General features: G+C 62.1%; 46 protein-coding genes and 4 tRNA genes (1 of these 50 cut by a window edge). 45 read left to right on the forward strand and 5 right to left on the reverse strand.

The window, feature by feature from the left end; all coding sequences use genetic code 11:
- Both AAAX36_RS01060 and AAAX36_RS01065 read right to left on the reverse strand, forming a co-directional pair.
- Nucleotides 1-359, reverse strand: the 5' end (the start) of a protein-coding gene (locus AAAX36_RS01060; RefSeq protein WP_161145481.1) for a diacylglycerol kinase family protein. It extends 604 nt beyond the left edge of the window; 359 of the gene's 963 nt are visible here — the first part of the coding sequence; it begins with the start codon at nt 357-359; its stop codon lies off the left edge, out of view.
- Nucleotides 360-446: 87 nt separating this feature from the next.
- Nucleotides 447-1,868 (reverse strand): chloride channel protein, encoded by a 1,422-nt coding sequence (locus tag AAAX36_RS01065; protein WP_192923967.1) that lies wholly within the window; start codon nt 1,866-1,868, stop codon nt 447-449.
- Between the two features lie 210 nt (nt 1,869-2,078).
- On the opposite strand from AAAX36_RS01065, the gene glp reads away from it, so the two are divergent.
- The 16 genes from glp to AAAX36_RS01145 all read left to right on the forward strand — a co-directional run bounded on the left by glp (nt 2,079) and on the right by AAAX36_RS01145 (nt 17,681).
- Nucleotides 2,079-3,341, forward strand: a complete 1,263-nt coding sequence (gene glp, locus AAAX36_RS01070) for a gephyrin-like molybdotransferase Glp (protein ID WP_349073711.1) — start codon at nt 2,079-2,081, stop codon at nt 3,339-3,341.
- 10 nt (nt 3,342-3,351) lie between these two features.
- Nucleotides 3,352-3,831: a MogA/MoaB family molybdenum cofactor biosynthesis protein gene (locus tag AAAX36_RS01075; RefSeq protein WP_022095222.1), complete on the forward strand. Its 480-nt coding sequence runs from the start codon at nt 3,352-3,354 to the stop codon at nt 3,829-3,831.
- A gap of 203 nt (nt 3,832-4,034) precedes the next feature.
- Nucleotides 4,035-4,910, forward strand: coding sequence for a molybdate ABC transporter substrate-binding protein (gene modA / locus AAAX36_RS01080; RefSeq protein WP_161145483.1), 876 nt, complete (start codon nt 4,035-4,037; stop codon nt 4,908-4,910).
- A gap of 68 nt (nt 4,911-4,978) precedes the next feature.
- Nucleotides 4,979-6,421 (forward strand): molybdate ABC transporter permease subunit, encoded by a 1,443-nt coding sequence (gene modB, locus AAAX36_RS01085; protein WP_238022730.1) that lies wholly within the window; start codon nt 4,979-4,981, stop codon nt 6,419-6,421.
- A gap of 3 nt (nt 6,422-6,424) precedes the next feature.
- A complete protein-coding gene (locus AAAX36_RS01090; RefSeq protein WP_161145484.1) occupies nt 6,425-7,495 on the forward strand; it encodes an ATP-binding cassette domain-containing protein in 1,071 nt (356 codons plus the stop codon).
- Between the two features lie 429 nt (nt 7,496-7,924).
- A complete protein-coding gene (locus tag AAAX36_RS01095) occupies nt 7,925-9,208 on the forward strand; it encodes a double-cubane-cluster-containing anaerobic reductase (RefSeq protein ID WP_161145485.1) in 1,284 nt (427 codons plus the stop codon).
- A 154-nt stretch (nt 9,209-9,362) separates the two neighbouring features.
- Complete coding sequence (locus AAAX36_RS01100) at nt 9,363-10,526, forward strand: double-cubane-cluster-containing anaerobic reductase (protein ID WP_349073712.1); 1,164 nt, start codon at nt 9,363-9,365, stop codon at nt 10,524-10,526.
- 155 nt (nt 10,527-10,681) lie between these two features.
- On the forward strand, nt 10,682-11,446 hold the full coding sequence (locus tag AAAX36_RS01105) for an acyl-CoA dehydratase activase (protein ID WP_055286143.1): 765 nt from the start codon (nt 10,682-10,684) through the stop codon (nt 11,444-11,446).
- A 70-nt stretch (nt 11,447-11,516) separates the two neighbouring features.
- Nucleotides 11,517-12,566, forward strand: a complete 1,050-nt coding sequence (gene selD, locus AAAX36_RS01110; protein WP_161145488.1) for a selenide, water dikinase SelD — start codon at nt 11,517-11,519, stop codon at nt 12,564-12,566.
- A 61-nt stretch (nt 12,567-12,627) separates the two neighbouring features.
- Nucleotides 12,628-13,254 carry a sulfurtransferase-like selenium metabolism protein YedF gene (gene yedF / locus AAAX36_RS01115; RefSeq protein ID WP_161145489.1) on the forward strand — a complete coding sequence of 209 codons (627 nt, stop codon included), beginning with the start codon at nt 12,628-12,630 and terminating at the stop codon, nt 13,252-13,254.
- 19 nt (nt 13,255-13,273) lie between these two features.
- A complete protein-coding gene (locus AAAX36_RS01120) occupies nt 13,274-13,525 on the forward strand; it encodes a DUF3343 domain-containing protein (RefSeq protein ID WP_161145490.1) in 252 nt (83 codons plus the stop codon).
- The gene (locus tag AAAX36_RS01125) at nt 13,522-14,661 is read left to right on the forward strand and encodes an aminotransferase class V-fold PLP-dependent enzyme (RefSeq protein ID WP_349073713.1); all 1,140 of its coding nucleotides are present in this window, start codon (nt 13,522-13,524) and stop codon (nt 14,659-14,661) included. Before AAAX36_RS01120 ends, AAAX36_RS01125 begins: the two co-directional genes overlap by 4 nt.
- A 77-nt stretch (nt 14,662-14,738) precedes the next feature.
- Nucleotides 14,739-16,097, forward strand: a complete 1,359-nt coding sequence (gene brnQ / locus AAAX36_RS01130; protein WP_349073714.1) for a branched-chain amino acid transport system II carrier protein — start codon at nt 14,739-14,741, stop codon at nt 16,095-16,097.
- A 91-nt stretch (nt 16,098-16,188) separates the two neighbouring features.
- A tRNA-Pro gene (locus tag AAAX36_RS01135) sits at nt 16,189-16,265 on the forward strand.
- Nucleotides 16,266-16,271: 6 nt separating this feature from the next.
- Nucleotides 16,272-16,345, forward strand: a tRNA-Gly gene (locus AAAX36_RS01140).
- A gap of 334 nt (nt 16,346-16,679) precedes the next feature.
- The gene (locus AAAX36_RS01145) at nt 16,680-17,681 is read left to right on the forward strand and encodes a hypothetical protein (RefSeq protein ID WP_349073715.1); all 1,002 of its coding nucleotides are present in this window, start codon (nt 16,680-16,682) and stop codon (nt 17,679-17,681) included.
- A gap of 141 nt (nt 17,682-17,822) precedes the next feature.
- On the opposite strand, the gene AAAX36_RS01150 is transcribed toward AAAX36_RS01145, so the two are convergent.
- Both AAAX36_RS01150 and AAAX36_RS01155 read right to left on the reverse strand, forming a co-directional pair.
- Nucleotides 17,823-18,299 carry a hypothetical protein gene (locus tag AAAX36_RS01150; RefSeq protein WP_271731364.1) on the reverse strand — a complete coding sequence of 159 codons (477 nt, stop codon included), beginning with the start codon at nt 18,297-18,299 and terminating at the stop codon, nt 17,823-17,825.
- The gene (locus AAAX36_RS01155; protein ID WP_149926611.1) at nt 18,292-18,615 is read right to left on the reverse strand and encodes a type II toxin-antitoxin system RelB/DinJ family antitoxin; all 324 of its coding nucleotides are present in this window, start codon (nt 18,613-18,615) and stop codon (nt 18,292-18,294) included. The genes AAAX36_RS01150 and AAAX36_RS01155 overlap by 8 nt, the downstream gene beginning before the upstream one ends.
- 428 nt (nt 18,616-19,043) lie before the next feature.
- On the opposite strand from AAAX36_RS01155, the gene AAAX36_RS01160 reads away from it, so the two are divergent.
- The 29 genes from AAAX36_RS01160 (at nt 19,044) to AAAX36_RS01300 (ending at nt 55,892) form a co-directional block, all read left to right on the forward strand.
- Nucleotides 19,044-19,562 carry a 4Fe-4S dicluster domain-containing protein gene (locus AAAX36_RS01160; protein WP_022095206.1) on the forward strand — a complete coding sequence of 173 codons (519 nt, stop codon included), beginning with the start codon at nt 19,044-19,046 and terminating at the stop codon, nt 19,560-19,562.
- A gap of 74 nt (nt 19,563-19,636) precedes the next feature.
- Nucleotides 19,637-21,859 carry a formate dehydrogenase subunit alpha gene (fdhF, locus tag AAAX36_RS01165; RefSeq protein ID WP_082421866.1) on the forward strand — a complete coding sequence of 741 codons (2,223 nt, stop codon included), beginning with the start codon at nt 19,637-19,639 and terminating at the stop codon, nt 21,857-21,859.
- A 78-nt stretch (nt 21,860-21,937) separates the two neighbouring features.
- Nucleotides 21,938-22,555 (forward strand): 4Fe-4S dicluster domain-containing protein, encoded by a 618-nt coding sequence (locus tag AAAX36_RS01170; protein ID WP_022095203.1) that lies wholly within the window; start codon nt 21,938-21,940, stop codon nt 22,553-22,555.
- Complete coding sequence (gene hyfB, locus AAAX36_RS01175; RefSeq protein ID WP_349073716.1) at nt 22,548-24,566, forward strand: hydrogenase 4 subunit B; 2,019 nt, start codon at nt 22,548-22,550, stop codon at nt 24,564-24,566. The genes AAAX36_RS01170 and hyfB overlap by 8 nt, the downstream gene beginning before the upstream one ends.
- Nucleotides 24,567-24,578: 12 nt before the next feature.
- Nucleotides 24,579-25,505, forward strand: coding sequence for an NADH-quinone oxidoreductase subunit H (locus tag AAAX36_RS01180; RefSeq protein ID WP_022095201.1), 927 nt, complete (start codon nt 24,579-24,581; stop codon nt 25,503-25,505).
- 15 nt (nt 25,506-25,520) lie between these two features.
- Nucleotides 25,521-26,978, forward strand: a complete 1,458-nt coding sequence (locus AAAX36_RS01185) for a hydrogenase 4 subunit D (RefSeq protein WP_349073717.1) — start codon at nt 25,521-25,523, stop codon at nt 26,976-26,978.
- 13 nt (nt 26,979-26,991) lie between these two features.
- Nucleotides 26,992-27,645 carry a hydrogenase 4 membrane subunit gene (hyfE, locus tag AAAX36_RS01190; RefSeq protein WP_022095199.1) on the forward strand — a complete coding sequence of 218 codons (654 nt, stop codon included), beginning with the start codon at nt 26,992-26,994 and terminating at the stop codon, nt 27,643-27,645.
- A 3-nt stretch (nt 27,646-27,648) separates the two neighbouring features.
- Complete coding sequence (locus AAAX36_RS01195) at nt 27,649-29,208, forward strand: hydrogenase 4 subunit F (RefSeq protein WP_349073718.1); 1,560 nt, start codon at nt 27,649-27,651, stop codon at nt 29,206-29,208.
- A gap of 3 nt (nt 29,209-29,211) precedes the next feature.
- Nucleotides 29,212-30,984: a hydrogenase large subunit gene (locus AAAX36_RS01200; protein ID WP_196031942.1), complete on the forward strand. Its 1,773-nt coding sequence runs from the start codon at nt 29,212-29,214 to the stop codon at nt 30,982-30,984.
- Between the two features lies 1 nt (nt 30,985).
- Nucleotides 30,986-31,702, forward strand: coding sequence for a formate hydrogenlyase complex iron-sulfur subunit (locus AAAX36_RS01205; RefSeq protein WP_349073719.1), 717 nt, complete (start codon nt 30,986-30,988; stop codon nt 31,700-31,702).
- Nucleotides 31,703-31,704: 2 nt separating this feature from the next.
- On the forward strand, nt 31,705-32,487 hold the full coding sequence (locus AAAX36_RS01210; protein ID WP_022095195.1) for an NADH-quinone oxidoreductase subunit B family protein: 783 nt from the start codon (nt 31,705-31,707) through the stop codon (nt 32,485-32,487).
- Nucleotides 32,488-33,069 (forward strand): formate hydrogenlyase maturation HycH family protein, encoded by a 582-nt coding sequence (locus AAAX36_RS01215; RefSeq protein ID WP_346963887.1) that lies wholly within the window; start codon nt 32,488-32,490, stop codon nt 33,067-33,069.
- On the forward strand, nt 33,069-33,572 hold the full coding sequence (hycI, locus tag AAAX36_RS01220; protein WP_022095193.1) for a hydrogenase maturation peptidase HycI: 504 nt from the start codon (nt 33,069-33,071) through the stop codon (nt 33,570-33,572). Before AAAX36_RS01215 ends, hycI begins: the two co-directional genes overlap by 1 nt.
- A 39-nt stretch (nt 33,573-33,611) precedes the next feature.
- Nucleotides 33,612-34,451, forward strand: a complete 840-nt coding sequence (locus tag AAAX36_RS01225; protein ID WP_349073720.1) for a formate/nitrite transporter family protein — start codon at nt 33,612-33,614, stop codon at nt 34,449-34,451.
- 122 nt (nt 34,452-34,573) lie between these two features.
- Complete coding sequence (locus AAAX36_RS01230) at nt 34,574-36,691, forward strand: molybdopterin-dependent oxidoreductase (protein WP_349073721.1); 2,118 nt, start codon at nt 34,574-34,576, stop codon at nt 36,689-36,691.
- Nucleotides 36,692-36,743: 52 nt separating this feature from the next.
- Nucleotides 36,744-38,201, forward strand: coding sequence for an L-seryl-tRNA(Sec) selenium transferase (gene selA / locus AAAX36_RS01235; protein WP_349073722.1), 1,458 nt, complete (start codon nt 36,744-36,746; stop codon nt 38,199-38,201).
- Nucleotides 38,198-40,165 carry a selenocysteine-specific translation elongation factor gene (gene selB / locus AAAX36_RS01240; protein ID WP_349073723.1) on the forward strand — a complete coding sequence of 656 codons (1,968 nt, stop codon included), beginning with the start codon at nt 38,198-38,200 and terminating at the stop codon, nt 40,163-40,165. Before selA ends, selB begins: the two co-directional genes overlap by 4 nt.
- Nucleotides 40,166-40,314: 149 nt before the next feature.
- Nucleotides 40,315-40,411 (forward strand) — tRNA-Sec (locus AAAX36_RS01245).
- Nucleotides 40,412-40,566: 155 nt separating this feature from the next.
- Nucleotides 40,567-41,199, forward strand: coding sequence for a molybdenum cofactor guanylyltransferase (locus tag AAAX36_RS01250; RefSeq protein WP_349073724.1), 633 nt, complete (start codon nt 40,567-40,569; stop codon nt 41,197-41,199).
- 15 nt (nt 41,200-41,214) lie between these two features.
- Nucleotides 41,215-41,610: a DUF3343 domain-containing protein gene (locus AAAX36_RS01255; protein WP_124786283.1), complete on the forward strand. Its 396-nt coding sequence runs from the start codon at nt 41,215-41,217 to the stop codon at nt 41,608-41,610.
- 251 nt (nt 41,611-41,861) lie between these two features.
- Nucleotides 41,862-43,217 (forward strand): NADP-specific glutamate dehydrogenase, encoded by a 1,356-nt coding sequence (gene gdhA / locus AAAX36_RS01260; RefSeq protein ID WP_349073725.1) that lies wholly within the window; start codon nt 41,862-41,864, stop codon nt 43,215-43,217.
- A gap of 241 nt (nt 43,218-43,458) precedes the next feature.
- Nucleotides 43,459-44,361, forward strand: a complete 903-nt coding sequence (locus AAAX36_RS01265) for an FAD binding domain-containing protein (RefSeq protein ID WP_349073726.1) — start codon at nt 43,459-43,461, stop codon at nt 44,359-44,361.
- The gene (locus AAAX36_RS01270; RefSeq protein ID WP_349073727.1) at nt 44,361-47,192 is read left to right on the forward strand and encodes a molybdopterin cofactor-binding domain-containing protein; all 2,832 of its coding nucleotides are present in this window, start codon (nt 44,361-44,363) and stop codon (nt 47,190-47,192) included. The genes AAAX36_RS01265 and AAAX36_RS01270 overlap by 1 nt, the downstream gene beginning before the upstream one ends.
- Before the next feature lie 431 nt (nt 47,193-47,623).
- Nucleotides 47,624-47,707, forward strand: a tRNA-Leu gene (locus AAAX36_RS01275).
- 88 nt (nt 47,708-47,795) lie between these two features.
- Nucleotides 47,796-49,097 (forward strand): trigger factor, encoded by a 1,302-nt coding sequence (gene tig, locus AAAX36_RS01280; protein WP_253276047.1) that lies wholly within the window; start codon nt 47,796-47,798, stop codon nt 49,095-49,097.
- Between the two features lie 163 nt (nt 49,098-49,260).
- The gene (locus tag AAAX36_RS01285) at nt 49,261-49,881 is read left to right on the forward strand and encodes an ATP-dependent Clp protease proteolytic subunit (protein WP_022095182.1); all 621 of its coding nucleotides are present in this window, start codon (nt 49,261-49,263) and stop codon (nt 49,879-49,881) included.
- A 1-nt stretch (nt 49,882) separates the two neighbouring features.
- On the forward strand, nt 49,883-51,289 hold the full coding sequence (gene clpX / locus AAAX36_RS01290) for an ATP-dependent Clp protease ATP-binding subunit ClpX (protein ID WP_349073728.1): 1,407 nt from the start codon (nt 49,883-49,885) through the stop codon (nt 51,287-51,289).
- A gap of 287 nt (nt 51,290-51,576) precedes the next feature.
- A complete protein-coding gene (locus AAAX36_RS01295; protein ID WP_349073729.1) occupies nt 51,577-54,273 on the forward strand; it encodes a valine--tRNA ligase in 2,697 nt (898 codons plus the stop codon).
- A 275-nt stretch (nt 54,274-54,548) separates the two neighbouring features.
- Nucleotides 54,549-55,892, forward strand: a complete 1,344-nt coding sequence (locus AAAX36_RS01300; protein WP_349073730.1) for a Mur ligase family protein — start codon at nt 54,549-54,551, stop codon at nt 55,890-55,892.
- 349 nt (nt 55,893-56,241) lie between these two features.
- Here the strand turns inward: AAAX36_RS01300 and AAAX36_RS01305 are convergent, their stop codons facing one another.
- Nucleotides 56,242-57,330: an aminopeptidase P family protein gene (locus tag AAAX36_RS01305; RefSeq protein ID WP_271736932.1), complete on the reverse strand. Its 1,089-nt coding sequence runs from the start codon at nt 57,328-57,330 to the stop codon at nt 56,242-56,244.
- Nucleotides 57,331-57,671 lie beyond the last annotated feature (341 nt).

Below are 57,671 nucleotides of genomic sequence, written 5' to 3' on the forward strand. Positions count from 1 at the left end.
GCGCCAAAATCCTTACCGGAGAAATCGTCGATGCCGAGCGTTTGGGCAAAATCGTTGCCAGAGCCCACGGGTAGGACGGCAAGAGCGGGGCGGGCGTCCTCCTCTTGCGCCATAAGTCCGTTGACGACCTCGTGGATCACGCCGTCGCCGCCAAGAGCGATAACGGTGCGATAGCCCTCGACCTGTGCGGCCAGCTCCTTGGCGTGTCCCATGCGCTCGGTCAGCACCAGGTCAAACTGGGATGCGCGCGCGGTCATATCCAAAAAGCGTTGCAGGCGCTCGGCAACTTCGTGCGCCGCACCCGACTGGGCGGCTGGGTTGGCGATGATGAGCGTGCGGCCAAAATCAGTTGCGTGCATGGGGCGACTCCCGGCGTATGACGTGACGGTGCGGTCGCGCTCAGGTCGAATTGCCCCCGATTGTGGCTGCACGTCGAATACTTACGTCTACTCTATCAGGTCGTTGTGGCGCTCGATAGCATCCGCTACCGTACCGCCCTCATCTACAATAAGCGAACGGCGCTTGGGCGAGATGATGCGCTGGGCGGGGTACACGCCGCGGTGTCCGGCGGTTAGGTAGCTGATAAAGGCCACGATGACAAAGAACCCGGCTGCCGTGCCGTGGAACAGGTCGATGGCCATCATACAGGTGGTGATGGGCACGTTGAGGCCGGCGCAGAACACGCCGAGCATGCCCAGCGCTGCCAGAAAGCTGGGGTCGATTCCGACGAGGCAACCGATCCAGCCGCCGAGCGCCGCACCGATACCAAACAGGGGCGTGACCTCGCCGCCTTGGAAGCCGGCGCCCAGGGTGAGCGCTGTGACGACCAACTTGATGGCTGCGTCCGCCAGGGTGGTGTTGCCGGCAAATCCGGCGCCGGAAAGCCACGTGGAAAGGCCGGCGTAGTTCCAAGCGTCGAGAAGGGCATAGGCGGCCAAAACCACGAGTGCACCTATGAGTGCGCGAATAAGATAATTGGTGATAAAGCGACCGTACAGGCTCTTGACGGTTCGAACTGACCAGGCAAAGAGGCGTGCCGTCAGACCGAAGATAATGGCGCTGATAACAACGATGACAACCGTCCGTGGTGTCATGTTGGGAACGCTGGCGATAACATTCGCCTCGTACTCGGTACCTAGGGCGAGTGATGTAAAGTAGCCGGTAAACGAGGCGACCAGGCAGTAGATGCCCGCGGTGTAGTCGATCTTGCCGATAAAGCACATCTCCATGCCAAAGAAAGCCCCGGCAAGGGGCGAGCCGAATACGGCGCCAAAGGCCGACGAGATGCCGGCGAGCATGAGGTCGTGGTGGTCATGCTTTTTGAGGTGGGCGAGGCTCGAGATGTTGCTGGCGATGGTGCCGCCAATCTGCACCGCGGCTCCCTCGCGACCGGCCGATCCGCCCGTTAGGTGCGTGAGCGTGGAGCAGACGAAGGTGAGGACGGCCATGCGCATATGGATGAGGCGTGTGCCCAGAGCGGAGTCGATGACCAGGTTGTTACCGCGTTTGGCGGCAAGACCGTGGTTTTTGTACACCCATGCGGTGGCAACGCCCACAACGGGAAGCAAGGCGTAGACCCACACATGGTGCTCGCGATAGTCGGTGGCGATATTCAGCGAGGCCAAAAACGCCCAAGCGGCAACGCCCATGGCGAGCGAGACAATGACGACGAGCGCGAGCAACTTGGCGCTCGCGAGTAGGTTGCGGGCGTTGCGGCGCGTGTCGGCAGCCAAGAGATGCTCGGAGCGGGTAAGTTTATGCCTGCCTGCCGTGATGACGTCGTTCAGGGAGAAAAAGCCGCCATCGTCGAGCGGCTGGGAATGATCCTGCGTTTCGTTTGCGCTTTCGGGTTTGTCGTTATGAGCCATACGTTCCTCTTTTAGGTTGCAACGCAAGCATTATAAAACGCGGCAAACGCGACGAGCCGGTGGGTTGGTTTCCATTCTGTTTCGCGGCTTGCGGCCGACAGGTGTATTTACTGGTACAGGCCGAGTCGCGGTCGTGCGACGGGGGATTATACTGAGACAAGCATAAAGAATCGGCGCCCCCGTTGTGCGCCGTGGCATTAAGAGGTGCATATGGCAGAGAAACTCATTCCGCTGGATGACGCACAGTCGATTGTCCTGTCGCACGTTGCTCCGACCGATCTCGTCGAGATTCCCGTGTGGCAGGCCGCCGGTCTTCCCCTGGCCGAGGACGCGGTGGCCGATACCGACATCTCGCCGTTTGCCAACAGCGCTATGGACGGATATGCCGTGCGCTCGGCGGACTTGGCGCAGGCATCTGGCGAGGCGCCGGTGACGCTCGATGTTATCGGACATGAGGCCGCGGGTCATGTGTTTGGGGACGCAATCGGCGCGGGCGAGACGGTCCGCATCATGACGGGCGCGCCGGTGCCCGAGGGTGCCGATGCCGTGGTGAAGTACGAGATCGTCGATGTGCTCGACGGTGACGGCAACGAGGGCTCGCGTGTGAGGTTTTCGGCGCCGGCCAAGGTGGGGGAGAACGTTCGCTCTGCCGCCGAGGAGGCCCATGCCGGCGAAGTCGTGATGCGTGCTGGTGAGGTTGTGACTCCGGCGGGCGCCGGCTTGCTGGCAAGCGCCGGATACGCGAGCGTGAAGGTGCACGCTGTCCCACGTGTGGGCATCATCTCGCTGGGCACGGAACTGGTCGCACCGAGTAAGGTACCGGCGCGCGGTCAGATTCGCGATTCCAACTCCTCGGCGCTGATGGCCGAGGCGCTCGATGCCGGCGCCGAGCCCGTGTTCTACGGTATTGCGCCCGACGATGAGCGGGCGATTGGCGAGCTGGTGCATCGCGCCACGCGAGAGTGCGATTTTGTCATTACGAGCGGCGGCGCCTCGGCGGGCGATTACGACTACGTGACGGCGCTCGTCCGGCGCGAGGGCGTGGTGCTGTTCGATCGCATCTCGATGCGTCCGGGCAAGGCCATCACGTTTGGCTTACTCGGGGGCAAGCCCTACCTAGGGCTTTCAGGCAATCCGGCCGCGGCGTATGTGGGCTTTGAGATGCTTGCCCGTCCGGCGATTCGCAAGATGCGCGGCTTTGCCGAGGGCGTGCGTCCCGTGCAGCAGGCGACGCTCACGCACGGCGTGAAAAAGCGCCAGGACCGACGCTTCTTCGATCGCGCCACGGTTTTGCGCGACCCCGAGACCAGTGAGCTGTTGGTGACCGAGGCCAAGACGCAGAATTCGGCGCTGCTCGGCACGATGCAGCGGTCCAACTGCCTGCTGCGTATTGACGAAGGACCGTGCGAGCTCAAGGCGGGCGACGTCGTGGATGTCGTGCGTGTCGACCTGCCCGAGGGCACGGTGTTGTAGGAGGAAGACTATGGAGTTGAAGATTTCGATCGTGACGTGCTCGGATACGCGTGATCTTGCTCAGGACGAGGCTGGAGCCGCACTCGAGGAACTTATCGAGGCGCAGGGCTGGACGGTCGTCTCACATGTGGTCGTGCGCGACGACGCCAGCGAGATCGGTGATGCCATTGTGGAAGCTGCCGATGAGTGCCACGCCAATGTCGTGCTCACCTGTGGCGGCACGGGACTTTCGATGCGCGACGTGACGCCCGAGGCGACGCGTGCCGTCTGCGACCGCGATGTGCCGGGTATTGCAGAGGCAATCCGCGCGTACTCCATGACCAAGACGCGCCGCGCTATGCTCTCGCGCGCCGTGTGCATGCAGCGTGGGCATACGCTTGTCATCAACTTTCCGGGATCCACGAAAGCGGCCCGCGAAAGCTGGGAGGCCGTGAGCGATCAGCTGGAGCATGCGGCCCAAATGACGGCGGGCGGCGGACATACCAAATAAGCGGTTTACCTGCGGCGGGGCGACCTGAACGGCTGCTCCGCCTTTGTTTTCCGCCGAAGCGACGCCGAGGTGCACGGCAACTCGAAACTATATTCTCTAGCGAGAATAATTTCTCATTATCATTATTCGCGCGGAAGTATAATCTAGTAACAGAATAAAGCCTGCGGCGGGGTGCCCGGGCATAGCGTTCGAAAGGGTTGAATATGTTCGATATGGTTTCACGCCGCGGTTTTGTCTCGCTTTCTGCTGCCTCTGCCGCCGGCCTTGGCCTTGCCGGCTGCTCGGGCAACAAGACGTCCGAGCCCGCTGGTTCCGATGCCGGCTCCGTCAAGTCTTCCTCTAAGAAGAAGGCTGTCGAGCTGCAGGTCTTTGCCGCTAACTCGCTCGAGAAAGCTCTGCCCGAGGTTCAGGAGCTCTACACCGAGCAGACCGGCACCACGTTTGCCGACACGCAGTTTAAGGCGTCTGGCGACCTTGTCGAGCAGATGCGCGCCGGTGCCGCCGTCGACGTGCTCATCACGGCCTCCAAGGGCACCATGGACGACGCCGAAGCCGCCGAGCTCGTCGATGCCGACACACGTGAGGATATGTTCGTCAACGACCTCGTGATCATCCGCGCCGAGGGCTCTGACACCAAGGTCGAGGCCATCGCCGACGTCGCGAATCTGGACGGCAAGATCGCCATTGGCGACGCCAAGACCGTCCCCGCCGGCAAGTACGCCAACCAGGCCCTGGCTTCCGTGGGCCTCTACACCGGCACCGAGGGCGACGACGGCGAGTATGCTCCCGAGATCGCCGACAAGGTCGCACTGGCCGATAAGGTGGGCACCGCCGCCGCTTATGTGTCCACAGGCGACTGCGTGGCCGGTTTTGTCTACAGCTCCGACATCTTCCGCTACGACGGCATCGAGGAGGCCTTCGTGTGCCCCGAGGATTCGCACAAGCCCATCGTGTACCCGGGCGCCGTTGCCGAAAGCTCCGAGCATGCCGACGAGGCCAAGGCGTTTATCGACTTTTGCCTGTCCAACAAGAAGGTTCAGAAGATTTGGGCTAAGTACGGCTTTGAGCTTTCCGCGTAGTGCGGCTTGGCGCGATAATTCCATCGTTTTGTGTTTCACTCCGTCCTTGTATTCGCTTGGAGCTTTTCGTGCTTAATAGATTCCGCATGCTTGTCGCCTGCGCTTTGACCTTCGCGCTTTGCTGGGTGCCGGGATTTGCGTTTGCTGGGAACGCTGAGGACGGGGCCCAGGTTGCTGCGACCGCTCATGGGCTTTCCTATGGGATCGAGGGTTTTGAGCGGTTGGCCAAGGGGACCGCTCGTGACATGGAGGGCCAGCCTGAGGGCTACCGGTTTCCCGTTGACGAGGACGTGGACCTTGTAGCGGCGCTCGCTGCCGACCGCGTTGTGGTGTGGATATCGCCCAAGGCGGTCGAGAAGTATGGATTGGATCCGCAGGATAACGAGTCCGTATCGGGTCTCAAGGCCCTCGTCTGTGAGCTCGACAGCGCAAACTGCATGGGAGGCGCGCAGCTAGGGGACGTGGATCTCCCTTGGTATGTCACGGCGGAAACAACGTTTGATGCCGGCGGGTATACCTATGGCTTTGACGAGCGCGGTGCGGATGGGGACCGCTATGTGGTGATTGCATCAGCCTCGGGTGATGCCAAGGGCGGCGCGCGTTGGCTTGATAGCGCTCAAATGGTAGAGGCATCGTCTGTCGTGTTGCGGGATGAGCAGGGCCCCTTGGCCTCTCTGGCCTCCTTATTGGGCGGCATCGACTATCGCCCGTTTTGGGTGTCCATAAAAACGAGCGGCCTTGCCCTGGTGATCGCGTTTGCGCTGGGCCTGTTTGCCGCGTGGAAGACCATGGGTACCACGAGCCGCGTGAAGGGTTTGCTCGATTCGGTCTTTACCATCCCTATGGTGCTGCCGCCCACGGTCTGCGGCTTTTTGCTCCTCATGCTGTTTGGCCGCTCGACCGGGGTGGGCCAGTGGCTGATCGCACACGGCATCTCGATCGTCTTTACGTGGCCCGCGGCGGTCATTTCGGCCGTCGTCGTGTCGTTTCCGCTGGTTTACCGCACGGCGCTCGGAGCCTTCGAGAGTCTTGACGCGCAGATGCTCGACGCCGCGCGAACCCTGGGATGGTCCGAGCGTCGCATCTTTGCCAAGCTCATGATGCCGCTTGGCTGGCCCTCGATTGCCGCCGGCACGGTGCTCGCCTTTGCCCGCGCGATGGGCGAGTTTGGCTGCACCCTGTTCTTTGCGGGCAACTACGCCGGTATTACGCAGACCATTCCCATTGCGATTTACTTTGAGTGGATGGGCGGCAATACGTCGGTGGCCCTCTTTTGGGTCGTGGTCGTAATCGCGTTCAGCTTCCTGGTCATTCTGTTCATCAATATGTACACGGCGCATTCGCAAAAGTATCGCGAACGTGGCCTTTCCCGTGCGGAGCGCAAACAGGCCAAAGGTCTCGCCGGACAGGGCGATTCGCTCGACCCAGTCGGCGGCGATGCGCTGCGTATCGATCGCGAGGCGCTGGCCGAGCTCATGCGTGATGATGCGGCGCCGCGGGGAGGTCGATAAGCTATGTCGCTCGTTTTGGATATTAAGAAACGTTATCCCGGGTTTGTGCTCGACATGCAGCTTGAGGCCGGCGAGGAGCGCGTGGCCCTGCTGGGCGCCTCGGGTTGCGGCAAGAGCTGTACGCTGCGCTGCATCGCCGGTGTGGAGACGCCCGACGAGGGCAAGATTGTCGTCAACGGCGTGACCTTTTTTGACTCGGCGGCGGGCATCAACCTGTCGCCCCAGGCGCGCAAATGCGCTCTGCTGTTCCAAAACTATCAGCTGTTTCCTAACATGACAGTGGCCGATAACGTATGCGCCGGTGTAAAGGACGCGGGTGACGCCGCCGCGCGCAAAAAGCTCGCCGAGCGCTATCTGAGCATTTTCGGTCTGGCCGATTTTGTCGACCGCTATCCCGCACGACTCTCGGGCGGGCAGCAGCAGCGCGTGGCGCTTGCCCGCATGGTGGCGGCGCATCCGGGCATTTTTATGTTCGACGAGCCCATGAGCGCACTCGATTCCTATCTTAAGAGCGCCCTCGAGCAGAACATGCTCGACCTGTTCGATGTGTGCAACCGCACCGTACTCTACGTGAGCCACGACATCGACGAAGCGTGCCGCCTGTGCCAGCGAATCTGCGTGATGCACGACGGGCATGTGGAGGAGATCGGCTCCGTCGAGGACGTGGTTCGCCGCCCGCAGACGCTGGCGGCGCTGCGCCTGACGGGCTGCAAGAACACAAGCCGGGCGCGCAAGATCGGCGACGAAGAAGTTGAGGCCCTCGACTGGGGCATGACCTTCAACGTGGGCCGCGAGGTTCCCGATGACGTGGCATACCTGGGCATTCGCGCAAGCTACTTCCATGTGGACAACCGTGCTGAGCGGGGTCGTAACAGCTACGACCTGCATGTGGCCCGAGTGAGCGATTCGCGCTTTGAGCGGCTGGTGCTGTTAGACGTGCCGCGTGCTGATGCGCCCACGCGTCTGCAGTGGAAGGTCAACAAGGTGAACGTAGCTGTCGACGAGCTGCCGCAAGCAGGCGAGACGCTGCGCATGCACTTCGATGCGAATAAGATTCATTTGGTTTGTCGGTAGCGCCGGGTAATGCCGTCGGGGATATAAGCCCCGGCGGCTTTGTCTTGCTGTTTGCCGAATGGGGGATGACAAACTCTTATCAATCAAGATAATTATTTATTAAACGACGGTACACGACGCTGTCGTACGAATGTCGGCGGTGTTCGTCTGGACGACAACCGTTGATATAGTTACCTTCGACGAGAAAAGGAGGGCGCGCCGATGCCGCATAAGACATATTCGCGTCGCGTTGCCGTGCGCGCCCTGTATATGGCTCGGAGCCGCATATGAGCAGGTATGTTCACGGCTCCGGGAGAGACGACGCACAGCTAAATAATCAGCTGCAAAGCAGGTTCCCCAAAATTCCGGGTTTGAGCACGGCTGGGTTTTCGCCACCCACCGTGCAGCAATACCGTAGTTATCCGTATTTGGTTCGAGAGGGGAACCGTCATGGCTGAAGAATTCGATTTCCATCCGATGTGGGAGAGCCTCGGCATGAATCTTGCCGACCACGACATGCTGCTGGGCGCCGTGGGCCAGATGTACGGCGATATGTTCCTGACGCAGAACAATCGCCCCAAGTCCACGTCCTACCTGGATTTTGTCGCCACCAACATCCACAGCGGCCGTATTAAGGAGATGCTCGACAAGAAGGAGGCCGGCGAGGCCACCAAGATCGTCGGCTCGTTCTGCGTGTACGTGCCCGAGGAGATCGTGCTTGCCTGTGACGGCATTCCCGTGGGCCTGTGCTCGGGTGCCGATTGGGCAACCGATAAGGTCGAGGAGCACCTGCCGCGCAACACCTGCCCGCTTATCAAGAGCTTTGCCGGCTTTAAGCTGGGCGAGGTCTGCCCCTACATTGAGTCGAGTGACCTGGTGGTAGGCGAGAACACCTGCGACGGTAAGAAGAAAGCCTACGAGTTCTTTGCCACGCAAAAGAACATGTACGTCATGGATATTCCCAACGTGCACGACGAGTCGACGCTCGTGACCTGGAAGGCCGAGGTCAAGAAGCTCGCCGCCAAGATCGAGGACGAGTGCGGCGTCAAGATTACGCCCGAGGGCCTGAAGGCTGCCATCCACGCCGTCAATGAGAAGCGCCGCGCCCTGCAGCGCCTCGCTGCGACCCGCGCTGCCGACCCTGCGCCCATCAGCGGTCTCGACAGCCTGCTGACCGTTCAGGCCGCCTTTATGGACGACACACCGCGTCTGACCGGAGCCATCAACGATATGGCGGCTGAGTGCGAGCAGCGTGTCGAGGCCGGCGAGGGCGTGGCACCCAAGGGGACCAAGCGCATCCTGTACACCGGTACGCCCATGGCCGTGCCCAACTGGAAGCTGTTCAACCTTATCGAGAAGGCCGGCGGCGTTGTGGTAGGCGAGGAGTCCTGCACGGGCTCGCGCTACTACAAGGACCTGGTCGACGAGTCCGGCGAGACGGTCGACGAGATGCTCGATGCCATCGCCGAGCGCTACTTTAGGATCAACTGCGCCGTCTTTACGCCCAACGACCAGCGTATGAAGGACATTGTCCAGATGGCCAAGGACCTGCATGCCGACGGCATCGTCGACGTGGCTCTGCAGTTCTGCACGCTCTACGAGATGGAGTCGTTTGCCGTGGAGAAGGCCGCCGAGGAGGCCGGCATTCCGTTTATGCACATCACGACCGACTACGCCGGCGAGGACGCAGGTCAGCTGCAAACCAGGATCGAGGCTTTCTTGGAAACCATTTAGAGCTATCCGTCTCGGCGGCTTCCCCAGGCACCCGGTCTTGCCGTTCAAACCGTCGCTTGCGTACCAAAGTACGCGGCGCTTCTCTTTCACGGCAACCTCGGGCACCTGGGAAAGCCGTTTCCTTGGTTGGTTAAAAGGTTTGTTAAGGAGCTATATGCCGGAATATATTGAGCAGCCGTTGCCGTCCACGTTTGAGGAGTTCAACGAGCAGCGCAAGGCGGCGTTTATTCGCGTCAAGGATTACAAGCAGGCCGGTAATCGCCTGATCGGTTTTCTGTGCAGCTACACGCCGCTCGAGATTATCGATGCCGCGGGCGCCTCGAGCGTGGCTCTGTGCGGTACGTCCGATGAGGTGATTCCCGAGGCCGAGAAGGTGCTGCCGGCAAATCTCTGCCCGCTCATCAAGTCGACCTATGGCTTTGCCTACTCGCAAAAGTGCCCGTTTACGTACTTTAGCGACATGATCATCGGCGAGACCACCTGCGACGGCAAAAAGAAGATGTACGAGCTGCTCAACGAGCTCAAGCGCACGCACATTCTGCATCTTCCGCAGGGTCGCGACCGTGCCTACGAGCGCGAGGGCTGGTACGAGGAGTGCTGCCTGCTCAAGGAGGAGCTCGAGGGCTTCTACGGCATCACGATTACCGACGATGACCTGCGCGCTGCCGTCCGTCGTCGCAACCGCTTGCGTGCGGCCCAGCTCGAGATGTTTGCGCTGCAGGCCAACCAGCCGGCGGCCATGAGCGGCGTCGACCTGATGAGCACCATGTTTGCCGGTACGTTCAGCTTTGATATCGAGGCCTATACGCAGCAGCTGGAGCAAAAGGTCGCCAAGCTGCGCGAGGCCTACGACGCGGGCGAGCGCCCGGTCGCGGCGGATGCCAAGCGCATTCTGATCACCGGCTGCCCAGTGGGTGGCGTAATCAACAAGATCGGTCGCACCATCGAGTCCAACGGCGGTGTGGTCGTGTGCATGGACGACTGCTCGGGTGAGCGCACGGCAGCCATGATGATCGACCCGGAGGCTCCCGATATCCTGCGCGCCATCGCCGACCGTTACCTGGACATCAACTGCTCGGTCATGACGCCCAACGACGGCCGTATGGAAAATACGCTGGCCATGTGCGAGAAGTACCATGTCGATGGCGTGGTAGAGAGCGTGCTACAGGCCTGCCACACCTTCAACGTTGAGAGCGCGCGCATGCAGGGGGCTGTCGAGGGTGTGGGTATTCCGTATATGAAGATCGAGACCGACTACAGCAACGGTGACATGGGCCAGATCGAGACTCGCATCGCCGCCTTCATCGAAACCCTCTAGCTTCCTCAGGCACCGGATCTTGCTCCTCAAACCGTCGCTTGCGTACCCAAAGTACGCTGCGCTCCTCTTTCGGGGCAATCTCCGGCACCTGAGAAACCTAGAGCTAAGGCGCCTGAACGCGCAGCTGTCTTTGATGTTTAGATTGGGAGAGAGCCATGATAGGGATCGGGATCGATATCGGGTCTACGGCGGCTAAGGCTGCTGTGGTCGACGGGGAGGGTTCGGTGGCGTGGACGTGCGTGCAGCCAACCGGGTTCTCCTCGGTCGATGCTTCCGAGCGGCTGCGCGAGGCGCTGGCAGCGGCCGGCTATGACGTGGCAGCCGACGATGTGCGTGTGGTCGCGACCGGCTACGGTCGTGTCGCCGTGCCCTATGCGCACAAGGTCGTGACCGAGATCACCTGCCACGGTACCGGTGCCGTGCGCCTGTTTGGCGATCACGGCACGGTGATTGACGTAGGCGGCCAGGACACCAAGGTCATTCAGCTTAAAAGTGGCCGCGTGGCCAAGTTTGCCATGAACGACAAGTGCGCCGCCGGCACGGGGCGCTTTTTGGAGATCATGGCCGATCGCCTAGGCATTTCCCAGCAGCAGATGGCTGACCTGGCGCGTTCCGGCGAGCCCACCAAGATCAGCAGCATGTGCACGGTGTTTGCCGAAAGCGAGGTTATCAGCCTGATCGGTCGCGGTGAGCCGCGCGAGAACATTGCGCGTGGCGTGATCGACAGCGTGGTCTCGCGCGTGGCGACCATGGCCGGGCAGGCCGCGGGCGCCCCGTACTACCTGACCGGTGGCCTGTGCGAGAACGCCTTCGTGGTGGAGCGGTTGGGCGAGCTGCTGGGGTCGCCGGTGACCACCTCGCCCCAGGCTCGCTTTGCCGGTGCCATCGGCGCGGCGATTCGCGCACAGGCGCTCAATTAATGCATCCGCCGCAGGCTCGCATTCATGCGTATACTGGGAGAAAATGATTGACCGATGAGAGGAGGTATCGATGGCTGACGATCAGATTAAGCTTACGTCTATGACTGCCGCGAGCGGTTGAGCCGCTAAGTTGGCTCCCGGAGCCCTCGCCCAGGTCCTGGGCGATTTGCCAAATGTGCATAACGACAACTTGCTCGTGGGGTTCGATACCTCCGACGATGCGAGCGTCCTTCGCGTCGGCGATAACCTGGGCCTCGTTCAGTCCGTCGACTTCTTCCCGCCGATGGTCGACGACCCGTTTCTGTTTGGCCAGATCGCCGCGGCCAATTCGCTGTCGGACATCTACGCCATGGGCGGGCGGCCGAGCCATGCCATGAACCTGCTGTGCATTCCCAGTTGCCTGGGCGTCGAGGTCGCAGGTCAGATTCTGGCGGGCGGCGCCGACAAGTGCGTCGAGGCGGGTTGCTCCATCGCGGGCGGCCACACCATCAACGACGACGAGCCCAAGTACGGCCTGTCCGTGAGCGGCTTTGTCGCGCTCGATCGTATGCTTGCCAATAGCGGCGCGCGCGTGGGCGACGTCCTGTTGCTGACCAAGGCGATCGGCTCGGGCATCATCACCACGGCCATTAAGGGCGAGCTTATCGAGCAAGATGAGGCCGCGGCCATGTTTGACTCGATGCGCACCCTCAACGAGGCTCCGATTCGTTTGGCCGAGGGACTTGAGCTTCACGGCTGCACCGACATTACGGGCTTTGGCCTGATCGGGCATGCGTGCGAGATGGCCGAGGGCTCGGGCGTGCAGATTGAGCTTGCGTCGGGGGCGGTGCCGCTCTTTGATCAGGTGCTTGACATGGCGCGTCTGGGCATTATCCCCGCGGGCTCCTACCGCAACCAGGACTTCTTTGGCCCGCGCGTGACAGCTGACGATGACTTGGAGCCGGGAATGCTGGATGCGCTGTACGATCCGCAGACCTCGGGCGGTTTGCTAATTGCGGCGCCCGCGGCGGATGTGGATGAGCTTGCGCGTCGTCTGCACGCTGAGGGGCGCGTTGCCGCCACAATCGGCCGCGTGTGCGAGCCGGTGCCGGGCGGTCCTGCTGTTCGCGTTGTTCGCTAACCCGCACGTTTATGTAACTGTTTACCGTTCTCTAGAACGGTTCTTTCGAAAGGAATTTACTATGTCTACCAAGATTGAAGTCAATGCCATGGGCGATGCCTGCCCGCTGCCCGTCGTCAAGACGCTCAAAGCTCTGAAGCAGCTCGATGGCGAGGGCACCGTCGTGACCTCGGTCGATAACGAGACCGCCGTCAAGAACATCTCCAAGATGGCGCAGGAGAAGGGTTGCACGGCCTCGGTCGAGAAGGTTTCTGACGCCGAGTGGCACGTGACCGTGGCGACCTCTGGCGCCGTTGCCGTGGCCGATCCCGAGCAGGATGGCGCTGTCTTCTGTAATGCCAGCGCCGGCAAGGGCAAGCTCGTCATTTCCGTCTACACCGACTGCATGGGCCGCGGCGACGATGAGCTGGGCCACAAGCTCATGAAGGCCTTCATCTTTGCCGTGACGCAGCAGGAGGAGCTGCCCGCGACTATGCTGTTTTACAACGGCGGTGCCAAGCTCACCGTCGAGGGCTCGCCGGTGCTCGATGACCTGAAGGGCTTGGCGGAGCAGGGTGTCGAGATTCTCACCTGCGGTACCTGCCTGGACCACTTTGGCATTAAGGACCAGCTTGCGGTGGGCGAGGTCACCAACATGTACGTGATCGTGGAGAAGATGGAGCAGGCCGTGCGCGTCGTGCGCCCGTAGCGTATTGGTTGGAGTTGCCATGAGGGAGAAGCGCCCGGCGCTTGTCATCACGTTTCCCACCACGGCGGCCGCCATGGGTTGCGAGTCCCTGTGCATCGAGCGCGGTCTTCCCGGGCGGACGATTCCCGTGCCCGGGGAGGTCGCTGCCGGCTGCGGTTTGGCGTGGAAGGCGTTGCCTGTCGATGAGGAGCTGCTGCGCGGCGAACTCGCCGCGGCGGGCGTTCCCACTGAGGGCTATACCGTGATTAATATGTGGGAGGTCGTGCGATGATCTACCTGGATAACGCGGCGACGACCATGCACAAGCCGCAGACGGTCATCGATGCCGTGACGCAGGCGATGTGCTCGCTCGGCAATGCTGGGCGCGGTGCCACCTCGGGTGCGCTCGATGCGGCACGTACCATCCACGGCTGCCGCGCCAAGCTTGCGCGCTTGCTGGGCTGCCCGCGTGCTGACCATGTTTGTTTTACGCCCAACTCCACCGCGGCGCTCAACACCGTCATCAATGGCGTGGTGCGCCCCGGCGACCGTGTGGTCACAACGGTGCTCGAGCACAACTCCGTACTGCGTCCGCTCAACCGCCTAGCGGCAGAGCAGGGTGTGACGGTTGAGCATGCGGGCTGTGATACCAACGGCGTGCTCGACTACGACGAGCTCGAGCGGCTTGTCACGCCCGGTACGCGTGCTGTGGTGGTGACGCACGCCTCCAATGTGACCGGCAACGCGGTCGACATTGCGCGCGTGGCTGCCATCGCGCATGCGGCCGGCGCGCTGGTGATCGTCGATGCTTCGCAGTCTGCCGGCACGGCGAAGATTGACATGGATGCCATGGGGCTCGACGTCGTGTGCTTTACCGGTCACAAGGGGCTCATGGGTCCGCAGGGGACCGGCGGCCTGGCCGTGGTGGAGGGCATTGACGTGGCTCCGTGGGCCATGGGCGGCACGGGCGTGCACAGCTTCGATGCGCTGCAGCCGCTTGGGTGGCCCACGCGCCTTGAGGCGGGCACGCTCAACGGTCATGGCATCGCGGGACTTTCCGCTGGTCTCGACTTTATCGAGGCCCAGGGTGGGGTCGAGGCGATTGCTGCCCACGAGCGTGCGCTCGCTGATCGCTTCCTTGCCGGTGTGCGCAAGATTCCGGGGATTAAGCTCTACGGTGCCTTTGACCAGCAGGCGCGCTCTGCGATTGTGTCGCTCAACGTAGCCGATATCGACTCTGCCGAGATCTCGGATGCGCTCATGCAAGGGTGGGGGATTTCGACGCGCCCCGGCGCCCATTGCGCCCCGCTCATGCACCGTGCGCTGGGGACCGAGCGCCAGGGCGTCGTCCGCTTCTCGTTTGGGTATTTCAACACTACCGAAGAAGTCGACACGGCTATCGATGCTCTGTGCGATTTAGCCTGCTAAAGCTGCTAGACCGTTTATACTTGCGGGACGGGTGTTTTTGCCCGTCCCGTTTTTGTTTCGACCCGAAAGGTGTGCATATGGCCTCATCCGCTCCGCGCGGTTTGCGCTCCGACCATGTCGTCACCGTCGGCATTGCGCTGTTTTCGATGCTCTTTGGCGCCGGTAACCTCATCATTCCGCCGTTGCTGGCACTTCAGGCCGGCACGGCCACGCCGCTTGCCATGATTGGCTTTTTGATTGCCGCCATCGGCCTGCCCGTCATGGGCTTTATCGCCGTCGCGCTCGCCGGCACGGCCCGCGAGCTGGCCGGGCGCGTGCATCCTAAGTTTGGTGAATTCTTCGTTGCGGCGGTCTACCTGGCCATCGGTCCGTGCCTGGCCATTCCGCGCACAAGCTCTACGGCGTTCGAAATGCTCGTGCCGCTGCTACCCGAGGGTGTTTCGCTTGGCACGGCACGTCTGGTGTTTGCCATCGGGTTCTTCGTCGTCGCGTTTGCGCTCACACTGCGCCCGGGTGTCATCACACGCGTGCTCGGCCGCATTACGGGCCCTGCGCTTATCGCGCTCATCGTGCTGGTTGTGGGTGCTGCCGTGATCTCGCCGCTGGGACCGGCTGCCGCGCCTCAGGCTCCCTACGATGCGGGCACTGCCGTGCAAGGCTTTTTGACCGGCTACCAGACCATGGACCTGCTCGCGTCGCTCGCCTTTGGCATTATCATCGCCGAGACCATTCACGAGCTGGGCGTTACCGACGACAAGCGCGTGGCCTTCGAGATTTCGCGTTCCGGTGTGATCGCCGGCGTGCTCATGGCCATCATCTACTGCGGCCTGGCGCTTGCCGGAATGCAACTCGGCACGGTTATGCCCGATGCCACCAACGGCGCCGCGATTCTTGCGCGTTCTGCCTCTATGCACTTTGGTCTTGCTGGCACGGTTGTCGTCTTTGCGATTTTCTTCCTCGCTTGCATGAACGTGTGCATCGGCCTTATCAGCTGCTGCTCACGCTACTTCTGCGAGACGTATGTGGTCGAAGGGGGAGCGGAGGCTTCCGAGGAGGCCATGCGCCGACCCTTCGCGATTCTCGCCTTTGTGTTCGCAGCGTTTTCGTGCGTGCTCTCCAACGTGGGTCTCGACGTGATCCTCATGTTCTCGGTGCCTATGCTCAATGCCCTGTATCCCGTTGCCATCGTGCTGGTACTTATGGGCCTGGTGCACGGCTTTTGCGACGCGCATTCGCAGGTATGGGTCTGGGTCGGCGGCGTTGTCGCGGTGCAGAGCGTGATCACCTCGGTTCGCGACGCGTTCTTTGCGGGCGCGTGGCTACCGTTTGATGCGCTGCCACTGGCAGATATCGGTGCCGCGTGGGCGCCGGTTGCCGTGGTTGCCTTTGTGATCGGTCTGCTCCATAGTCGTTTTGTCGCACATTCGAGGAGCTAGGGTTTCTGCGCTTGCACAGGCGGGGAGTCTCCCCTATAATTTCCTTCGCTTTGGGACACGCAAGGTTTAGACCTTAGCTGCTCAACACCTTCGGGACGTGGCGCAGTTTGGTAGCGCGCCTGCTTTGGGAGCAGGATGTCGCAGGTTCAAATCCTGTCGTCCCGACCATATCTTGCGGGCGTAGTTCAATGGTAGAACCCCAGCCTTCCAAGCTGATGACGCGGGTTCGATTCCCGTCGCCCGCTCCATAGGATAGTTTTAACGGCTTTGGCTCTATTTGGTGCCAGAGCCGTTTTCATATACATACCGGGGACCCCACATCCCCTCCTAAGTTGCGGTGAAATACGGACTGTTTTCCGGCTTTTATGGCCCATGTAGTCCGTATTTCACCGCAACTATTTGTAAGGTTGGATTTTGATGCCGTTGGGAGGGTCGTAGCGACCGTCTACCGAGAGTGGAAATATTTTTTGAAGCTCTGACCTGCGACGTCAAGCTTTTGGTCAGCTTTTGGCAAGGCCTGCGGACGGAAGCATGCGATAGCGTAATGGTATTCTCTCCGCCGTGATGGTTATGGGGTTGGCCATGCTCGATAAAGGCAAACATTTTCCGCAGTCATATGCAAGAATGCTATTCTCGGCCGTTGGAATTCATCAAGATGGACAGCTGCTTATAACAATTGATCCTTGGGATGAACGCCGTGCGCGTGAGCTTATGCAGGAAGAGCTCATGCTTCGTCTTTACAACCACGTGTATGCGGATCCGGTCTATTGGAATAATCTTGGGGTTGAAGATCGCATCTTTCAGCTGGCATCCGCTATTGCGGTCGTTGAACCGGATGCTGTGTTTTGCGGATCGACAGCAGCGCTGCTCTACGGCATCGGCTCGGCGTATACGCTTCTGGATAAAGTGCAAGTACTGCTGCCACGGTCTACAAGGCGTGATACGTATGAGTTCGTTGAATACAAGCGCTGGCGGGTGGGCGAAGTGTGGCGTCTCGGTCTGTTTACGCTGACGGATCCGTATCGAACGGTTGTTGATATCGCTCAAACGAGCGCCTTTCGTTATGCGCTGGGCTATGTCGATGGCTTGGCCCGTGAGTACGATGTCGAACGCGAAGAGCTGCGGGCATATGCGCAGGCAAATTGCCGAGGGTTGCATGGCATCGCGCGTGCTTTTGACGTTTTTGAGCATATGGATGGCAGGTCAGACAATGGCGGCGAGTCCGAGGCGAGAGCAGCGATGATTCTCGCTGGGGTTGCCGCGCCTGAGCTTCAAGTTGAGATACCGCGACCAGGAAACGCTGGCTATTATCTAGCAGATTATGGCTGGCAGATGCCAGACGGCTCATGGACGCTGGCAGAGCTGCATGGGCTGGGTAAGTTTGAAGACGAAGCTCAAAATGATCCGGAGCAAGCGGCGGCAAAAACCTATCGAGCGGCCCTCATGCGCGATGCGAACCTTCGCGCCATGGGCCACAACGTCATTCATTTCAAACTCTCGGACACCTACGAAGTAGAATCGTTCGGTGCCATGATGCGCGGTTACGGTATTCCGACAACAAAACCCTACGCCGACTCCCGATAGAGAAATCGTTCGCAGCCAACCTTCAATAAGTTGCGGTGAAATACGGACTATCGAGGCCTTTAAAGGCATGAAACAGTCCGTATTTCACCGCAACTTAGGAGGGGATGGGGCTGAGGGGCGGGCGATGCCGTTGCCTGCCGGTTAGTGGCGACCGTGGTGGCGGAGCTTGTCGATGGTGGAGTCGGTGCCGTGTCCGCGGGCGTCGGTGCTTCGGCTGCGGGCGTCGGCGGCGGTTTGGCGCTGGCGGCGGTAGTCGATCATGCCTTGGATGATGGGCTTGCCAAAGCTCACGACATCATCGTTGTAGATGGCGGTTCGGGCTGCGAGGAGGCAGTCGGTAAAGTCCATATGGGTCTTGCCGAAGAGTTTGACGGCAAGGGCGACAACGGTGGGCTCGTCGACCATGACGTCATCGAGCAGCCTTTTCATGGCCGCAGCAATTTCAACGCGGGGAACCTTATAGACGTCGCGCAGCGTGACCACGACGCGCGTGATGATTTCGGGGTAGACACGTGCGGTGCGCGTGGCGATGACCTTGGCAGCGCGCGGTGACAGGACCTCGTCGTCATCAAGCAGGTAGCGAAGGATGACGGTCTCGTCGATGATGGTGCTACTCATGGATATCTACTTCCTCGGGACCCAAAACCGACTCGTCGCTTTCTGTGGCTAGGTATTCAATCCAGGCATTGCGCTCCTCGGAGCGGCGATTGGGGTCCCCATATGCTTTGAGCAGTCCATAGGCGGACGTGCCGTCCTTGGAGCGCACGGCGACCGGCTGAAAGGGGAGCTTGCGCATCAAAATACTCTGCGCGACAAATAGACGGACAGCCTCGGCGAGCGATGTGCCCATGGCGTCGTAGAGACGCTCGGCATGCTGCTTGTCTTCCTCGCGAATGCGCACCTGCAGGATGGCTCGTTTTTGAGTCGATGACATCACTGGCCTCCCTTAATGAGCGTGCAATTTGAATAGTCAAATACAACATCGGCTAATAATAGCCAATCTTACAACCACTACTTTATTGCACTAGAGTAATTGAGTGTAAACGATATTACAAACGTACTACATCTTTCAGAAACGAGCGTGAAATCTCCCTTGGATGTACGCATGTAATACACTCACCTTTATAGCTTCTAGAGAATAATTCCAACCTGCCAAAACCCCTGCAATACACCCGTATTGCAGGGCCTATGCTCAAGTTTGCCCCCTGCAACTGCGTATATTTAACCTGTATATCGTTGGAGAAACTCTACCGAGTGCATGTTTCGCCGCATGCATTCGATTCGTCGATGCCGGACCACGGGCGGTCCGGGGCAACGTCGACAGGGTCTCTCCGGCATGGGATTCAGGAGGGAGTGAACAACATGGGCAATAAACGAGTCGTGGCTGATTCTTCACGCTGCATTGGGTGCCAAACCTGTATGGCGGCGTGCATCGAGGCGCACGATATTCCCGGCAACATCGCCGCACCTCGCTTGCGCGTAACGCGCACCTACGAGATTTCCGCGCCGGTGGCATGTCACCACTGCGAGGACGCTCCGTGCGCCAAGGCCTGCCCCACGGGCGCCTTGTTCTTTGATCCAAAGAACCATCGCATCGGCGTCAACGAGGACAACTGCATCGGCTGCAAGAGCTGCGTCATGGCATGCCCCTTTGGCGCCGTGAGCGTGGCGACCACGCAGGTCCCCGTCTTGATGGGTGACGTTCGCGTGGGTTCGCAGACTAAGAGCTTCGTGCTCAAGTGCGACCTGTGCGTGGACCGTCCCGGCGGTCCGGCGTGTGCCGAGGCGTGTCCGACCAAGGGCCTCACCCTGGTAGACGAGGAGCGTCTGGCAGAACTGACTGCCGAGCGTGCCCGCGCCACCATCGAAAACGAGGCGTAAGCGTCGGGCGACAGGCCCAATGATTGTCAAATAAGTACCGAGCATTCGGTAGCAGAGAAAGGAAGGAGGGTGTCATGGAGAAGCATAAAGTGATCTGCCCGTACTGCGGCGCCGGTTGCCAGTTTAACCTCCTGGTCCAAAACGGCCAGGTCGTGGGCACCGAACCGCTCAACGGCATCACCAACCAGAGCGAGCTGTGCCTTAAGGGCATGAGCGGCTACGACTTCATCAACGACACCAAGATCTTGACTCCTCGCGTACTGCACCCGATGATCCGCCGCACTAAGGGCGCGGATCTTGAGCGCGTAAGCTGGGACGAGGCACTGGATTTCACCGCATCTAAGATGCAGGCCATAATTGACGAATATGGTCCTAACGCTGTCATGACCACCGGCTCTTCGCGAGGCGGCGGCAATGAGGCGAACTACGTCATGCAGAAGTTTACGCGTGCGTGCATCGGCACCCACAGCGTGGACAACTGCGCCCGTACTTGACACGGCCCTACTGTCCTCGGTCTGATGGACACGGTTGGTTCAGGTTGCATGTCATGCTCCATCCCCGGTATGGAGGATGCGGGCTGCATTTTCCTCTTCGGCTATAACCCTGCCGATTCGCACCCCATCGTCGCAAGGCGTATCGTGCGAGCCAAAGAAAAGGGTTGCAAGATCATCGTCGCCGATCCGCGCCATATCGAAACTGCGCGTATCGCCGATCTCTACCTTCCGATCAAGAACGGTTGCAACGTTGCGTTCCTCAACGCCTTTGCCAACTGCTTGGTCAACGATGGCCTCTACGACAAGGAATTCGTCGCCGAGCACACGAACGGCTTTGACGAGTGGTGGGAGACCATCAAGAACTACACTCCCGAATCCGTACAGGACATCACGGGCGTCGAGCCTGCGTTGATCCACCAAGCTGCCGAGATGTACGCCACGGCGAAGCCCTCTGCCATCATTGGCTGGGGCATGGGCGTATGCCAGCAGAAGCAGAACCTGAAGACGGTGCACACCATCGCCTCCATCGCCTGCGTTGCCGGCCAGATCGGCAAACCCAACTCCGGCCTCGCGCCCGTGCGTGGCCAGAACAACGTCCAGGGCTCCTGCGATATGGGCATGCTGCCCAACCTGTATCCTGGCTACCAGAAAGTCACCGACCCGGCTGTGCGTGCCAAGTTTGCCAAGGCTTGGGGCGTGCCCGAGGAAAAGCTCCCGCTCGAGGAGGGCTACAAGCTCACCGACCTGGGCCACCTGGTCGACGAGGGCAAGGTGCACTGCTTCTACAACTACGGCGAGGACCCGGTGCAGACCGAGCCCGATTCGGCCGGCATGCGCAAGACGCTCTCCGAGCTGGATCTGTTCATTTGCCAGGACATCTTTATGACGCAGACGACCATGCTCGCCGACGTCATCCTGCCCGCTACCTCTTGGGGCGAGCACGAGGGTGTCTTTACCGCATCCGACCGTAGCTTCCAGCACTTTGACGCGGCTGTTCCGCCCAAGGGCGAGTGCCGTCACGACTGGGAGATCTTCGCGGACCTGTCTACGCGCATGGGCTATCCCATGCACTACGACAACACCGAGCAGATCTGGAACGAGTGCATTAGCCTGTGCCCCAACTTTGTGGGCGCGACCTACGAGAAGATGGCTCCCGAGGGCGGCTACGCCCAGTGGCCCGTCAAGAGCACCGATGTGAACGACCACGGTACGCCCGACATGTTCGCTGGTGGCAAGTTCACCACCAAGGACGGCCGCGCCAACCTGATGGCGCACGACTGGGAGGCGCCCTCCGAGCTTCCCGACGATGAGTACCCGCTCATCCTGTGCACCGTCCGCGAGGTCGGCCACTACAGCTGCCGCTCGATGACCGGCAACTGCAAGACGCTGGCGCTGCTTGCCGACGAGCCCGGCTTTGTCCGCATGAATCCCGCGGACGCCCAGGCGCGCGGCATCAAGAATGGCGACATCGTCTCGATTCACAGCCGCCGCGGCCAGGTATACAGCCGTGCCGACGTGAGCGATCGCATCAACAAGGGCACGGTCTACATGACCTACCAGTGGTGGATCGGCAAGTGCAACGAGCTGACCATTCACAAGGTCGACCCGGTCTCGCATACGCCCGAGGACAAGTTCTCCGCCTGCCAGGTCGACGCCATTGCCGACCAGGTTTGGGCAGAGGGCGAAGTCGAGCGTCAGTACACCGAGCTCAAGCAGGCTCTGGTGGACGCCGCCGCTCCCCAAGACGTTGAGCCCGGCGCCGCCAAGTTCGACGACGAGACGCACGTGAACCAAATCGTGTAGTCCCGTTCTCGTTGGCTATTTGGGCCGGGCGTCCCGTACGTTCGGGAGCCCGGCCCGTTATTTTGAAAGGAAGTGGGGATGAACCGCTTCATCGACATCAACCCGGAGAGGTGCATCGGCTGCGGAACATGCCAGTCCGCCTGTGCCGACGCCCACCGGATGCAGGGTCTTCAGGATACGCCGCGCTTGGCGCTCGTGAAGACCGGCGGTATTTCGGCCGCCCTTGCCTGCCACCATTGCGAGGGTGCCCCCTGCGCCGAGGTTTGCCCGGTGAATGCCATCGAGCACGATGGCGATCGCATCCACGTCAAGGAGCAGGAGTGCATCGGGTGCAGGCTGTGCGCCATCGCGTGCCCCTTCGGAGCCATCCATCCCGATGGCACGTCTATCGCCGGTGTCGCAGGCATGTGCGACCCGACGCCTTCGTATCCTAAGTCCCTGAGCAGCCTGCTTACGTGGGCTCCTGGCCAGTACACCTGCGCTGTCAAGTGCGACCTGTGTGCCTTCGATCCGGACGGCCCGCATTGTGTGGCGGCGTGCCCCACCAAGGCGCTGACCGTCATGGGCGGCGCGGCCGATCGCGAGCTCGACGAGGCCAAGCGCCTGCGCTCGATCGAAAACGGTCCGGTCGTCGACGTTACCGCTGTGGCCCAGGGCCTGTCCGAGAAAGCAGAAGGGAGCGTAAACAATGGATAGCATGACGCTGTTTATCGCATCGCTTGCCGTCTCGTGCGTCGGTGCGCTCGCCTCGGTTCTGCTGATCAAGGCCGATAGCGCCGCCAAGACCGCCGGCTGCCTTATCGGCGCCGTCGCCGCGGTGCTTTCGTTTGTGGCCGGTATCCAGGCCGTGCTGGGCGATGTCACGTCGGTCGACACCATCGTGTTTTTCCCGTTTGCCCATTTCCAGCTGCTGCTCAATCAGCTGTCCGGTCTGTTCGTGGCGCTCATCTCGGTGCTGGCTTTTGCCGGTTCGATCTACGGTCTCAACTACTTTGATGAGTACCCTGGCAAAAAGGGCCGCGCTGGCTTCTTCTTTAACACCTTCGTGGCGTCTATGATGCTCGTCATCACTGCCGACAACGTGTTTTGGTTCCTGGTCGCCTTTGAGCTCATGTCGCTTACTTCGTACTTCCTGGTCGTGATCGAGGAGAACGAGAATTCCATCCACGGCGGTTGGCTCTACTTTGTGATCGCGCACGTGGGCTTTGTACTCATCATGGCGAGCTTCCTCACCATGACCAACTTTGCCGGTGGCTCGTTTGCCTTTGCGGATTTCCGCGCCACGCAGTTTAGCCCCGCGGTTGCATCCGTGTGCTTTGTGCTCGCCTTCTTTGGCTTTGGCGCCAAGGCCGGTATCATCCCGCTGCACGGCTGGCTGCCCAAGGCACATCCCGAGGCGCCGTCCAACGTGTCGGCCCTCATGTCCGGCGGCATGATCAAGATCGGTATCTTCGGTATCCTCAAGGTTGGTCTCGACCTGCTCTCCGCCTCGGGCGTTCAGGTCTGGTGGGGCCTTATGGTCATGGTCTTCGGTGCGATCTCGTCGGTCCTCGGCGTGGCCTTCGCCCTGCAGGAGCATGACATCAAGCGCCTGCTGGCCTATCACTCCGTCGAGAACATCGGCATCATTCTGCTCGGCGTCGGCGCCTCCATGGCCGCCATGGCGCTCAACTCTGTCGGCATTGCCGTCCTGGCTTTGATGGCCGCCCTCTACCACACGTTTAACCACGCGATGTTTAAGGGCGAGCTGTTCTTGGGCGCCGGTGCGCTGCTGTACTCCACGGGTACGCGCAATATGGAGAAGATGGGCGGCCTGTTCCGTCGTATGCCGGCAACGGCCATCTGCTTCCTCGTTGGCGCACTTGCCATCTCGGCCATCCCGCCCTTCAACGGCTTTGTGTCCGAGTGGTTTACCTATCAGTCGCTGTTTAATGCCGCCATGCAGGGTGACAAGGCCGTCATGATCGTGGCCGTGTTCGCTGCCGTCGCGCTTGCCATTACCGGCGCGCTGGCTGTCACGTGCTTCGTCAAGGCCTACGGCGTCTCCTTTGCCTCCGCGCCCCGCTCCGAGGCCGCGGCCAATGCCAAGGAGGTTCCCGCCCCCATGGTGTTTGCGCAGGGCCTGCTCGCTGCCATCTGCGTCGTGTTGGGCATTTGCGCTCCCGTGATCGCTCCCGTGCTGGTCGATGTCGCCGCGTCCGTGCTGCATCCGTACGGTGGCGTGTTTGCCGCCGAGGGCATGCAGCTCATGAACCAGTACTCCGGCGCTGCCACCTCCACGCCCGCGATCGCCATTGCGCTCGTGGTGCTTGTCGGCCTTGCCTGCGGCTATCGCAAGCTCAAGACCGTCGGCAAGGTGCAGAAGTCCCAGCCGTGGGCATGCGGCTATGCTCCCAACGAGCATATGCCCGTCGTGGCCACGACCTTTGCCTCCGAGGTGTCCTGGTTTATGCAGCCGCTCTACACGCTGCGCGACCGCTGCACGGCCGCCTGCTGGTCCATTGCGCACTTCTTCCAGAAGCTCACCGGTGTGGCCGAGGCTGTGGAGCCCGTACCCGACAAGGTTCTCGTCGATGCCCCGCATAAGGGTGTCGAGAAGCTCGCCGACCTCGCGACTAAGCTCGAGGGCGGCAACTACAGCATCTATATCTGCTACATCGTCGCGGCACTCGTGGTGTTCCTCGTGCTCGCCGTGCAAATGGGTTAAGGAGGGGAGAGCATGAACAACATCGTACTTGCCGTTCTGCAGGGCGTGGTCGTTATGGCCGTCGCGCCGTTCTTCTCCGGTCTCGGCCGCGTGATCCGTGCCAAGATGCACAACCGTCGTGGCCCCAGCATCATGCAGGACTACCGCGACCTGGCCAAGCTCTTTGCGCGCCCCGAGTCCCAGAGCGAGGACGCGAGCTTTGCGCTGCGCATTATGCCGCCGCTGTTCTTCGCCGTCGCCTTTATGCTCGCGATGGGCCTGCCGCTCTTTACGGCACAAAGCCCCATCCCGGTCTTTGGTGACGCCATCACCATCATGTACAGCCTGGCGCTCGCCCGCTTCTTCTTCGCCCTCTGCGGTGTGGATTCGTCCAACGCCTACGCCGGTATCGGCGGCGTTCGCGAGCTGCTCATGAGCGTGCTCATCGAGCCGTCCATGCTGCTGGCGCTGTTTGCCGCCGCCCTGGTGTGCGGCTCCACCGACATCGCCACTATGGGTCAGCACATCATGACGGGTGCCATCGATGCGCCGGTCGCCGTGATCCTCGCCGGTATCGCCTTTGCGATTGCCTGCTACATGGAACTCGGCAAGCTGCCGTTTGATCAGGCCGAGGCCGAGCAGGAGCTTCAGGAAGGTCCGCTCGCCGAGCTTTCCGGCCCGTCGCTCGCCATGGCCAAGCTTGCCATGTCCATGAAGCAGGTCCTGGTCGTCGCTTGGTTCTGCGCGATCTTCGTCCCCTGGGGCGAGCCCGCGACCGTGGGCGCCGCCGCCGTTCTGGGCGCAGTCATCTTCCTGGTGAAGTGCCTTATCGACTTTGTCGTGTGCGGCGTGATCGAGAACTCTTGCTCGCGCTCGCGTTTTAAGGTGCTTGGCAATCAGACCTGGGCCGTCGTGGGCATCGCCGTGCTGGCGTTTGTCTTCGTGGTCGTCGGCGTGTAGGAGAAGGGAGAAACAATGTCATTTGCAGTCAGTCTGTCCCTTCTCGGCTTGGTCGCTATCGCGGCCCCGATGGTGGCCTCGGTGCTCGTCGCCCTGTTCCCCCGTCCGTACGCCAAGTGGTTCAGCGTTTTGGGTGCCGCCGTCTCGACGGTCTGCACCATCGCCCTCGCCGCGAATTTCGCTGGCGCCGGCATGCCCGACACGCAGGTCCCCCTGATCTCGTTTGGGCAGACCCTCGTTATGGGATTCACCTTCGATCGCATGAGCACGCTGCTCGCACCCGCCTTTGTGGGTATCGGCCTGCTTGTCGTGATCTATTCGATTCCCTATATGAGCGAGAATAACCGTGAGCATCCCGACGCGCCGCGTCGTCGCTTCTACGCGTACCTCGCGACCTTCATCGGCGCCATGGCCGGCCTCGTGTACAGCTCGACTCTTTTGGGCCAGCTCGTGTTCTTTGAAATCACGGGTGCGTGCTCTTGGGGCCTCATTAGCTACTACATGTCGCCTACGGCCAAAAAGGCCGGCATGAAGGCCCTGATCATTACGCATATCGGTGCGCTCGGCCTGTATCTGGGCGCCGCCATCGTGTTTGCCCACACCGGCACCTTTGCCATCACCGCGATTGCCGGCCTCGACGCCAAGCTCAAGGCTATCGTCCTTTTGCTCGTGCTGTTTGCGGCCTGGGCCAAGTCCGCACAGGTTCCCATGTACATGTGGCTGCCTTCGGCCATGGAGGCGCCGACGCCTGTTTCGGCCTACCTGCATGGCGCCTCGATGGTTAAGGTCGGTGTGTGTGTGTTCGCGCGTGCACTCGTCTCTGCCGGCGAGATTCCCGAGATCGTGGGCTGGGCCGCCATTATCGACGCCATGGTCACCATGCTCTTTGGTTTCCTTATGTACCTGCCGCAAAAGGACATGAAGCGCCTGCTGGCCTTCTCCACGATCGCCCAGCTCTCCTACGTGTTCTTTGGTCTGGGCCTTTCGGTCTTTGGCAGCCAGCTGGCCTTTGACGGCGCCGTGTGCCACATCTTTAACCATGCCTTCGCCAAGACCCTGTTCTTCCTGATCGCCGGTTCGTTCTCCTTTACGCTCGGCACGCGTATGCTGCCCAAGCTTCGCGGCATCGTAAAGAAGTACCCGATCTCGGGCGTGGGCTTTGGTGTCGCGGCGCTCGCCATTGCCGGCGTGCCGCCCATGAACACGTTCTTCTCGAAGTTCCAGATTATCGCCGGCGGCTTTTCTGTGGGTGCCGGTAACGTTGCGATCCTGGTGCTCGTGTGCATCATGGTCGCCGAGACCGTCGCCACCTTCGCCTGGTTCCTCAAGTGGATGGGCTATTGCCTGCCCGGCGAGCCGAGCGAAGAGGTCGCTGCGGGAGCCCCGCTTCCCCGCGCGATGGCGTTCGTGTTCATCGTGCTCATCATCATGGTTATCGTCAGCGGCCCGCTTTCGGCCAGCTGGATCGGTTAGGAGGTAGAACGACATGGGTTATTCGATCGTCAACATCCTTGGCGGCCTTCTAATCGTCACGTCCACCATGGTGGTTGTCTCCAAGAACATCAAACATGCCATCAACTGGTATGCGGTGCAGTCGCTGGTGCTCGTGGGACTGCTCGCTACGCTCGGTGCCACCACCGGTGCGCAGGAGCTGCTTATGTGGGCTGGATCTGCCTTTATCACCAAGGTCGTCCTGGTCCCTTACATCCTCAACCGCGCATATAAGAAGATGGGCGAGCCGAGCGACGCATCGCTCAAGGCCGGCCTTAAGCCCGCGTGGGCCATTTGCATCATCGCCGTGGAGGTCGCGATCTGCTTTGCTGTCGTGACGCAGATCAGCCTGCCCACGGCCGAGGTCGCAACGCCTGCGCTCGCTATTAGCTTCGCTCACTTCTTCGTGGGCCTCACCTGCATCATCTCGCAGCGCAACATCATGAAGCAGATCTTTGGATACTGCCTTATGGAAAACGGCAGCCACGTGACGCTCGCGCTTTTGGCTCCCACCGCTCCCGAGATCATCGAGATCGGTATCGCCACCGACGCCATCTTTGCCGTCATCATCATGTCCATCGTCGTGCGTCGCATTTGGGACGACTCCCACTCGCTCGATGCGCGCGACCTGTCCGAGCTGAGGGGGTAGTCCATGGAAACGTTGATTCTCGCCCTGCTCGCGACTCCTTTGGTGTTCTCGCTGGTCATGGCGTTTTTGCCCAAGAACACGTCCTATAACGTGTTTGCCGGTCTCAACCTGGTCTCCGTCGCAGCCGTCCTGGTGCTGTCGATTGTGACGGCCGGTGACGTCCTTATGAGCGGCGACACCGCGAGCGCTCTTGGCCTGTGGCTCCACCTCGATTCGCTGGGCGCCATCTTTGTGCTGCTCATCGGCTTTATCGGTTTTCTTACGGGGCTGTTCTCGCTGCCCTATGTAAAGGCCGATATCGAGGAGGGCTCCATGCCCGCCGAGCGCGCCAAGCAGTATTTTGCGCTGTTTAGCCTGTTTGTGTTCACCATGCTGCTCGCGTGCCTGTCCAACAACATGATCCTCACGTGGGCCGCCGTGGAGGCAACCACGCTTTCCACTGTGTTCCTGGTGGGTATCTACAAGAACAAGACGGCCCTCGAGGCTTCTTGGAAGTATGCGATGGTCTGTACCGCCGGCGTGGCATTTGGCCTGTTCGGTACGCTGCTGATCTACGCCAACGCCGCCGACGTGATTCCCAACGCCCACGAGGCCGCATTCCTGTCGTGCGTGCTGCCGTATGCCGACCAGTTCGACCCGACGCTCATGCGCCTCGCCTTTGCGTTTATCGTGATCGGCTTTGGCACCAAGGCTGGCCTGTTCCCCATGCACACTTGGCTGCCCGATGCCCACTCTCAGGCTCCGAGTCCTGTCTCGGCCCTGCTCTCGGGTGTTCTGCTTAAGTGTGCCATGCTTGTGATCATGCGCTTCTACGGCTTTACCATCCAGGCCGTGGGTGCCGAGTATCCGCAACTTCTGCTGTTGATCGTCGGCACGCTGTCCATTTTGGTGGCGGCACTCTCGATGTTTCGCCAGGACGACCTCAAGCGCCGCTTTGCGTACTCGTCTGTGGAGAACGTGGGCGTTATCGCCCTGTGCCTGGGTATCGGTGGCCCGCTGGGTATCGCCGCGGCCCTGCTGCACTGCGTGTTCCACGGCTTTACCAAGACGCTTGCCTTCTGCGTGTCCGGCAACATCCAGCACGCCTTTGGCACGCGTAGCCTGACCAAGATCCAGGGCGTCGTCGAGGTTGCGCCCGCAACCGCCGCGCTCGCCATCCTGGCGCTGCTCGGCCTTGCCGCCTTCCCGCCCTTTGGCATGTTCATCTCTGAGTTCCTGACTTTTGTCGCCGGTGTTACCGCCGGTCCCATGTGGCTGGTCGTCGTGGTCGCCCTCGGTCTTACCGTGGCCATCTCCGCGCTCACCCGTATCGCACTCAAGTCGGTATTCGGCCATGCGCCCCAGGGCATGGGCAAGCATGAGGCCCCGGCGCTCATGCTTATCCCCGAAATCATCCTGGCTGTCATGATCTTGTGGTTTGGCATTGCCACCCCGCTGCCCCTCGTGCACGGTGTGGAGACCGCTACCGGCATCGTGCTCGAGCAGAGCACCGAGGAACTTCACGCGACGCCGATGTACCGCGCTGTGTTCGGTACCGAGACCGCTCAGAGCGAGGTGGAGTAACGAATGATTGAAACTGAGAACAAGGTGTATGCCCGTCGCTGCGAGAGCCATGTCGAGGCCCTGCGCCGCGCCGTTCCGGGCTGCATCGAGAAGGTCGAGTGGCAGTGCGAGGACCAGCTGACGATCACCGTCAAGCAGGACAAGCTGCCCGAGGCCGTCCACTACCTGTACTACGAACGCTACGGCTGGATCCCCGTGATCATCGGCAACGACGAGCGCAGCCTGTGCGGCCGTTATGCCGTGTACTACGTCATCTCCATGGAGGGGGAGGACCCCGGCTGGGTGACCGTGCGTGCCGAGGTCGATCCCGCCAAGATGACGTTCCCGTCCGTGACGCCGTTCGTTCCCGCCTGCGTGTGGGGCGAGCGCGAGCTGCGCGATATGTTCGGCCTGATCCCCGAGGGTCTGCCCGATCGTCGTCGCCTGGTGCTGCCCGACGATTGGCCCAGCGGCCTGTACCCGCTGCGCAAGGACTCCATGGACTACCGCTTCCGTCCCGCTCCCGCGAGCGACATGGAAAACTACGAGTTCTTGGCCGATACCAAGGGCAAGGAGACGACGCTCGTTCCCATGGGCCCGTTGCACATTACCTCCGACGAGCCTGGCCACTTCCGCCTGTTCGTTGAGGGCGAGACGATCGTCGACGCCGACTACCGTCTGTTCTACGTGCACCGCGGCATGGAGAAGGTTGCCGAGACGCGCCTGAACTATGACGCCGTGACGTTCCTCGCCGACCGCATCTGCGGCATCTGCGGCTGCGCCCACTCGGTGGCCTACGCCGAGGCCGTCGAGCGCGCTCAGGGCATCCATGTCCCGCCGCGCGCCCAGTACATCCGCGCCATCATGCTCGAGGTTGAGCGCCTGCACTCGCATCTGCTCAACATTGGCCTGGCGTCGCACTACACGGGCTTCGACTCCGGCTTCCAGCAGTTCTTCCGCGTCCGCGAGAAGTCCATGGACCTGGCCGAGAAGCTCTCCGGTCACCGCAAGACCTACGGCCTCAACGTGATTGGCGGCGTGCGTCGCGACATTTTGGCTGAGCAGAAGCTCTCCACGCTCACGACCATCCACCAGCTGCGCTCCGAGGTTCAGGAGCTCGTCGACGTGCTGCTCTCCACGCCCAACTTTATTGAGCGTACGAGCGGTATCGGCATCTTGGACCGCAAGATTGCACGCGACTTCTCGCCGGTCGGCCCGCTCATGCGTGGCTCGGGCTATGCCCGCGACGTGCGCTTTGACCATCCCTTCGACGGCTACGCCGATCCGGACGTCCAAAAGATGCACGCCGCCACGGCCGACACCTGCGACGCCTTCGGCCGTACCGCCGTCCGCATCCAGGAGGTCTACGATTCGATCGACATGATCGAGACCATGCTCGAGAACTGCCCGTCGGGCCCCATCCTCACCACGGATTGGGAGTACACCCCGCACAAGTACGCCATCGGCGCCACCGAGGCGCCGCGCGGCGAGGACGTGCACTGGGCCATGCTCGGCAATAACCAGAAGTGCTACCGCTGGCGCGCCAAGGCCGCCACGTACAGTAACTGGCCGGTCCTGCGCTACATGTTCCGCGGCAACACCGTGGGCGATGCGGCGCTGATCGTTGGCTCGCTCGACCCGTGCTATTCCTGCACCGACCGCGTGACGGTGACCGATGTCGCCGCCAAGCGCGACCACGTGCTCGACAAGGAGCAGTTCGAGAACGTCTGGCGCGACAAGTCGCCGCTCGCGGGCGAGGGCACCATGGCCGCTCCGCTCGATGAGGAGGCGCTCTAATATGCTGAAGCTTTGGAAGGTTAACGCCAAGGCCGGCGACGCGACGGTCAAGTACCCGTTTGCGCCGTTCCCCACCAACAAGGACATGCGCGGCAAGCCCGAGCACAATGCCGAGCTCTGCATCGCCTGCGGTGCCTGCGGCGTGGCGTGCCCGGCCGATGCCATTCGCATGGACACCGACCTTGCGGCCGATACCATTACCTGGTCAATCGACTACGGCCGCTGTATCTTTTGCGGCCGCTGCGAGGAAGCCTGCCCCATGGAGGCCATCAAGCTCACCGAGGAGTTTGAGCTGGCCGTCATGAGCAAGGACGACCTCACCAGCAAGAGCGTCTATGCGCTCGAGCACTGCTCGCGTTGCGGCAAGCCGTTTGCCCCGCACAAGGAGATCGACTATGCCAAGCGCCTGCTGCAAAAGGCCGGCGGCATGGAGGCCGAGCAGGCCGCCCGCACCGTCGGTATGTGCCAGGAGTGCAAGCGCGAGCTCGACGCCCTGCGCGCCGCATCGGCCGTAAAGACCGGCAACGCACACGGCATGGCTGCCAACGAGACGCTTGCGTCCGGCGAGCCCCAGGGCCCCGGCATGGAGTATCTGGGCGGCCACGGCGTGAACCCGGAGTATATCGACCGCGAGCTTAACCCCGATGCGCCCGAGATTCCCGCCGGTCCGGCGCCGGTCGAGGGCATCATCATGGATTTTGAAACGAAGGAGGAGTAACCATGGCCGAACCCACGCTTTTGCCCGAGCGGCTCCAGTACCGCCCGACCAAGATCGAGCTCGACGAGAGCATCGAGAAGGCCAAGGCGACCCTTCTTAAGAAGATCAAGCGCTCGGTGTATGTCTACCGCGTTGACTGCGGCGGCTGCAACGGCTGCGAGATCGAGATCTTCGGTTCCATCACGCCCGTCTTCGACGTCGAGCGCTTTGGCATCAAGGTCGTGCCCTCGCCTCGTCATGCCGACGTGCTGTTGTACACCGGCGCCGTGACGCGTGCCATGCGCATGCCGGCCCTGCGCGCCTTTGAGGCCGCACCCGATCCCAAGATCGTGGTGTCCTATGGCGCGTGCGGCTGCACCGGTGGCATCTTCTACGACAACTACTGCGTCTGGGGCGGTACGGACAAGATTCTGCCGGTCGATGTCTACATCCCCGGCTGCCCGCCCAGCCCCGCGCAGACCATCTACGGCTTTGCCATGGCGCTCGGTCTGCTGGACCAAAAGCTCCATGCCGAGACCACGGTGGAGGCCGCCGGCGAGCAGGCCGATATCCTGCACCCCGGCGTGCCGTACAAGCTGCGTGTGGCCATCGAGCGTGAGGCTCGCGCCATGAGCGGCTACCGCTACGGCCGTGACCTGGCCAACGAGTTTATGGATACGCTCGAGGGCGCGCCCAAGGGCGATATCCGCGGCGCCATGGCGCTGCTCATCGATAAGCAGGACGATCCGCGCCGCGTCGAGGTGTACTCGGCGCTGCAGGATCTGGTGCTGGCCGGAGGTCGCTAGATGGAGCTCACGGACCGCTCTGGTTACTTTGCGGGTCCCGGCATGCTCGGCGGCTCTTTTGGCGATGCCTCGCGCGCAAGCGACGAGGCCGCCGAGGGCGTCGCCGACCCCTGCCTGGGCCATACGCCCGACCAGGTGGTCTTCTATGAGCTCACGCGTAAGTTTGTGGAGACCGAGGAAGACGTTCCCCAGGAGGCCTGCGACGTGCTGTACTACACGCTCGCCGTGGGCCACCACACCGGCGTGCTCGACTGCTTTGAGCCGCGCCTGTCGGTGCCGGTGGACGTGTTTTATTCGCTCGTCGACGCGCTGCCGGAGGGGGAGGCCAAAACCAAGTTCGAGGCCATCCGCTCCTTTGGTGAGTGCCAGCTCGACAAGGCGGCGGTGCCGTCGCTGCTCGAGGCCTGCGATGCGCTGCTCGACGAGCGCGGTTTTCGCGGGTCGGCCAAGGCCGGCATCTCGGTGTTCGACGACGACTTTGGCCTGCATGCCCAGCAGGTCGCGTTCTTAATGAAGTTCCGCGATTTGGTGGAGCGCGTGCGCGATGTGTCGGGCGTGTATCTGACGGGAAGGTTGCAGTAATGGGTCGCGTTGTGGATGGACGTGTGAACGGCGCCCCGTTTGCGGGTATCGTGCTCACGGCGGGAAGCGTTCTGCGTGCCGACGATGCCGCCGGCCCCGTGCTCTCCAAAAAGATGGAGGACGCACCCATCGCCGGTTGGTACACCATCGACGGCGGCCAAACGCCCGAGGATGACATCATCGAGGTCAAGCGCGAGCGTCCGCCGCGTCTGGTATTGGTCGATGCCGCCGACATGGCGCTGCCCGTCGGCGCCATCCGCTTGCTCGACAAACGTGATGTGGCCCGCAAGTCGATGTTCACCACGCATTCGCTCCCTTTGTCGATTCTGATCGAAGAGATTGAGCAATCGTGCGAAGATATCGTCTTCATAGGGATTCAGCCGGGCGATACGGAGTTCTATAACCCCATGTCCCCGGAGGTCTTTGAGGCCGTCGACGCCGTGTATGACGCCGTGGCCGCCAACGACTTTTCCCACTTTGTCCGCTTGGGGCAGGAGCTATAGGAGCGCTTGTCCCTGCTGATTAGGAAAGAAGTGATTGACATGGCAGATTCCAAGGCAGAATATCCCGCTCCCGATTGCCTGGCGCCCGCCGCGATCGAGGCCAAGACCGAGGCCGCCGGCGTGACCAAGGCTAACCTGCCGGTCGCTAAGGCCTTTCTGTTGGCAATGTTCGCCGGCGCGTTTATCGCCTTCGGCGGCCTGTTCTTTACGGTGTTTTTGAGCGACAGCACGCTGGGCTGGGGTGCCCAGCGCGTCGTGGGCGGCCTGTGCTTTTGCCTGGGCCTGGTGCTGGTGCTGGTGTGCGGCGCTGAGCTGTTTACCGGTAATTCGCTTATGGTCTGCGCGCTCAAGAGCAAAAAGATCACCTTGGTCCAGATGCTTAAGGCATGGATCGTCGTGTGGGTCGGCAATTTTGTCGGTGCTCTGTTCATCGTCTTTTTGGTGTACATGGCCGGCATCTATAAGCTCAACGGCGAGGCGGTCGCCAACTCCATGGTGAGCGTCGCCGCCGGCAAGGTGACGATCGACTGGGTGACGATCTTCTTCCGCGGCATCCTGTGCAACATCTTTGTGTGCCTGGCCGTGTGGATCGGTACCGCCGGCAAGACCGTGGTCGATAAGGTTGTGGGCATTTTGCTGCCCATCGCTGCCTTTGTGGCCTGCGGTTTTGAGCACTGCGTCGCCAACATGTACTTTTTGCCCATGGGTGCCGTGATGCACGCGTTCGGCTATGGTGCCGACGTCGCCGGCGCCGATGCACTCAACGCTGCGGGCATTGCGTTTAACTTGTCCGCCGCCACGCTGGGCAACATCGTGGGCGGCGCGGTTCTGATCGCGCTCGGCTACTGGTTTATCTACGCTAAGAAGTCCGAGGCGTAAGGTACCGTCTGTTTGACGTTGGGCCTCCCGCGGGGCGTTGCCGTGTGGGAGGCTATTTGGGTCTGGGGCTCGTTGTCGGGCTGTTGGCCTGTTGTGTTTGGCTGATGAAAGGGGTAATCGAGATGGCATCTGCTGTGAAGCGTGACGGTCGCGCCGTGGTGACGACATGCGGGGGATGCTATGCCGATTGCGCCTTTGCGGCCCATGTTGAGGATGGACGTGTGGTGGCCGAGTTGCCGGTGCCGGGGCATCCGTGCGCGGCGCGTGCCCTGTGCGCCCGCGGACGGCATCGCCTGGCAATGCCGTTTGACGAGCGTGACCGCATTGTGCACCCCATGCGACGCCGCCGGGATGGCTCGGGGTTCGATGCGATTACCTGGGACGAGGCGTTCGCGCAGATTGCCGAGCGTCTTTTGGGGATTGTTGACGAGTGCGGGCCTCGTGCACTGGGCATGACGCTCGGCGTTCCCTCGTTCGACCGCTACTGGGCCTATCGCTTTATGCATGCGCTGGGTTCGCCCAACGTGTACGGTGCCGATGGTGCCTGCGAGGTAAGTCGTCTCACCGGATGGGAGCACAGCCTGGGCTACAGCCCCGCCTCCGACCTGGCGCATACCGACTGCATCATGTACCTGGGGCGTTCCATCGTCGATTCATCGACGATGGGGGCCGTCGATGCGCTCAACGATGCGCGCCGGCGCGGGGCGAAGATCATCGTGGTTGACCCCCGGCGCAGCGGTTCGGCCGCGCTTGCCGATCGCTGGCTCCGCGTGCGTCCGGGCTGCGACTTGGCGCTGCTGTTGGGTATTGTCCACGTGCTGATTGCCGAGGGCCTGTACGACCACGAGTTCGTTGCCCGCTATACCACGGGTTTTGACGAGCTGGTGCAGGCGGCCAGTGCTTGGACGCCCGAGTGGGCCGAGTCGATGTGCGACGTGCCGGCCGCAGAGATTGTCGCCACGGCGCGCGATCTCGCTGCCGCCGCGCCTGCCGCTGTGGTGGATGCGGGTTTTCATGGTGGCATCGGTATCGCGTATGCCAATAGCACCCAGACCGCGCGCGCTATCTGCTTGGTCGATGTGCTGCTGGGCTGCATCGGACACGCGGGCGGCGCCCTCAATCCGCCCACGCCGCTTGTGTTGGGCGACCTCGATCCCGCACGCTTTGCGACGCCGCCGGTGCCTCGCGGACCCAAGCTGGGGTCCGAGCGCTATCCACTGGTCGATCCGGTGCGCGGCCTGTGCACGACCATCGGCCAGTCGATTCTTGCCGGCGATTTGCGTGGGCTCATCGTCTATGCCAGTAACCCCGGTGCGGGCTATGGCAATGCACAGGCTTGGTTGGGTATTTTGCAGCAGCTCGACTTGCTCGTGACGATTGATATTCGCTGGTCCGAGACGGCGCGTGCTTCTGATTTCGTGCTGCCCGACGTGACGTATCTGGAGGCCGACCGCGGTGTGGGAACGGTCGTGGGCCGCAACGACGCGCGCGTGTTCTACCGCAACGCCGTGCTGCCCGTGTTGCATGGCGACACGCGTCCCGGTCGGGAGATCTTTGCCGGGTTGGCTGCGGCCTGCGGCGTGGGCGAGTACTTCCAGTTTACGTCTGACGATCTGGCGGCTGCCCAGGTGGCTCCGTTTGGGATCGACCTCACTGCGCTCAAGGAGCGCGGTTGGGCTGACACGGGCGTGCAACTGCCGCCGCGTACGGGCGAGCCTGTGATTCCGCTCGACGGCGGCAAGATTGCGCTGGTAAGCGATGTATGGGAGCGCGCCGGCCTGGGTCGTGTGCCCGGCTGGATTGCCCCGATGGTGGAGCCAGGGCCGGGGATGTTTCGCCTCATTAGCGGCAACCGACCCTTTGAGTCGCACACTTCGCGCAGACTTGCTGCGGCGGGTGCCGCCGAGGCGGGCTCGGATCTGGATGCCGTGCAGATGAATGCCGATGCCGCTGCGCGCATGGGTATCGCCAATGGCGAGGTCGTCGAGCTGGTAAGCGACATGGGCCGCGACCGCGTACGCGTGGAGACCACACCCTATCTACATCCGGCGTGCATCTTTACGTCGGCGGCTCCGGGCGGGCGTTCGTTTGGCGCCGGCGCGGATGGAGCCCAGGCACTTGGCGTCGGTCCGCTCGACCACACGCCGCTGCGCTGGGACCCCATTACGGGCGCCGCGCTTACCCAGGAAAACGCAGTTCGCGTGGAAAAGATTGCCACGCACGGGGATAATGACGAGTAATTGACTCAGCTGATGTATTTGATTGATCCACGTATTTTTTGAAAGGTCGCACATGAGCGATAGCCAGAACATGTCCGATGAGGTGCGCGCCCGCCTGCGTGCCATTCCCTCCGTCAACGAGCTGCTTGCCGAGTGGCCGGTCGTGAAGGCGGCGGGGGAGACGTGCGACGCGGTAGTCCATGCCGCCGTTACGGCCGAGCTCGACGAGGAGCGCGCCGCCATTCGCGCCGGTGCCGCCCCGCGTTCCAAGCGCGAGCTGGCCTCGGCCATCGAGTGGCGTGCGCACCGCTCTGCGCTGCCGAGCCTGCGTCCCGCCGTCAACGCCACGGGTGTGGTTATCCATACCAACTTGGGTCGCGCCCCGCTCGCGGAATCAGCTGCCAAAGCCGTGGCCGAGGTCGCGCGCGGGTATAGCACGCTCGAGTACAGCGTCGACACCTGTTCGCGCGGGTCGCGCAAGGAGCACGCCGCGCAGCTGATCCGCTCACTCACCGGTGCCGAGGACGCGCTCGTGGTCAACAACAATGCCGCCGCTGTGCTGCTGGTGCTGGCGACCCATGCCGCAGGCAAAGAGGTCATCGTCAGCCGCGGCGAGCTTGTCGAGATCGGCGGCAGCTTCCGCATCCCCGATGTCATGGCGGCTTCGGGCGCCAAACTCGTCGAGGTCGGCGCCACCAACCGCACGCACCTGGCTGATTATGAGCAAGCCATCACGCCCGATACGGCGATGATCCTTAAGGTCCATCCTTCCAACTATCGCATCGAGGGTTTTCACGAAGAGGTGGGCTCTCGGGAGCTTGCCGCCCTGGCCCACAAGCATGGCCTGCTGTTCTACGAGGACCAGGGCTCGGGCGCGCTGTTGCCCGACGACATCTTGGTGCGCGGCGGCGAAGAAACCACGCCGGCTTCGGTTTCGGCGGGGCTCGATATCGTGTCGTGCTCGGGCGATAAGCTGCTGGGTGCCGCGCAGGCGGGCATTATCATGGGTCGTCGCGATCTGGTCCAGGCCTGTGGGTCACATCCGCTTATGCGCGCCTTGCGTCCGGGTAAGCTCGCACTGGCGGCGCTCGAGGCTACACTGCGCATCTACTTGGATGGGGCGGATGTGGCCCATCGCGAGGTGCCGGTGCTCAACATGCTCACGCTCCCGCAGGCTCATCTGGAGCGTCGTGCCCGCAAGCTGCGCGATCGGATGGTCGCCGGGCTCGATAAGGCCGGTTGCCCGTGCGCCGTTCAGGTGGAGATCGTCGAGGAATCGTCGACCCCTGGTGGCGGCTCGCTGCCTACCGTCGAGTTGCCCACCATGTGCGTTGCCGTGCGTCTTGTCGATGAGCGTCTTTCCGTTGACGCACTCAAGCGCTCGCTCGTCCAAGATTTCGACACTCCGGTCGTCACACGAACCTCGCACGATCGCATTTTGTTTGACGTCCGTACGCTCGTGGGCGACCGCGATATCGAGACGGCGGCATCGACGCTCGTCGCGTGCGTTGAGAAGGCGATTGCTCGATGAGTGAGGTTCAGGCGCTGGTGGAGTGTCCCGTTATCGTTGGCACGGCGGGCCACGTTGACCACGGCAAGTCGGCATTGATCGAGGCGCTGACCGGCAAGAATCCCGACCGTCTGGAGGTTGAGCGCCGTCGCGGTATGACCGTGGAGCTGGGCTTTGGCGAGCTGGCACTGCCGAGTGGCAAGATCGTCGGCCTGGTCGACGTGCCGGGCCACGCGCATTACCTGCGCGCCATGGTGCAGGGTGCGACAGGCATCGACGTTGCCGTGCTGGTGATCTCTGCCGTTGAGGGTGTAATGCCGCAGACGCGCGAGCACGTGCACGTGCTGGAGCTGCTGGGCGTCACGCATATGGTGGTGGCGCTGACGATGTGTGACCTGGCCGATGCCGAGATGACCGAGCTTGCCGAGCTCGATGTCGATGACTTTTTGTCGGGTACCGTGTTTGCGGGCGCGCCGATTGTGCCCGTGTCGTCTAAGACGGGCGAGGGGATCGACGGGCTGCTTGCGGTGCTCGACGAGCAGGTAAGTGCCTGCTGGGATGCCTGCCGCGACCGTGCCGAGCGCACCGATGCCGCGCCGCGCCTGCCGATTGACCGCTGCTTTACGATTAAGGGCGTCGGCACTGTCGTAACGGGAACGCTGCACGATGCGCCGGTTGCGGTGGGCGACGAGCTGATGGCTTTGCCGTCGCGCACGGTCTGTCGCGTGCGCGGGATTCAGGTGCATGGCGATACGCCGCGCGCGCTGCCTGGTCAGCGTGTGGCGCTCAACCTAGTTGGTGACGGTGTCGCGGCGCTTGACCGTGGCGAGATGCTGGGCGTGGCGGACCGCTTTGGCCAGACGTTGCGCTTTATGATGACGTTCACCTACCTGGGCCGCGAGGGCACCAAGCCGCGCGTGCTCGAGTCGGGCGCGCGTGTGCATGTGATGGCCGGCACGGCCGAGGTCGTCGGCCGCATCATGCTTTTGGAGGGCGAGGCCCCCATGGCGGTGGGCGAGACCCGTACCGTGCAGGTGCGCCTGGAGGACCCGCTGCCGCTGTGTGCCGGAGACCATGCCGTGGTGCTGTCGTATTCGCCCGTTATGCTCATTGGCGGCGGGCGCGTGCTGCTTTCGCGCTGCCGTCGCTCGCGCGAGCTTTCTGCCGGCGAGCGCGCACTGTTTGCGGCGCTTGAGTCCGGCGATACCGCGGGCGGTGTGGGCGCTTGGCTGGCGCTGCAGATGCTGCCAGTTACGGCGGTTGATGTTGCCGACGCTTTGGATCTTGGTGTCGGCGAGGTCGATGCCGCACTGCGCGGGTTGGTGTCGCGGGGCTCTGTTCGCAAGCTTGCTGTGGGTGATGCGGACTACTTGGCGGACGCCGTGGTGCTCGACGCTGCGATGGATGCACTGGCGGCGACCCTGTCAGCCATGCACGCGGCGGCTCCCAAGGAGACGGGCTTTACGCCCGGCGCCGTTGCCCATGCTGCGTGGCCTGCCGCTGATGAAGGCGTTGCCTCGGCTCTGATTGCCGAGGGCTGCTCGCGTGGCGTGTGCGCCGCCGAGGGCGCCGAGGTATTCGATCCGCATTCGGCCGCCGCGGCGGCACGCGTGGTGCGAGAGGCTTGCGAACGGATCGTCGCGCTTCTTGACGAGGCCGGCCTGGATGCACCGGCGCTGCCCGAGGTGGGCGAACAACTGCAGCTCGGTCGCGACACCATGACGCGTGCCCTGCGCGAGCTTTCGCTCAACCGCTCGATCGTTAAGGTCGAGCGCGACGTTGCCCTGTCTGCCGCCGCCGAGGCCCATGCGCGTGAGCTCGTCGCCGCCGCCATTGAGGCAGCCGGCGGCGCAGCCACAACGAGCGTGCTGCGCGAGGCCCTGGGCGTGTCGCGCAAACGCGCCATCAGCATCTTGGAGCACCTGGATGCCGTGCGCTTTACGGTGCTCGACAAGGACGCCGGCGGCCTGAGGTCCCTGCGCTAGGCCGGTCACCCGCTCCCACCTCCTCAGTTGCGGTGAAATAGTTCCTATTTGGAGGCTTTGGCAGCAAATACAGGAACTATTCCACCGCAACTTCTTGTTCGTCTTTTTGGGATGGAGCCGTTTCGGTTTGGTAAAATACCGCCGCACTTGGGAACGGATGGGCTCCGGTGGGCTCCGCGGTCCTCAAAACCGTTGCGAGGCGTGCAAAACGTCTTGGATGTGTTCGATTCACATACGTTCCCGCCATACGCTACCAGCGCTTTTGTGCTCGCGGTCTTGCTGCGTGCCGCAAAGGCGCTGTTTTGTTTTTGCGTGGGTTTGCCGTGCCGCCCGCTTTATCGGCGACGGTATCTGGCTTCGTGTGTCGGGTTTCGAGCATGCCGATGGAGGTGTTTTGCCGTATGACTACCGTAAGACGGGTCGATCTTTCTTGCGTCGTCCAAGCGGGCGGGCTGTCCTCACGCATGGGCCGCGATAAGGCGCGCATGACGTTTTGCGGCGAACCGCTCATCGAGCGCGTGCTGGGTCGGCTGGCGCCACTTGCCGGCGAGTTGGTCGTGACAACGTCGCGCCCCAGCGAGCTTGCCTATCTTGAGGAGCGCACGTTTGGCGGTCTGGTGCCGCGAATAGTGTCGGACCTTGAGGGGCCGGCGGGTGCCATGCGCGGCATCGCGAGCTCGTTGGCCGCGGCGCGATTGCCGTTCGTGGCGATCGTCGCCTGCGATATGCCGTTTGTCTCGCCGGAACTCATCGGCGCGCTCGCCGATCGTGTTGAGGCCGAGGCGCTCGACGTGTGCGTGCCGTGCGAGGAGCGGGGGATTGAGCCGCTTTGCGCCGTCTGGCGCCGTGACGCGTGTGCGCCGGCCGCCCATGAGCTGCTCGCCTGCGACCGCCAGCGCATTCGCTGCCTGATCAATCGCGTTCAGGCTGGTTATATGGATGAACCGCAGATCGTTAAGGCCGCGGGCTCGACGCTCTGCTTCGAAAACGTCAATACGCCCGAGGAGTTTGCGGCGGCCGAGTTACTCGCCTAGACGATTGGAGTTGCCATGTCTCACGATATTTGTCCCGACACGGGAGAGCCTTGCACTTGCGATGGTTCCGAGCCCTGTACCTGCGGCTGCGGTGGCTGTGGACATACTGCGGAAGAGGAAGCGGCCGCCGCGGCGTATCGCGAGGCACATCGCGAAGGCCCGTCCGGTGATGCCCTCGACCACGAGCGCAAGATTATCGTTTCGTTCGACAGCACCTTCGATGTGATGGAATGCGAGCAGCTGTGCCTTGCCGCCGGTGTGCCCGGGCGCATCATGCCGCTGCCCGGCTCCATTACCGCAGGTTGCGGCCTGTGCTGGGCCATGCCGTTCTCGGGCGATGCGCTCGCCGCCTTCCGCGCCGCCACTGAGGGCCGCATAACCCCTGCCGACTACCATCAGCTCGTCCTCTAACCACCAACACCACCACAAAGGTGCCCAATGTGGTGGTTTGGAACATGTGGACGAAACAGCTTCGAAACACGCGATTTGCGCGTTGGGCACTCAAAAACGCTTCTACCTGCATCGTAATCAAAACGAAACATCTGCTCGTCGGCTTATGCGAAACTTTTCTGCAACAGTGCGATATTATCCATACTCGATAAAGCTCGCGGCGCATGGGGCGCCTCGAACGACACTTTTCTTTTCCATCAATTGGAGGAAGCATGAGCTACACGCAGAAAGTTCTCGAAGAGCTCAAGGCCCGCTATCCCGAGCAGCCTGAGTTCATCCAGGCCGCGACCGAGATTCTCGGCACCATCCAGCCGGCGCTCGACGCCCATCCCGAGTACGAGGAGGCCGCCCTGCTTGAGCGTCTCGTCGAGCCCGAGCGCATCGTCATGTTCCGTGTTCCCTGGGTCGACGACCAGGGCAAGGTTCAGGTCAACCGCGGTTACCGCGTCGAGTTCAACTCTGCCATTGGACCCTACAAGGGCGGCCTGCGCTTTAACCCGACGGTCACCCTGGGTATGCTCAAGTTCCTGGGTCTGGAGCAGATCCTCAAGAACAGCCTGACCACCCTTCCCATGGGCGGCGGCAAGGGCGGCTCCGACTTTGACCCCAAGGGCAAGTCCAACAACGAGATCATGCACTTCTGCCAGTCCTTCATGACCGAGCTCTATCGCCACATTGGCCCCAACACCGACGTTCCCGCCGGCGACCTGGGCGTTGGCGGCCGCGAGGTTGCCTACCTGTTCGGTCAGTACAAGCGCCTGACCAACGAGTGGACCGGCGTTCTTACCGGCAAGGGCCTCTCCTTTGGCGGCTCGCTCGCCCGTACCGAGGCCACCGGTTACGGTCTGGCCTACTTTGTGGACGAGTACCTTAAGAGCCGCGGCGACTCCTTCGAGGGCAAGAACGTCGTCGTTCACGGCTCCGGCAACGTCGCTATCTACGCGGTCCAGAAGGTCACTCAGCTCGGCGGCAAGGTGCTCGCCTGCTCCGATACCCACGGCTGGGTCGAGGATCCCGACGGCATCGACTACACCGTGCTCGAGCATGTCTACAACAAGAAGCGCTCCGGCCACGACAAGGGCGTTACGCTCGCCATGTACGTCGACGAGAAGCCCAATGCCACGTGGCACGAGGGTGACGGCCGCGGCGTGTGGCAGCTGCCCTGCGACATCGCGCTGCCCTGCGCTCGCGAGAACACGCTGCTGCTCGAGGACGCCCAGGCGCTCGTCGCCAACGGCTGCAAGGTGGTCGGCGAGGGCGCGAACATGCCCACGACCATCGAGGCCACGACCTACTTCCAGGAGCACGGCGTCGCCTTTATGCCCGGTAAGGCTGCCAACGCCGGCGGCGTGCTCGTGTCCGGCTTGGAGATGAGCCAGAACGCCGAGCACCTGTCCTGGACCTTCGAGGAGGTCGACGGCAAGCTCGAGCAGCTCATGCGCGGCATGTTCCACAACGTGGACGACACCGCCAAGGAGTACGGCGAGGAGGGCAACTTCGTCATGGGCGCCAACATTGCCGGCTTCCTGAAGGTTGCCGACGCCATGCTCGCCCAGGGCGTCTGCTAAATCTTCGCTCGATATAGCATGTGATGAGGCTCCCAGCTATCTGGCTGGGAGCCTTTTCTATCCCGGAGGACTCCTCATAACTTGCGGTGATATACGGACTGTTTTGCGTTCCAGAACGGCTAATCAGTCCGTATATCACCGCAAGTTATGGATGGGTGGGTGGATTTTGTCCTAAAACGGTGTGCGGCCCCTCGTTTGGTACACTTAAAGGTACTGGACAAGTGAAGAGATGGGGGAGAACGTGCTCAAGTTCGGTACCTACGTCCGTGTTGGAAACGCGGCCGAAGCCTATGAGCTCTTGCAGAAGAACCGCAACAACAAGATTGTGGGCGGCGGCATCTGGATGCGCCTGGGATCGCGTCGCGTGGCGACGGCGATTGACCTTTCGGCCTGCGGACTCGATCAGATCGAGGAGACCGAGACCGAGTTTCGCATCGGTGCCATGTGCACCCTGCGCCAGCTCGAGCGCCATGCCGAGCTCAACGCGCTTGTCAACAATGTCTTTGAGTTCGCCGTCCACGATATCGTGGGTGTGCAGCTGCGCAATACCGCCACGGTGGGCGGCAGCATCTACGGTCGCTTTGGCTTCTCGGACGTTCTCTCCGCCTTTCTCGCGCTCGATTCCTATGTTGAGCTGACGGGTGCCGGTCGCGTGCCGCTTGTCGAGTTCGTGGACATGGGCTACGTGCGCGACGTGATCGAGCACGTCGTGGTCGTTAAGCACGACTATCGCGCGAGCTATGAGGCCGTGCGCAAGGCCGCGACCGACTTCCCCTCGCTTAATGTCACCGCTGCCTGGTGGGACAACTCCTGGCACGTCACCGTGGGCGCCCGCCCGCTGCGCGCGACCCTGCTGCAGGGCGAGGCATGCGGTCTGGTGAACGAACAACCTTCCGAGGACGAGCTGCGTGCCCTGGCCGCGTCCGTACGCGCGCTGAGCTACGGCACCAACCTGTGGGGCTCGGCCGACTACCGCCGCCGCATCTCGGCCCCGCTTGCCGTCCAGGCTGTGCGTCGCGCCGCCGGCATCGAGCTTTCGGCCGCGCTTGCGCACGAGCTCGAGGGCGTGCAGATTCCTAAGTTTGCCACGGACGAGTATTCCTGCCGCCGCGTGCCCGGCGTCGATTCTAGCGAGGTGCGCTAATGGCTGCCAAACTCATCGATCTTTCCTTTACGCTCAACGACCGCAAGGTCAAGGTTCAGATTGCCCCCGATACCATGCTCTTTGCGCTGTTGCGCGAGCAGGGCTGCGCGTCGGTGCGCTGCGCCTGCGAGACCACCAACTGCGGCCTGTGCACGGTGTGGCTCGACGGCGACCCGGTGCTGAGCTGCTCGGTTCCCGCCGCTCGCGTCGAGGGCCACACCATCACCACGCTCGAGGGCCTCAAAGCCGAGTCTGAGGCGCTGGCCCGTGCGATGGCTGCCGAAGGCGCCGAGCAGTGCGGTTTTTGCGCCCCCGGCCTTATCATGAACGTACTGGCGCTTGCCCGCGCCGCCAAGGAGGACCCGAGCCTCGTCGCCACGCGCGAGGAGCTGTCGCGCCAGCTCGCCGGCAACCTCTGCCGTTGCAGCGGCTACGAGAGCCAGCTGCGCGCCATCGTCCGCTTCCTCAACGAGTCCGGCGTGCAGGTGGGCTTTGAGATGCCCGAGCTGCCGGTCAACGACACCAGCTGCGATGGTGTCGCGTACAAGCAGATCACCCACAAGCAGCCCAAGAAGGACTCGAAGGCCCTGCTCGAGGGGCGTCCCGTCTACACGGGCGACTTGGTGCCCGCCGGCGCCCTGATCGTCAAGCTCAAGCGCAGCCCGTATGCCCGCGCCAAGATCCGCTCCATCGATACGTCGCGTGCCCTGAAGGTGCCCGGCGTGGTGGGCGTTTACACCTACGAGGACGTGCCCAAGCGCCGCTTTACCATCGCCGGCCAGAGCTATCCGCAGCCTTCGCCCTACGACCGTCTGATTCTTGAGAACCTGGTGCGCTACCAAAACGAGGAGGTGGCGATCGTCGCCGCCGAGACTGAGGAGGCTGCTGACAAGGCGCTCAAACTCATTAAGGTCGACTATGAGGTGCTCGAGCCGCTGCTCGACTTTACCCAGGCGCTCGATAATGACATCGTGGTCCACCCCGAGGGTGACGTGACCTTTATGTTCCCGCAGGGCGGCGACGTTCCGCGCAACTTGGTATGCAGCGGCACGAGCGACTTTGGCGACTTGGACGAGGCCTTCGCCCAGAGCGACATCGTCTTCACTCGCACCTACACCAGCCAGGCCACGCAGACCGCGCCCATGGAGACCTTCCGCGCCTTCGCGACGACCGACGCGTTCGGGCGCATCTCGGTGACCACCTCGACGCAGGTGCCCTTCCACGTGCGTCGCATGGTCGCGCAGTCGCTCGACATTCCGCAGTCGCAGGTGCAGGTCATTAAGCCGCGCATCGGCGGCGGCTTTGGCTCCAAGCAGACGGGCTGCTGCGAGATCTTCGTGGCGTTCGTGACCCAGCAGACTGGCCGTCCGAGCTACTGCTGCTACACCCGCGAGGAGACCATCACCGCGGGCAATTCGCGCCACCAGATGCAGATGACCGTTAAGCTGGGCGCCATGAACGACGGCACCATCACGGCCATCGATCTGCATACGTTGTCCAACGCCGGTGCGTATGGCGAGCACGCTACCACGACGATCGGCCTGTCGGGCCACAAGAGCCTGCCCATCTACAACCACGTAAAGGCGAGCCGCTTTAGCTGGGACGCCGTCTACACCAACACCAACCGCGGCGGCGCGTATCGCGGCTACGGTGCCACCCAAGGCCAGTTTGCCGTGGAGAGCGCCGTCAACGAGCTCGCCGACATGCTGCACATGGACCCCGCCGACCTGCGCCTTAAGAACATTGTGCGCGAGGGCGAGACCATGCCGCAGTACTACAACGAGAAGCTCAACGCCTGTGCGCTCGACCGCTGCCTGCTGCGCGCGATGGACATGATCGGTTGGCGCGACAAGCCGCTAGCCGTGGACCTGGGCGACCGCGTGCGCGCCCTGGGCTGCGCGCTCACCATGCAGGGCTCAGGCATTTCCAACGTGGACATCGCCGGCATCGACATGCGCCTGGAAGAGGACGGCTTCATTACCATCGGCACCGGAGCCACCGATAACGGCATGGGCGTCGACACGATCCTGGCGCAGATTGCCGCCGAGGAACTGGGCGTGGAGAGTTCGATGATCGTGGTGCGCGGCGTGGACACTGATGTGTCGCCGTTCGACGCCGGCTCGTACGCGAGCTCGGGTACGTACGTGACGGGCCTTGCCGCCAAGAACGCCGCGACCGAGCTGCGTGAGAAGATTTGCTCCAAAGCCGCCCAGATGTGGGACGTGGACGCCGCCGATGTGGTCTTCGATGGTCAGTACGTGCGTCTGTCCGACGAGCGTGCCGCGCGCGAGCAGAACCGCTACCTCACGCTGCGCGACTTTGCCAACCTGTGCGTCAAGAACATCGCGGGCGGCGACGCGCTGACCTCGCATGCCTCTGCCTGCCTGCCCGTTTCGCCCCCGCCGTTTATGGCCGGCATTGCCGAGGTCGAGGTCGACAAGGCCACCGGCAAGGTGACTGTTGTGGACTACGCGGCGGCTGTGGACTGCGGCACCGTGATCAACGAGGCGCTTGCGCGCGTCCAGGCCGAGGGCGGCATTGCCCAGGGTATCGGCCACGCGCTCTACGAGATTGTCGAGCACGATGACCGCGGCCGTCTGCGCACCGGCAACTTTATGAGCTACAAGCTACCCACGCGCCTGGATATCGGCAGCATACGCGTGGCCTTTGAGCCGAGCTACGAGCCGACGGGTCCGTTTGGTGCCAAGTCGATCGGCGAGGTCGTCATCAACACGCCGCTCGCCGCCGTGGCCTCGGCCGTGGCACACGCCACCGGCCACCAAGTTCGCTCGCTGCCGATCACGCCCGAGAAGGCCCTGCTGGGGGAGTAGGCGAGGAGGCGCTGTACCCGCTCATTGCCTAGCCCGGGGAAACTGCAGCCCACTTTTCAACTGAATTGTGGGCTGCAGTTTCCGTTTGAGGGCCTTGGCGGAAAGTGCATCCCGGAATAGGGGCTCAAAACGGGTTGCAGTTTCCGGTTGATGGCTATAGCGGAAATTGCATCCCATTCCGAGGCCCCAAACCGGGACACGCTTTCCGGCGCATGGCCAGCATCGCCAGACTGCCGAGTCCTACCGAAGTTGCGGTGGAATAGGGACTGTTTTGGAGGACTGGAGCCCCAAACAGTCCCTATTCCACCGCAACTTATGAGATGGGGTGGCGTGCTCTATTGGCTTGCTCTCGTGGTGAGGTCGTGAGCCTGTAAAAGGTGTGCGTGCGCTTGCCGTTCGTATCTGCTATCATTCCTAGTCTGTGCGCTCATGCGGGCGTGGCGGAATTGGTAGACGCGCCAGATTTAGGTTCTGGTGGGATTCCCGTGAAGGTTCGAGTCCTTTCGCCCGCACCAACGCATCTGCGTCGGCTTCGGCCGTCGCGACTCTTTGTTGCATAAAGGTACCAGCACCTCAGATAAGCTGGGCAGTATGAGGAGGAACGTGTTGAACATCACCGCTTCTGACGTCAAGGACGCCAAGCTCACCGCTACGGTCACCATCCCGGCCGCCGACGTCGACGCCGCGATTAAGAAGGCCTACAAGGACACCGCCAAGAAGTACCGCTTCCCGGGCTTCCGTGCCGGCAAGGCTCCCCGTCCGGTCATCGACTCCGCTCTTGGCGCCGAGGCTACCCTCGCTCAGGCCACCAACGACCTGATCGCCGCCAACGAGCCCGCCGTCCTCAACGAGCTGGACATCGTCCCCACCAAGAACGGTGACTACAAGGAGCTCGACCTCGCTAAGGATCACGAGGACTACACCTACACCGTCGAGTTCTCCCTGCGTCCTGCCGCCGAGCTCTCCTCCTTCGACGCCGTCGAGATCGAGATGCCTCCCGCGGAGGTCACCGAGTCCGAGATCAACAACCAGGTCGAGATGCTCCTCAACTACCGTGCCACCTTCGAGGACGTCGAGGGTCGCGCCGTCGAGGCCGAGGACTACGTCACCGTCGATCTCAAGGCCGTCGAGAACGCCGACAACTTTGCCGCCGAGGGCCGCATGCTCATCGCCGGTAGCGACAGCAACCCCAAGGAGTTCAACGAGGCCCTGATCGGCGCTAACGTTGACGACGTCAAGACCGTCACCTGGACCGACGAGGTCGAGGAGGGCGAGGAGGCCGAGACCCACACCGTCGAGGTCACCGTCAAGGGCATCAAGGTCCGCAACACCCCCGAGCTCACCGACGAGCTTGTCAAGTCCGACTTTGGCTTCGACAGCATCGACGCTATGCGCGACGCCATCAAGATCGAGATCGAGCAGGACAAGGCTTCCCGCCTGCCGGCCGAGAAGGAGAACCGTTGCGTCTCCGCTCTCGCCGAGCGCCTGCAGCTCGACGAGATGGATGCCGACTACGAGCAGTCCGTCTTTGAGGAGCTTGGCCAGAACTTCCTGTCCAACCTCGCTGCCCGCGGCATGACGCTGGACACCTGGCTGCCCGCTTCCGGTCTGACCATGGAGCAGTTCATCGGCGACCTGCACAAGCAGGCCAACGACGTCGCCCGCGAGTCCCTGGCTCTGGACGCCCTTGCCCGTGAGCTCAAGATTGAGGTCACCGAGGACGACATCAACGCCGAGTTCGAGAAGGCTGGCGTCAAGGACGTCGAGGCTTCCAAGGCTGAGTTCATCGCCGATGGCCGCATGCCTGCTGTCCGCGAGTCCATCCGTCGCTCCAAGGCCGTCGACCACCTGGTCGAGAACGCCAAGGTGACCGAGGTCGACGAGACCGCCAAGGACGCCGAGTAATTCTCGCCACCTTGCCCGCGAGCGCATGCGTGCGCCCGTGATGGGGTAAAGTTATACACCGGTTATCCGGTTGCTTCGTACGGTGCCAGCCAATGCATAGCATGCGGGCACCGTACGTTTATCTAGAACCAATTTGGTCCGCAAGAGAGAAATGGAGATGCGTATGATCGCCAAGTTCGATTCCGCCCTCGTGCCATACGTTATCGAGCAGACGCCGCGCGGCGAGCGCAGCTACGATATCTATTCGCGCCTGCTCAACGACCGCATCATCTTCTTGGGCGAGGAGATCAACTCCGTCAGCGCCAACCTGGTCGTTGCCCAGCTGCTGCATCTTGAGAGCCAGGATGCCGAGAAGGATATCTCGCTCTACATCAATTCGCCCGGCGGCGAGGTCTACTCCGGCCTGGCGATTCTGGACACCATGAACTTCATCAAGCCGCAGGTCTCGACCATCTGCGTCGGTATGGCCGCGTCTATGGCCGCCGTGTTGCTTTCGGCCGGCGCTAAGGGCAAGCGATTCTGCCTGCCGCACTCCAAGGTTATGATTCACCAGCCCAGCGGCGGTGCCCAGGGTCAGCAGACCGAGATCGAGATCGTGGCCGAGGAGATCAAGAAGACCCGCCGCGAGCTCAACCAGATCTTGTCCGATGCCTCGGGCCAGCCCATCGAGAAGGTCCAGGCCGATACCGAGCGCGACAACTACCTGACCGCTGCCGAGGCCCTCGACTACGGTCTGATCGACCGTATCGTCACCTCGCGCGATCTCGCCGCGAAGGACGCCTAGGATGGCAGGTAACATGCAGGACAACTTTGACGAGAACGGCAACCCCATCCGCTGCTCCTTCTGCGGAAAAGAGCAGGGCCAGGTCCGTCGCCTCGTAAAGGGTCCGACCAACATCTTTATCTGTGACGAGTGCGTCGCCGCCTGTTCCGAGATTCTGGAGGAGTCGCTGGCTTCGGACTTTATGGATGCCGCCCGCAACGGCAAGCTGCCGGGCTTCCTCAACGACCACGGTCAGGCTGCATCCCAGCCCGCCGTGGACCCCGAGACCGAGGGCTTTGAGCTTGAGGACGACCGCCAGGTCATTACGCACGTGCCGACGCCGCACGAGATCTATGACGAGCTTTCGGCCTATGTTATGGGTCAGGAGGACGCCAAGCGCGCCATGTCGGTGGCCGTGTACAACCACTATCGCCGCGTGATCGAGGGCGGCGCCGCGGTATCTGCCTTTGACGACGGCACGGGCTCGCAGTTCGATGACGATATGGACGAGGTAGAGCTCGCCAAGTCCAACATCCTGCTGCTCGGTCCCACCGGTACCGGTAAGACCCTGCTCGCCCAGACGCTTGCGCGCATCCTCGAGGTGCCGTTTGCCATCGCCGACGCCACCGCGCTCACCGAGGCCGGCTATGTGGGCGAGGACGTGGAGAACATCCTGCTCAAGCTCATCAATGCTGCCGATGGTGACATTGAGCGCGCTCAGGTGGGCATTATCTACGTGGACGAGATCGACAAGATCGCCCGCAAGGCCGAGAACCTCTCCATTACCCGCGATGTTTCGGGCGAGGGCGTTCAGCAGGCACTGCTTAAGATTCTTGAGGGCACGGTGGCCAGCGTTCCGCCCACCGGCGGCCGTAAGCATCCCCAGCAGGAGCTGTTGCAGATCGACACGACCAACATCCTGTTCATCTGTGGCGGTGCCTTTGTGGGTCTGGACAAGATCATCGCCGATCGCGTGGGCAACAAGGGCGTGGGCTTTAACTCCGAGATCGCCGGCCCCACCTCGGTCGACGAGAACGACCTGCTGCGTCAGGTGCTCCCGCAGGACCTCAACGCCTTTGGCATGATTCCCGAGTTCGTGGGACGTACGCCCGTCGTCACCCAGACGCAGGCGCTCGACGAGGACGACTTGGTGTCGATTCTGACCGAGCCCAAGAACGCTGTGGTGCGCCAGTACCGCAAGATGTTCCAGCTCGAGGACGTTGATCTTGAGTTTGAGGACGCCGCCCTGCACGAGATCGCCCGCATGGCGCTTGCCCGCAAGACCGGCGCCCGCGGCCTGCGTTCCATCTGCGAGGACGTGCTGCAGCAGACGATGTTCGACCTCCCCAGCGAGGAAGGCGTCACTAAGGTCATCGTGACCGAAGCCTCCGTAAAGGGCGAAGAGCAGCCCCAGCGCATCTACGGCTAAACCAGCCAAAAACGTGCTTGCAAATAGCCTCCGACCACCCGCGGTCGGAGGCTATTTTATATATACGCAATAACCCCAACTACCTGTGTTATTCTGTGTGTTTGTTTAAAGTCTCAGCAAAGTCCATTCAGACTGAAGTAATCGATACCTAAGGGGAGGAATGTAGGCCCGATTTTCGTAGATTCCGCACGAGCCGAAGACCACTTAATGTGGTCTTCGTGCGAGCCAGGACTTGACCGAGCGAAAATCGGGCCTACATTCCTCCCCGATGGGCAAGGGAGAGATATATGGAAGAAATGCCCAAGAACTACGATCCGTCGACCAACGAGCCGGCGATCCTGCAGAAGTGGCTCGACGGCGGCTACTATAAGCGCCGTGAGGGCGTGGGCGACTGCACCGTCACCATTCCGCCTCCCAACGTGACCGGCAAGCTCCACATGGGTCACGCTACCGACGACTCCATCCAGGACGCCATCATCCGTATGGCCCGCATGCGCGGCAAGTCCACGCGCTGGGTGCTCGGCACCGACCACGCCGGTATTGCCACGCAGACCAAGGTCGACAAGAAACTCAAGAGCGAGGGCATCAGCCGCCTGGAGATCGGTCGCGACAAGTTTGTCGACGCTTGCTGGGACTGGACCCACGAGTACGGCGGCATCATCGTCGAGCAGATCAAGCGCATGGGCTGCTCCGTCGACTTCGACAACGAGCGCTTCACCATGGACGAGGACTACGCGCAGGCCGTACGCAAGGTCTTTTGCGACTGGTACCACGACGGGCTGATCTACCGCGGCAAGCGCATCGTCAACTGGTGCCCCAACTGCACTACCGCTATCTCGGACGACGAGGCCGAGTACAAGGACGAGAAGGGCCATCTGTGGCACCTGCGCTACCCGCTGACCGAGCCGGTCAACGGCCAGGACTATATCGTCGTCGCCACCACGCGCCCCGAGACCATGCTCGGCGACACGGGCGTCGCCGTTTCCCCGAAGGACCCCGAGAAGGCCGCCTTCGTGGGCAAGACCGTCAAGCTCCCCATCGTCGACCGCGAAATTCCTATCTTTGAGGATTGGCATGTCGATGCCAACTTTGGCTCTGGCTTTGTCAAGGTCACCCCGGCCCACGACCCCAACGATTACGCTATGGGTCAGGCCCACGACCTGCCGCAAATTAATATCTTCGATGAGCACGCGGTGGTCGTCGAGGGCTACGGCGAGTTCACCGGTATGACCCGCGAGGAGTGCCGCGAGGCCGTCATCAAGTGGTTTGAGGAACATGACCTGCTCGATCACGTCGAGGACCTCGATCACTCCGTCATGCACTGCTACCGCTGCGACGCCGCGCTTGAGCCGTGGCTGTCCGAGCAGTGGTTCGTCGCCGTCGATAAGCTCAAGGGGCCGGCGCTCGACGCCGTCAACTCCGGCAAGGTCACCTTCCACCCCGCGCGCTGGACGCAGACCTACACCACCTGGATGGAGAACCTCAAGGATTGGTGCATCAGCCGCCAGCTGTGGTGGGGCCACCGCATCCCCGTGTTCTACTGCGAGGACTGCGGCTGGGAGGACGCCCTTACCGAGGACACCGACGTGTGCCCCAAGTGCGGCGGCCACCACGTGCATCAGGACGAGAATGTGCTTGACACCTGGTTCAGCTCGCAGCTGTGGACCTTCGCCACGCAGGGCTGGCCGCAAAAGCCGGAGCTGCTCGAGGGCCATCACCCCACGACGGCGCTCGTCACCGCGCGCGACATCATCGCGCTGTGGGTCGCTCGCATGGTCATGAGCTCGCTGTACTTCCTGGACGAGGTGCCTTTTAAGGACGTTGTCATCTACCCGACGATCCTTGCCAAGGACGGTAGCCGCATGTCCAAGTCCAAGGGCAACGGCGTTGACCCCATGGACCTCATTAGCATGTACGGCGCCGATGCCATGCGTTACAACCTGCTGACGCTCTGCACCAACAACCAGGACGTCAAGTTCGACGCGAACATCGACAAGAAGACCAAGAAGCTCATCGACAGCCCGCGCACCGACCAGGCTAAGTCGTTTGTGACCAAGATCTGGAACGCCAGCCGCTTCCTGCTTATGAACATGGAGGGCTACACGCCCGGCGAGCCCGTCGTTGAGACGCCGGCCGACGCCTGGATGTTCAGCCGCTTGGCCAAGGCCGTGAAGATGGTCACCGAGGGTATTGAGAACTACACCTTTGGCGACATGGCCCGCGGCGTGCAGCAGTTCTTCTGGAACGAGGTCTGCGACTGGTACGTCGAGGTCACCAAGGCCCGCCTGAAGGGCGAGGGCCGTCTGCAGGCCCAGCGCAACCTGATCTTTGTGCTCGACACCTCCATTCGCCTGATGCACCCGCTTATGCCGTTTGTCACCGAGGAGATCTGGGACAACATGCCTGCGAGCGTGCTCGATCTGGACGCCGAGGGCAACGTGAACCGCGCCGAGGCGCTCATGATCGCCAAGTGGCCCGAGCCCGCCGACTACGCCAAGTATGTTGACGAGGACGCCGAGCGCGCGTTTGAGCTGTGCCGCGCCGTCGTTTCCGCCGCCCGCGCCACGCGTTCGCGTTATCGCTTGAGCCCCAAGGCCGAGCTCGACGTGGTCGTGCGCGCCGGTGCCGAGGATATCGAGAAGCTCGAGAGTCTGCGCTCGACCATCGAGCCGCTGGCCAACACCGCTTCGCTGGTCATGGGTACCGACGTCGAGAAGCCGGCCGCGAGCATCGCCGTGGTTGATAGCGGCGTCGAGGTCTTTGTTGTGCTCGAGGGCAAGGTTGATCTTTCGGCCGAGAAGGCGCGCCTGGAGAAGGAGATTGCCGCGGCCCAGAAGGAGCTCGCCGGCTGCGAGAAGACGCTCGCCAACGAGGGCTTTGTGGCCAAGGCCGCGCCCGCGGTGGTCCAGAAGAAGAGGGACCGTGCAGCTGAGCTCAAGGAGATCCTGGCGGCGCTGACTGCTCAGGTTGCTGACTTCTCGTAGGCGGTACTGGGGGACGCGGTTTGGGGCTTTGCTCGCTACTGCGAACAGTCCTGCTCGCACGAAGGCCACATTAAGTGGCCTTCGGCTCGTGCGGAACTTGTATCGAGCAAAGCCCCAAACCGCTCCCATAGCGGTTACGGGGGCGTCCGCTGCCCGGTAGGGCCACTGGGCTGTGGCCTTGATTCTGCTGCAAAGCGGTGTTTGGCTGATATTTTGTATGGGAGGGGCTCGTTGTTGCTTACGGGCCTCTTTTTATGTTGAGGGGACTTTGGGTTATGGCTAAGCGTTCTGGGTCGTATGTCGTTCCTTTCTCGTTTGAGCTGCTTTCGTTTGATGAGGCTGTGGGGCTGGCTGCCGATACGGGGCGGATTTCTGGGGATGCTGGCCCTCTGCTCGAGACGGTTGTCGATATGCTTGATGAGCTGGGGCGTCCGGATGAGTATTTTGATTGCATTCAGGTTGCCGGTACCAATGGCAAGACTTCGACCACGCGTTTTTCGGCTGCCATTCTTCGTGGTGAGGGGCTCAAGACGGCGCTATATACGTCGCCGCAACTGGTGCGCTATCCTGAGCGCATGGAGGTCGATGGGCGCGTTGTGAGCGATGAGGCGTTTGCCTGTGGCGTTTCTGCCGCGGTCGAGGCGGGGCGTCGCGTGAATGCTCGTCGTGTGGCGGCGGGGGAGCGCGCCTATACCATCACGCCGTTTGATTTGCTGACAGCTGCCGCACTTGTCGTGTTTGCCGAGGCCGCGGTGGATGTTGCCGTGCTCGAGGTTGGCATGGGTGGGCGTTGGGACGCCACAAGCGCGACCGATCCCGTCGCCGTTGCCATTACGGGCATTGGGCTCGACCATACTCGTATTCTGGGCGATACGCTCGAGGCCATTGCAGGGGAGAAGGCTGCGGTCATTAAGCCCGGACGCCTGGTTGTGCTGGGCGAGGGCACACATGAGGCGAGCGTTCAGCGTGTGATGGATGCCCGTTGCCGCGAATGCGGTGTGGTGCCGCTCGTGGTGAGCCATGTCACGACTAAGGTGCCGGCGCATGTGGGCGACACGGTTGAGTTCAGCTGCACCACGCCGCGTGCGATCTATACGTCGAGTATGGTCAAGCCGGCATATCAGCCTCAGAATGCCGCGTGTGCGATTATGCTGTGCGAGGGCTATCTGGGCCGCGAGCTCGACCACGAGTCGCTCGACGCTTCTCTTATGGGCTGCCCCACGCCGGGTCGCTTTGATGTGCTGGGAACCGATCCGCTCAAGCTGATCGACGCCTGCCATAACCCCCAGAGCTGCGAGAACTTTGTGAGCGCGTTGGACGAGATCGATCCGTGCGTGGAGAATCGCCCCACGCTGCTGTGCGCTGCGCTGGCCGACAAGGACGTGGCAGGCATCGTCGACGTGCTGATTCCCGCCTTTCCACGCGTAGTCGTGACCCAGACCGATTCCGACCGCGCCCTGCCGGCGGAGGAGCTCGCTGCCCTCGTTGATGCCGATAAGCTCGCAGGCGTGTACTCCAGCGTTTCCGAGGCCCTTGCAGCTTTCAAGGCCGCAGGCGAGCCCTTCGTAGCAGCCGGCACCATCACCCTAGCCGGCGAAGTGGCCGGCCTGCTCCGTTAACCCATCCCCTCATCAGTTGCGGTGAAATACGGACTGTTTTACAAGCCAGAAGCCTCAAACAGGCCGTATATCACCGCAACTCAAAAGCAGTCAATTTGGGACGGGGCTTTTTTGGCTGCCCTGTGCCCCGAGTCGACTCGCTTGCCATGAAATTGGCCTGTCTACTACGTTTGACCGGTTACCCTCGACCACACGGAACATTGCGAAATTAAAACCGCAGGTAGACGGCTTGCGGATTTTGCGAAAAGTCGGTTATGGTCGACCCATGCGGGTTAAACGTAGTAGATAGGCCGTTTTTGTGGCGACATTCATGTGATGCGGCAAAGGGGCTGTCCCTTTGCCGCATTGCCTAGTCTAGGCGGACTGGATCGTGGGGGTAGGCGTTGAGAATCTCGACGCCGGACTCGGTCACCAAGGCCAAGTCCTCGATGCGGACGCCGGTGTGACCGGGGAGGTAGATGCCCGGCTCGATGGAGAAGGTCATGCCCGGCTCGACAACCTGCTCGTTGACGAGCGAGACGTCGCCCGGCTCGTGATCCTGCAGGCCGATCGAGTGACCCAGGCGATGCGTAAAGTACTGCCCATAGCCCGCATCCTCAATCACGTCGCGCGCGGCGCGGTCCAGGTCGCACATACGAACGCCCGGCGCGATAAGCGCTTCGGCGGCCTCGTTGGCACGGCGCACGATGTCGTAGATGCGTGCCGTCTCCTCGTCCGGCTCGCCCCAAAAGAACGTGCGCGTCATGTCCGAGCAATAGTTGCGGCGACGTCCACCAATGTCGAACAGCACCACGTCGCCACGCTTGAGCACGGTGTCGTCGGGCTCGTGATGCGGGTCGCCGGCGTTGGCGCCAAAGCTCACGATCGGCGGAAAGCTAAAGCCCTCGCAGCCGTGCTTTCGATACAGGCCGAGCATCTGGTCGGCAATTTCGCGCTCCGTTACGCCCTCGTGGACGAGTTTGATCGCGTCGGCCATCACGGCGTCGTTGGCGGCCGAAGATGCACGCATGAGTTCCTGCTCGGCGGCATCCTTGTAGGTGCGCGCGGCGGTGACGGCAAAGTCGCCCAGGAAAAACTCGCTTGCGGCGTGGCGCTCCAGAAGGGGCATCAAAAAGCCGGAGCGCATGACGGTATCGATGCCAAGCGGCTTGGTCGGATCGATCTCGCGCGCGATGGCATCGGCCACGACATCGGTATCGGTGTGGTAGGCAACGCGGGCATTGTCGTACTCGGGCAGCTGATGCAGGGCGTTGACCAAGATTACGGGCTCGTCATCGCTCGCGAGCAGCACACCGCAAAAACGCTCGAACATATCGGCATAAAAACCGGTCAGGTAATAAATCGACCACGGGTCGTTTACGAGCAGCTGTGCGCCGGGGTGCTGAGCCTCGAGCGCATCGAGCACGCGCGCCACACGCTGGTCATCGACATGTGCCATACATCGTCCTTTCGCTAGGGTGCCACCATGGTATCCCCAATGCCAGGGTAGTCAATTTGGGACGGGGCTATTTTAGATGCGTCAAACATGCGGGCTGATAGGTAAAAGTAGTCAATATGGTCCCGTCCCAAATGGGCTGGTTTCAAAAGTATGGCGGATTACGGGGCTGGACCTGTATTACTTGATCATGGGAAAAATCGCGAAATTAAAACCGCAGGTAGAGGGTTTATCAAAAATCGAAAATCGCCGGTATGGATGTGGGTATCCGAATCAGCCCCGTAATCCGTCATAGTTTTGAAATGGCACTAAAGTAGGCACAGGCTAAATACCAATTCCAAAGA

The sequence above is a fragment of the Collinsella sp. CLA-ER-H10 genome (assembly GCF_040092475.1).
GTDB lineage: Bacteria > Actinomycetota > Coriobacteriia > Coriobacteriales > Coriobacteriaceae > Collinsella.

Coding starts and splice junctions, on each gene's coding strand:
- AAAX36_RS01065 (WP_192923967.1), bottom strand. CDS start 1,868: ATGGCTCATAACGACAAACCCGAAAGCGCAAACGAAACGCAGGATCAT.
- glp (WP_349073711.1), top strand. CDS start 2,079: ATGGCAGAGAAACTCATTCCGCTGGATGACGCACAGTCGATTGTCCTG.
- AAAX36_RS01075 (WP_022095222.1), top strand. CDS start 3,352: ATGGAGTTGAAGATTTCGATCGTGACGTGCTCGGATACGCGTGATCTT.
- modA (WP_161145483.1), top strand. CDS start 4,035: ATGTTCGATATGGTTTCACGCCGCGGTTTTGTCTCGCTTTCTGCTGCC.
- AAAX36_RS01090 (WP_161145484.1), top strand. CDS start 6,425: ATGTCGCTCGTTTTGGATATTAAGAAACGTTATCCCGGGTTTGTGCTC.
- AAAX36_RS01095 (WP_161145485.1), top strand. CDS start 7,925: ATGGCTGAAGAATTCGATTTCCATCCGATGTGGGAGAGCCTCGGCATG.
- AAAX36_RS01100 (WP_349073712.1), top strand. CDS start 9,363: ATGCCGGAATATATTGAGCAGCCGTTGCCGTCCACGTTTGAGGAGTTC.
- AAAX36_RS01105 (WP_055286143.1), top strand. CDS start 10,682: ATGATAGGGATCGGGATCGATATCGGGTCTACGGCGGCTAAGGCTGCT.
- yedF (WP_161145489.1), top strand. CDS start 12,628: ATGTCTACCAAGATTGAAGTCAATGCCATGGGCGATGCCTGCCCGCTG.
- AAAX36_RS01120 (WP_161145490.1), top strand. CDS start 13,274: ATGAGGGAGAAGCGCCCGGCGCTTGTCATCACGTTTCCCACCACGGCG.
- AAAX36_RS01125 (WP_349073713.1), top strand. CDS start 13,522: ATGATCTACCTGGATAACGCGGCGACGACCATGCACAAGCCGCAGACG.
- brnQ (WP_349073714.1), top strand. CDS start 14,739: ATGGCCTCATCCGCTCCGCGCGGTTTGCGCTCCGACCATGTCGTCACC.
- AAAX36_RS01145 (WP_349073715.1), top strand. CDS start 16,680: ATGCTCGATAAAGGCAAACATTTTCCGCAGTCATATGCAAGAATGCTA.
- AAAX36_RS01150 (WP_271731364.1), bottom strand. CDS start 18,299: ATGAGTAGCACCATCATCGACGAGACCGTCATCCTTCGCTACCTGCTT.
- AAAX36_RS01155 (WP_149926611.1), bottom strand. CDS start 18,615: ATGTCATCGACTCAAAAACGAGCCATCCTGCAGGTGCGCATTCGCGAG.
- AAAX36_RS01160 (WP_022095206.1), top strand. CDS start 19,044: ATGGGCAATAAACGAGTCGTGGCTGATTCTTCACGCTGCATTGGGTGC.
- AAAX36_RS01170 (WP_022095203.1), top strand. CDS start 21,938: ATGAACCGCTTCATCGACATCAACCCGGAGAGGTGCATCGGCTGCGGA.
- hyfB (WP_349073716.1), top strand. CDS start 22,548: ATGGATAGCATGACGCTGTTTATCGCATCGCTTGCCGTCTCGTGCGTC.
- AAAX36_RS01180 (WP_022095201.1), top strand. CDS start 24,579: ATGAACAACATCGTACTTGCCGTTCTGCAGGGCGTGGTCGTTATGGCC.
- AAAX36_RS01185 (WP_349073717.1), top strand. CDS start 25,521: ATGTCATTTGCAGTCAGTCTGTCCCTTCTCGGCTTGGTCGCTATCGCG.
- hyfE (WP_022095199.1), top strand. CDS start 26,992: ATGGGTTATTCGATCGTCAACATCCTTGGCGGCCTTCTAATCGTCACG.
- AAAX36_RS01195 (WP_349073718.1), top strand. CDS start 27,649: ATGGAAACGTTGATTCTCGCCCTGCTCGCGACTCCTTTGGTGTTCTCG.
- AAAX36_RS01200 (WP_196031942.1), top strand. CDS start 29,212: ATGATTGAAACTGAGAACAAGGTGTATGCCCGTCGCTGCGAGAGCCAT.
- AAAX36_RS01205 (WP_349073719.1), top strand. CDS start 30,986: ATGCTGAAGCTTTGGAAGGTTAACGCCAAGGCCGGCGACGCGACGGTC.
- AAAX36_RS01210 (WP_022095195.1), top strand. CDS start 31,705: ATGGCCGAACCCACGCTTTTGCCCGAGCGGCTCCAGTACCGCCCGACC.
- AAAX36_RS01215 (WP_346963887.1), top strand. CDS start 32,488: ATGGAGCTCACGGACCGCTCTGGTTACTTTGCGGGTCCCGGCATGCTC.
- hycI (WP_022095193.1), top strand. CDS start 33,069: ATGGGTCGCGTTGTGGATGGACGTGTGAACGGCGCCCCGTTTGCGGGT.
- AAAX36_RS01225 (WP_349073720.1), top strand. CDS start 33,612: ATGGCAGATTCCAAGGCAGAATATCCCGCTCCCGATTGCCTGGCGCCC.
- AAAX36_RS01230 (WP_349073721.1), top strand. CDS start 34,574: ATGGCATCTGCTGTGAAGCGTGACGGTCGCGCCGTGGTGACGACATGC.
- selA (WP_349073722.1), top strand. CDS start 36,744: ATGAGCGATAGCCAGAACATGTCCGATGAGGTGCGCGCCCGCCTGCGT.
- selB (WP_349073723.1), top strand. CDS start 38,198: ATGAGTGAGGTTCAGGCGCTGGTGGAGTGTCCCGTTATCGTTGGCACG.
- AAAX36_RS01250 (WP_349073724.1), top strand. CDS start 40,567: ATGACTACCGTAAGACGGGTCGATCTTTCTTGCGTCGTCCAAGCGGGC.
- AAAX36_RS01255 (WP_124786283.1), top strand. CDS start 41,215: ATGTCTCACGATATTTGTCCCGACACGGGAGAGCCTTGCACTTGCGAT.
- gdhA (WP_349073725.1), top strand. CDS start 41,862: ATGAGCTACACGCAGAAAGTTCTCGAAGAGCTCAAGGCCCGCTATCCC.
- AAAX36_RS01270 (WP_349073727.1), top strand. CDS start 44,361: ATGGCTGCCAAACTCATCGATCTTTCCTTTACGCTCAACGACCGCAAG.
- AAAX36_RS01285 (WP_022095182.1), top strand. CDS start 49,261: ATGATCGCCAAGTTCGATTCCGCCCTCGTGCCATACGTTATCGAGCAG.
- clpX (WP_349073728.1), top strand. CDS start 49,883: ATGGCAGGTAACATGCAGGACAACTTTGACGAGAACGGCAACCCCATC.
- AAAX36_RS01295 (WP_349073729.1), top strand. CDS start 51,577: ATGGAAGAAATGCCCAAGAACTACGATCCGTCGACCAACGAGCCGGCG.
- AAAX36_RS01300 (WP_349073730.1), top strand. CDS start 54,549: ATGGCTAAGCGTTCTGGGTCGTATGTCGTTCCTTTCTCGTTTGAGCTG.
- AAAX36_RS01305 (WP_271736932.1), bottom strand. CDS start 57,330: ATGGCACATGTCGATGACCAGCGTGTGGCGCGCGTGCTCGATGCGCTC.